This window comes from Gardnerella sp. Marseille-Q9185 (genome assembly GCF_046508745.1).
Lineage (GTDB): Bacteria > Actinomycetota > Actinomycetes > Actinomycetales > Bifidobacteriaceae > Bifidobacterium > Bifidobacterium greenwoodii.
In genome coordinates this window covers 1-57,671 of record NZ_JBKFWK010000007.1, presented here as the reverse complement: position 1 = coordinate 57,671, position 57,671 = coordinate 1, and the positions used below count along the sequence as shown (strand labels likewise).

Here is a 57,671-nt window from a genome sequence, read left to right as displayed (position 1 = left end):
TAGCATACATATGAGCTACAGCAGTGTGCAAAAGCGCACGCAACTGCGTATTCATAGCGCCAGTATTCTTAGAAGAAGCGGTTTCTGGGAACAAATCTTTAGGAACAGCACCATACTTCTTGTAAACGTTCATAGCCATGGTCCACTGGCCGCCATCGCCCATAACATCATGCAACAAATGCTGAATCAAGCGAGAATCTGAAGGCTCGCCCGCGCGAACCAAAGCCGCAACATCCTTCAAGAAGTAGTTAATTCGCTCAAGCTTGTCGTAGTACATTGCGTAGTTCTGAGAAAACTCAAATTCCTTCAAACCAAGCGACTTTTTAGCAATAAAACGAGCAACGTTCAACGAGCTAAACAGCCAGCAGCGTCCAGAATGATCCTGATGCGTAGCATCACCGTTGTCAACAATCGTGGAAAAACGACGCTGCAACAAGCGAGCGCGGTCATAATTACGCGCAACCTTATCAATACCAGCAGCAGTTACACCATTCATAGCCAAACGGTTCAATGGGTTTGCATCAAAATCCTCACGCAAACCTTGCAATGCTTCATCAGTTAAAGCGGTGATCTCAGTCACTATTCTTACCTTTCCTGTTAATTATTTAGTTAAATTTGTTTAGAAAATTTGTTTAGAAAACTTATTTTACTAATTTTCTTGAGATTCGTCAGATTCGTTAGATTCTTCAGATTCCGCCAACGCAGCCTGAACATCTCGCTGAGCCTGCTTTGCTTCGGCAGAAGATTTCGCATCCGAAGAATTGTCAACATCGTCAGAAGCCTGCTGAACAGGCTGATCCGGCTGAGCATCTCCAAAATCAAAACCAGAGAACGCGTTTGCAAACAGCGAGCGCAATTCCGTAACTCGCTGCGTAATAGTTGCCTCGCGATGCTGCAATTGGCTCAAGCGCGCAGTCATACCATCTAATTCCTGCTGAGCTGCAGCCCTACGCTCTTCAACCTGAGCAGTCGCCTCCTGCATAGCTTTGCGCACAATATCAGCAGCCTGATTATCCGCAGCCTGATGCGTTTGTGCCGCATATTCGTCAGCTTCCTGATGCACGGTTTTCGCACGAGCCACCAAAGCATCGGCTTCTTCTTGAGCTGCACTCTCCTTTTCCTTCAAACCGGAAAGCAAAGCGTCAACCTTCTTCGTAGCTTCTTCCTGCTGGGAGGCAATATCTGCACGAATCTGCTCAACTTCTGCACTAACTTGGCTTAACGTACGCGTGCGCTCAACTTGAGCATCATCCGCAATTTCCTGAGCTTTTGCGCTAGCTGCATCCGTAATTTCGCCAGCCTTACGCTGAGCATCCGCCATCATCTTAGAAGCATGCTCGCGCATATCTGCCAACTTTTTATTCGCTTCTGCCAATGCAGATTCGATTTGATCGTTAGTTTCAGCCTTTGCGCGTGCAATTTCTTCGTTTGCTGCCGCGCGCTGTTCTGCAATTTTTTGAGCAGCTTCCGACTTAAGCTGGGAAATATTGCTTTCTTGCTTAGCGCGCTCAGAAGCCATGCGCTTAGTGTGCTCCTCTTGAGCATTTTGCAAAGCTAATTCTGCAGCATCTTTCTGCGCTTGCACGTCTTTTGCTGTAGTATCTCGCAAACGCGCAGAATCTTCTTGAGCAGCTTGCATCATTTGAGTCGACTTTTGTGTAGCGTTTGAAAGCATTGTGTCGGCTTTAGTTTGTGCCTCCTGCATTAAGTGAGCTGCATCTAATTTAGCGTTATTAAGTAATGTTCCAGCCTGAGCTTGTGCATTCTTTTTGATTGACGCAGCATCCTGCTTTGCTCGCTCAAGTAATTGTGCACTTGTTTGTTCTGCAGATGCTAGTAATTGTTGCGCATTTGCACCCAAAGATGCGAAAGTATTTCCGCTTTTTGCGCGCTTTACATTATTTTTTTCTTCTTGCAATTGAGCTTGCAATTGCAAAATTGATTCGTCACTGGAACGCACTTGTTCACGCAAACGCGAAATTGTACGCTCATAGTTAGCAAAGGCCTCATTTACCTTGTCTTTATCGTAACCACGCAACGCGGTTGGGAATAAATCCGTTGCCATAATATTCCTTTCACAAGCCCCCAGTAAGCTGCACCGACTGTGTGCCTACGCCATCAGCATCAACGCTATCACTTAAGAGCGCAAAATACTCGTGTGTTGCGCACGTTTTTGCTAAGCTCACACAACTAATTTATCATCACCTATTTAGTAACAAATAATTTAGTAACAACTACTTTAATAACATTCCTTCTGCAGAAGGTTGCATATAATATCTGACTGCTTCACGCACAATATCTTGCCCTGCTTCAATCTGCTGTTTTAATGGCAAACCGTTTCTAGCATCGTGCAAACTTACAACCGGAGGAAAACTCACAAAACCGGCAAGAACACGCTTATTATCTTTAGCCGCCCAGTGCAAAAGCTGATAAAACAAAGAATTGCACACGTACGTTCCTGCGTCGGAGCTTAAATTAGATGCAATTGAGTCGTGAGCAAAACGCTGCAAAATCATTCGCAAAGGCAGCCTCGTCCAGTAAGCTGCAGGACCATCTTCAACAATCGGCATTTTTTGCGGGCGACTATTATCTACATCCGGCTTTTTAGCATCAATAACGTTAGTTGCGCATCTTTCAAGTTGCACTCCTCGCGCAGTGTGCTTTGTGCCGGTGGCGATTACAATATTTGCCTGCTCACGCTCAATTGTTTCTAATAATTTAGGCCAAGCATTCGCAAAACTAATCGGAAGCATAACAGACGTTACTTTTACGCAAATATCTTCAGAAGGCTGCATTTTAGCAAGATTTTCCGCAGATTCTAGTGCGGATGGCACTTCGTAAGAAGGGTTGACTTCTAAATCTGCGTATGGACCAAATCCTGAAATTACAACGTTAATTTGATTCATAATATTAGCCTACTTTCTGAAGATTTTAGCTACTTGTCTAGTATTACAAGCGCAAGAAGTCTGCCTTCATGCGATTTTCCAGCAAGTTGCGCGCGCCTATGCGAATACCACAGAGGATTTTCCAAAGTGCACATTGGGTTTTGCAAATTTTGCAAACGTTCCGGCAAAGATTCTCCTTCACCGTCTACTTCGCAAATTGTGCGCAATTCTTCATCTTCCTGCAAATATTGCGTTGCTGCATAAACTCGAGGCAAAGCGTTAACAATATTTGCAACTCCTGCGAGAGCCAAATCGATTCGAGCAGCCTCAGCAATATCAATACCTAAGCCGCCGAAACGAGTTTTTGTTACGGTTTGTGGGTAGCGTTTTTCAAAATCGAGCGCAATACTTTCGCCGACTTCGTAGCAGTTGCCGCAAATGCATGGTCCTAAAACCGCATTTATTCGCGAGCGTTCAGCACCTTTTTCGCACATTGCTTCAATAGCAGAATCAAGAACTCCAGCCATTAATCCTTTTCTTCCGCAATGCGCTGCAGCGATTACTCCAGCTTCGTCGTCCGCAAGTAAAACAGGCAAGCAGTCGGCTGCAAACATTCCCAAAGCAAGCGAGTGTGCTGTAGAAACTTGCGCATCTGATTCAATACGCAATTTGGAATCCGCAAAACCAGTTGCGTCGAATCCGTAAGGCGTATTCCATGAATCAACTACAGTATCCGCGTCAAAAACTTCATTTCCGTGCACTTGAGCAACCAAAGATAAGTCCGCTTGTAACGCACGCTGTAACGCTGCGCGATTGCTTGCAACAGCTTCCTCATTATCTCCTGCACGTCCGCCTAAATTAAGCGAAGCAAATGAACCTTCAGAAATACCGCCCAATCTAGTAGTAAAAACTGCGTGAGTACGAGCTCCTAATGCAACTGGAATAGTTACAGGAATTGGCTTGCCTTCGTTATCTTCATGCGGCAACGGCATGCCAGTTACGCTTGTTTGTTGCATATGTTACTTTCTTTCACCCTAAATAAGCCAATTCTTCATTGCTTAAGTTCAAATCTGAAGCTTTTAAGCTGTCGAGAATAGTTGCAGGCCTGTGCGCTCCTGGAATCACAAATACGTGCTCACCTTTTGCAAGCTCCCAAGCCAAAACTACCTGCTGATAGCTTACGCCATGATTCTCGGCAACTTTGCGGAATGGGTCAAAAAGATGGTCGTCATACGGATGACGGAATCCACCTAATGGACTCCAGCAAACGAAAGCAATTCCAAGCTTTTCGCAATATTGCAAAGTATCTTCGTTTTCTAAATGAACCGGCGAATACTGGTTTTGCACAGCAACTAACTTATTTCCTAAAATATTGCGCGCAATATCAATTTGTTCCACGGAAGCGTTAGAAATTCCGATTTCTCGAGCAACTCCTTCGTCAAGCAGCTGCTGCATTGCTTCAATGGATTCATTGTATGGAACTTCCGGATCCGGCCTATGGAAGTAAAGCAAGTCAATAGTGTCAACGCCTAAAGCCATTGCAGACTCTTTTGCGTGACGGATTAAATGCTCCGGCTTGCCATCCTTGCCCCACGTTGGGCGGCCATCCGTAAAGTTACGGAAGTGACCAACTTTTGTTGCAACTAAAATAGAAGATTTATTGCCCTTCCAGCTTTCTAAAGCCTCACGAACAAGCTTTTCTCCAGTTTGCTCCTCACCGCCAGAGCAGTAATACGCCCATGCGGTATCAATATGCGTGCAGCCAGCATCAAGAGCTGCATGAATGGTTTCAATGCCCATACTGTGTCCAAGATTGTTTTCGATTGTAAGCGGCATTTCACCAAAGCCAATGGCTGTTGTGTCAAACGACCCCAGTGCACGATGCATAACCATATTTACCTCTTATCTAAACAGTTTTAAAATGCCTCCAAATGCAAGCGCAATTTGAAGGCATTTCGTAAGTTATTAATTTATTTATTATCTATTAGCATTTGCTTTTCGATAATTTTATGCGATTAATCTTCCTCAAATGGGTCAAAATCGCGGCGCACGCGGCGACGAGGACGCTCGGTACGCTCTTCGCGAGCAGAACGATACTCATCATAGTGATCGTCATCTGCAGCGTAGCGAAGATTGCGATCGGAGCCACGGCGAGCTTCCGAATTGCGTCGGCTATTGCGCTCGTCGCGATCTGCACGGTCGTCACGATCTGCGCGATTATCACGATTGTCGCGCTCGTCATAGCGGTCATCGCGATGAGAAGACCTGCGAGGACGATCATCAAAATCGCCGTCAGCGTAACGGTCGTCGCGTTCCGAACGATCTGCACGATCCGAACGACGATCATCTCGACGAGAATTGCGATCTTCGTAACGATTGTCACGATCGGAATAGCGGCTGTCACGGCTGTCGCGATCGTCACGATCATCTCGATCATCACGCATGCGACGACGTGGACGATCATCTCTATCCGAACGATCACGGCTGTCGCGATCATCTCGACGGCCACGTCCACCGCGGTAATCATTACGAGAATCACGATCGTCACGCGAACCGCGGCCACGATTTTCGCGAGGAGACGGAGCAGAAGATTCCTGATCTTCAAAACCTGGAATTGCTAAGGAAATCTTGCCGCGCTCATCTACGCTTTGAACGATAACCTCAACATTATCGCCTTCCTTAAGCACATCTTCCACAGTGTCAATTCGCTCACCATTAGCCAAGTTACGAATTTGCGAAATATGCAGCAAACCGTCAGTTCCAGGAGTCAAATTAACGAAAGCACCAAAGCTCGTAGTCTTCACAACCTTACCTGTGAAAGTTTCACCGGCCTTTGGAACGCGAGGATTTGCAATAGAATCAATGATTTCCTTTGCTTTCTGAGCAGCTTCGCCGCCTTCGGAAGCAATATAAACAGTACCGTCATCCTCAATAGCAATCTCAGCACCAGTTTCTTCCTGAATTTGGTTAATCATCTTGCCCTTAGGACCAATGACTTCGCCAATCTTATCAACAGGAATTGTGGTTGTAATAATGCGTGGAGCGAATGGGCTCATTTCTGCTGGGCAATCGATGCACTCGTTAATAACCTCAAGAATAGTTGCACGAGCCTCGTGAGCCTGCTGCAAAGCGGCAGCCAAAATGTCTGCAGGAATACCATCGAGCTTAGTGTCGAGCTGCAAAGCAGTAATGAACTCGGAAGTACCAGCAACCTTAAAGTCCATGTCTCCAAATGCATCTTCAGCACCGAGAATATCAGTCAAAGTCTTGAAGATGTGCTTTCCATCAACATCTCCAGAAACCAAGCCCATAGCAATGCCAGCAACTGGAGCCTTCAAAGGAACGCCAGCAGCAAGCAGGGAAAGTGTAGAAGCGCACACAGAACCCATAGAAGTGGAACCGTTAGAACCAATAGCCTCAGAAACCTGACGAATAGCATATGGGAACTCTTCGCGACCTGGCAAAACTGGAACCAAAGCCTTCTCTGCCAAAGCACCGTGACCAATTTCGCGACGCTTTGGAGATCCAACGCGACCCGTTTCACCAGTGGAGTATGGAGGCATTTCGTAGTTGTGCATGTAGCGCTTAGTCTGTGGGCCAGAAAGCGCATCCACCTGCTGTTCCATCTTAAGCATGTTCAAAGTTGTTACGCCCAAAATCTGGGTTTCACCACGCTGGAAGAGTGCAGAACCATGAACGCGTGGAACAACGTCAACTTCTGCAGAAAGTGTACGAATATCGCGCAAACCACGTCCATCAATTCGGTAATCTTCCGTCAAAATACGGCGACGAACAATTTGACGCTGCAATTCTTTAAACGCGTTGCCGAGTTCCTTTTCTTTCTCAGCTTCGTCCATATCAGTGAATTCTTCTGCGATTGCAGCACGCACGCCTTCCTTAATTTCAGCGATGCGATCTTGACGAGGAAGCTTTTCTGCAATAGAAAGAGCCTCATCCAAGTCTTTGTGTGCGATTTCGTCAATACGCGCGTAAAGTTCGTCCGTATATTCTGGGAAGAGCTGGAATTCCTTGGTTTCCTTAGCTGCAATGCGCTTCAACTCATTCTGAGCGTCGCAAATAACCTTAATAAATGGTTTAGCGGCTTCCAAACCACCGGCTACAACTTCCTCATCCGGCTTAGTTTGACCTTCATTATAAATCAAGTTCCAAGCGTTCTTGCCGGCGCCAGCCTCAATCATTGCAATAGCAACATCGCCGTTTTCAATCACTCGGCCAGCCACAACAATTTCAAATACTGCACGCTCACGTTCGCTCCAACGTGGGAAAGCAACCCACTGGCCGTCAATCAAAGCCAAACGAACACCAGAAACTGGGCCTTCAAATGGCAAACCAGAAATCATAGTAGATGCAGAAGCCGCGTTCAAAGCGATTACATCGTAAGCATCGTCAGGATTAATAGACAAAATAGTTTCCACAACCTGCACTTCGTTACGAAGAGTGTGTGGGAACAGTGGGCGCAATGGGCGGTCGATAATTCGGCATGCCAATGTTGCTTCGTTAGAAGGACGTCCTTCACGGCGGAAGAACGAACCTGGAATCTTACCAGCAGCATACATCTTCTCTTCCACATCAACAGTAAGTGGGAAGAAGTCGTAATTTTCCTTCGGACTAGATCCTGCAGTCGTCGTCGACAAAATCATGGAATCGTCATCCAAGTAGGCGGCAACAGCACCGTCTGCCTGTTGTGCGAGTCGACCAGTTTCAAAGCGCAGCGTGCGCTTACCAAATGAACCATTATCAATAACGGCTTCTACAGCCTTAATTTCGGGACCCTCCACGGGTTCCTCCTTTTCTTAACTTACCTAATCAACCAACATGCGTAATAACATTGGCGCCTTCACGTTGTTATTATCCCTAACGATTTTTCGCAATCCTGCACGCCAATATTTCGTAGTGTTTTTTGTTTCGGTTACTTCAATCATCCGTATTCAGTTATGCTTCAATCTTAAATTATTTTAATCTTAAATTATTCTTCAATCTTTAGTTATGATTCAATTTTAAATTATGCTTTCAATTATGTATATACAAAAGCCCGAGCTTAAGCCCGGGCTAAAAGACTATCGACGCAAGCCGAGTCGTTCAATCAAAGAACGATAACGGTTGATGTCAACACGCTTCAAGTAATCGAGAAGACGACGACGATCACCAACCATGAGCAACAAGCCACGACGAGAATGATGATCGTGCTTGTGCTCCTTCAAGTGCTCAGTAAGGTCAGCAATGCGCTTGCTAAGCAAAGCGACCTGCACTTCTGGGGAACCCGTGTCACCCTCGTGCGTCGCGTATTCGTTGATAATGTTCTTCTTATCTTCAGCCGTTAATGCCACGGCGTCCTCCTTAATATCACTGCGCGGTGCCACAACCTTCTGTTGTAGCGCTCTCAATCCGCGGGCGTTACACGCCAAATCTCTATCATACAACCACTCGTCAACAAGTTATTATTGCTAATCAAAATTTGCAGTGCAAAATATTACATTGCGGTCATAAAGCCACCAAATAGCACAACTAGAATTGCCAAAACTTCAACAGCGTAAAACATAATAAAAGATGCCCAGCTGCGAGTTAGCACATTTAGACGCGATTTTTTAGGAATAACAACAAGCAAACCAACGAATAATACAGCAAAAACAGCCACAGCAAATCCTGCAGAAATAATGCCAAGATTAGCTGCGTTAGCAAGCCCAGATGCAGGACCATAAACTACGTAAGTTGAATACCAAAAACTCATACTCAGCATACACAAGCCTGCAATAAGCTGTTCAAAAGCTAGAAATACCACAAAAATAAATCTCCAAACCCAGCTACTTGATTCAATCAGAGCCATTGCAAGACTTGTAAAAGCAGCAACTGTAATAACCCAGGAAATAAAAACTACCCCTTGAGCAGACAGCCCTGCACAATGCGAAACAACCCACGACGTATATTGAACAGCAAGAGTGCGGCCAGCCCAATACGGTAGCACAATTGCAAGCAATAATATTCCTAAATATATCCACCAACGCTTAGGATTCGCATGTTTACGCGAAAAGTCAGCAATTGACAATTCCGTTTCAGGTAAATCTGAGCTTAAATATGCGTCTGATATTTCTTTTGCAGGCGCAGCATTTTCTGCATGCGCATCACTTTTTGCAGGCGCAGCACTTTTTGTGGGTGCAGCACTTTCTGCAGGCGCAGCATTTTCTGCAAGCACAGCATTTTTAGAAGATGTTGGGCGTCGTCTTACTTTTATTGGCGTAAAGCTTTTAGGACTCTCACTATGTTCATCATTCAATGTCATAAGATAATTCTCCTGCCAATCTTTAGCATTCGCCCAATCCTTCGCAAGTTTAAGCACACCTGCGTAACAGTAATAATACTTTATCAATACTTTATTATTGTATTCAATAACTCGCGCAAGAAGTAGTGCGCTTAACATGTTTGCCGTTTATGCCGACTGCTAGTCTCATTGTAAAGGCATGTTTTGCATGCGTTTTGCTTAAAAAGCGGCGTTTAGTCGCAAAAAATACGACAGGATATCATGGGATTTATTCATTTTATTGTCAACTTACTTAAGGATCCACGCTCCGCTATTGCAAGTTGGATTGCGATGGGTACAGCTCCAGCATTAGGCCTTATTTTTCTAATTGTTTTTATTGAAACAGGCGTAGTATTCTTCCCATTTTTGCCGGGAGATTCCTTGCTTTTTGCGGCCGGCTTCTTTGCAGCTCCCGATGCTCAAACCGGTCACAGCGCACTTCCTCTTCCACTGTTGCTTGCGGTTGTTTGGCTGGCGCCTATTATTGGCGATCAGTGCAACTATTTTATTGGCCATTTCTTCGGCCGCAAGATTGTAGAATCTGGTAAAGTTAAGGCGCTTACTCCAGAGCGCGTTGCTAAAACCGAAGCAATGATTGAAAAATGGGGTCCTTTAGCCGTATTTTTGGGCAGATTCTTCCCATTTATTCGCACGTTCATGCCTTTTATTTCCGGCGTATCCGGAATGCGATGGGTTCGTTTTACACCATTTTCTATTCTTGGCGGAATTATATGGTCCTCACTTTTCACGCTTCTTGGATACTTCTTTGGAAAGATTGATTTCGTACAGAAGAATTTTGAATTAGTGATTGTTGCTATTTTACTTATTTCACTTGTTCCAACTTTTATTGGCTTATACAAAGCACACAAAGCAAAAAAGGCATCTAAATAGATTGTGCTTACGACACTCATGCACACTGCACTATAAGAAATATTGTTTTTATACAAGATTTGTAGTACAGTGTGCAGAGTTGTCGTAAGATGATTTGTCTTAGACATTGGGGCTATAGCTCAGTTGGTAGAGCGCTTCGTTCGCATCGAAGAGGTCGTGGTTTCGATTACCATTAGCTCCACGAAGCCCACTGCATTCATTCCACCGCAGTGGGCTTTTTTATTCACTTAGCCCTATTGCGCACTTAATCATCTTCCTTGCTACTTTTATGCTTTTTGTAGATTATTCCAGCTCCAAGCGCCACGCATAACAATGTAACAACGATTATTCCAACATACGCAAGCACTACTAGAAGATTTGACGAGCTTCTTCCACTTGTGTTTTTATCGTTCAAATCGCTGCTCAAATCATTATTAGAAACTCCATTAGAATCTGCATTATTTTCATTATTTGCATTAGAATCTTGCACCTGAGAACTTGCTACATCATCATTTTTATTGTCTTTTTTACCCCCATTTTTCTTCTTTTCTAATGCAGAAATCTTTTTTAAACTGTGTGAAATCTGCACAACTTTCACATTGTTGTATCTTAACTCTGTTATGTTTCCTGCATAATCTACAGCTTTTACAAGAACATCGTGCGCCACACCATCAGGCTTCATTTTCAAAGACAGTACTGGCTTATTAGCCGACTTTCCTCGCCAAATATGCTTAGCTTTGCCGTCAACATTAAATGACACTAATTTCAAAGCCATATTATCTTTTGCGCTAATTCTCACTAATTTTCCATCTTTTTCAGTTTTGTAAACTGAATTTTTACGCATATCAAATGCTGTTGCAAGAGGAGCAAGATGATCTACAGTAAATCGCAAAGACGCAGAAGATGCGCGTAGCGCTCCGTTAGACTCACCTGCTACTCGCTCGTTAGAGGAATGATTACCTGCTTTGTCTACGGAATTAATTAACACTCTGTAATTTGCGTTATCCGCAAAATTGCGTTGGAAAATAGTGTATGTTAAACGAGGCCAACCGCGATCTGTGCTTACAGCTACAGAAAAATCGTTTTTGCTTAAGTTTCTTTCAACACCGTCTTGCACAACGCTTACTTTTGCAGGATACGCCAAAGAGCTTGCATTAACTTCTTCAATACGAACATCTTTCGCATGCTGCAACTGTTTGTTGTTCATTGCAGCAGTTGAACCATCTAATCTAAACGTTGAACCGGAGCTGTTAATAGAAAATTGCATACTTCCGTGAATTTCATGATTTACCACATCTTTTGCGCTCCACTGCAACTGATAAATATCGTCATCGTTTGGACCGCTATAAAAAGCTTCGTACTGGACTTTTGCACTGTTATTACTAAATTTTGCAGAAGCTGGATTTACGTTCTGACCACCGCGAACGCGATGCAGCCAGCACTTTACACTTTTTGGATTCAAATAATTATCACTAATAACAACCGTTGGTTTTACTTCACGAGAATAAGCTCCACCATTACTAACACCGGTAATTGAAACAGTTGGAATGTGAGTATCAATAACAAAATTGTCACTACGCGAAGAGCTGAAATTTCCCGACAAATCTTGAGCAGCATATTTAGCTTCCCAAGAAGCATCTTTATTAAACGAAATATCTGCATACCAAATGTTTGGGTGAAAACTGTCGTTTTTAAACTGTTGAGCAGTTAGATTAATAACTTGTTTTCCGTTTGCTTTAACAGTTGCTATTGGCGAAGAGTCTCTAAGAAGATAAGAAAAAGCAAAAGAATCATCGTCTACTATTACCCTAGCTGAACGATTTGCCTTAAAATATTTACCTCCGTAAACGGTATTGTTGTCGTAAATAACCTTTAACCGCGGTTCAGTATAATCAATAACCACAAAACGTGCAGAATCTATCATATTGCTACTTTGCGTTGAATCCGAAATATTTACAGCTAAAGCAGGAATATTTAGTATTGGCTCTTGAAAATTCATTTTACTTGTAGAAGATTTTGCTACACGAGTAATACTAGATGCCTTATTTTCGTTCTTTTTATTTGCATTACTACCACCCCATATGCGATGCGGCGCAATTGCTACGGACGCAATTCGCACTGAAACGTCGCGCAAATCGTAAATTCCGCAACTTTTCAACTCAACTTTTACTACTCCTACCGGATTAGGACGTAGTTGGTAACGGAAATTAACTAAAGACGACAACACTTCTGTTTTAGCCAACTCGGCTTTAGAATTAGCAACTTTGTAACGTCCAATATTTACATAAACTTTGTGAATACGCTTTAATGTTGACGCATCTATTCCGTCAACCGTAACGACTAGCAAAACTGGACGCTTAGTAAACATGTACTTACCTTTGGAGCGAACTGTTCTCTGGTTTGGTATAACAGAAATATGGCGTATGCGCAAATTGCGATCAGTGTTAATATTCTGCGTTTTTACATGGTTTTCTGTTGTTACACTAATATTCTTTGTTTGCGCGTAGGAAGCATTAATCGGCAGCAACACTGCAACAATACTCATAAAGAAAAATGCAGAAATGCAAATACCTGCAATAAATCTTGCTAAAAGTCTTTTAATAAGTTTATTAAAAGACATCTTTGCCTTCCCCCACAAAGAATGTTTCTGCTCAGCAAACCCTTCTCGATTTTGCTGTTTCATATGTTCCCCCTTTTGTTAATCCCTTATTTGTTTTATTTTTTTATTACTTTGCTGTTACTTTGTTCTACTTTTATTACCTTTTATTACTTTTATTACTTAAATTATTTTTCTGAAAAAATTGAGTTGATTTCGTCTTGAATTTGATGCACGCTATCGAGCGCAGATTTTTGTCTTTTTGCAGCATCATCATTCGAAGCATTTGCCTGATTAAGAAGATTTTTCGCATCATCACATAACTGTTGAATTTCTTGCTTACTAAAACCGCTTCCACGCAACATTCGCATCCAAGAATGTAAGGATTGCAGCACCAATTCTCCAGTATCAATGCGAAGTATGTTCACATTATTCTGCTTCGATATTTTTATAAGATTCTGCAAATGATTCACATACTGTTTATACGTTTCTTCATTTGGAGCATCTGTACTAACATCAACAAGGCGAGCGTAGCAATCAGAAATAGCAACATAAGCCTTAAACATGCTTGCTTTATTACTTGCTTTCTTGTGTGCTTCGTGCGCTTGATTTTTCACTAAATCGGATTTGGAAGTTGCCAATGCGTCAACAAACCAAGCCCTTGCCACTCGCATGCGCGAAAGTCTTTCCACATTCGCAACTTTTCCAGAAAATCCCGCAAAATAGTACCAATACGCTTTACCAATATCGCCAGAAATACTTGCCCAATCGTTTCTATTTGAACGCAGCTGATGATCATACTTGCTTATTAAGCTCATAAAATCACGCTCCTCCCCCGCACTCCACTGCTGATCCGCAAGTTGCGAGCGCAGCAAAACGCGCAAAGGCCTAAAAGACATTTGTCGAACGTAATTCTTTTGCAACATGCTATTTTGGATTTGCATAGCGCGCGAAATATAGCGTTTAGCGGAATCAGATCTGCTTTCACGTTCTGCCATACGTATAAGAGAATCGTAATCTGTTTTATTTTTCTTTATTAACTTCAGGCGACTTATTTTCGCTTCTGCGCTTAAAGTTTTGTCTGCCGTCTTAACTGCTGCATTGCTGCTGAAAATAGGCAGGCAATTGAATAATACAACCACAAAAAATAGCAGCAATACGGATATGCCTGCAGTTTTTACAGGAGTGCTAATCTGCGCACTACTCTTAAGCCTCTTCGTAGAAGATGCTTGACTTTTGCGCCTGCTAATAACAGAATTTTTATTCTTTAATGAAGTTCGACTGCTTCTGGAGCCGCATGACTCTAACGCAGAAAGCATCTCTTCGCAATCTTTATACCTGTGCGAAGGATTAGAAGTTGTTGCGAGTGCAATAACAGATACTAGATTCTCAAACAATTCACGATTTTCGTGCCTTACAGTTAGCGTTTGCAAACCTGCTTTAGAAGCATCGCTAGGAAATAACGCGTATCTTAATGTCATTGCAAGAGCATAAACGTCACTAGCAGGGGTTATTTCCTCACTACCATCTAAAACTTCAGGCGCCGAAAAACGTGGAGTTGCAAAACGTAAATCCGATTTTTCAAAACTTCGCATACTATCAGATTTAAAATCAGCAGCTTCTTCGCGAGTATACAGTTTACTTGCAGCACCAAAGTCAATTAGGCGAACTGTTCCGTCTTGCGAAATAATAACGTTTGAAGGTTTAAGATCACCATAAATAATTGGAGGATAATGAGAGTGCAAGTAAGCTAAAACCGAACATAATTGCACTCCCCAGTTTTTAACCGTTGAAGGGCTTTGTAAACCTTCTTCGTCAACAATTGATTTAAGAGAACGTCCTTTTACATAATCTCGTACGGCATAAGCTCGACCATTTTCTTCAAAAAAATCGACGATTCTAGGTATTGCTGGATGATCGCACTCTTTTAATACATCAACTTCAGCGCGTAAAGACTGGACTATATTTTTGCGATACGATTCATCACCTTGAAGCAAGGTTTCTTTTACAGCCCACTGTTTGTGCAGCACAGTATCAACCGCAAGAAATACGGTTGAAGTACCACCGCAACCCAGCTCTCCTAGTAACTGGTATCGCCCTCCTACACAAACCATCGTCAATCCTCGCAATCTAAATAATGTAAATTGCTCGGCGAAATTTGGTTAATTTACTGAGCAATTAAATTACAATTGCGACTACTGTATCGATAATTTTGTGCGTAAAAAAGCTTTTTTACCTATTGTGGTTAAAAGCTTAGAATCCTACAAAATACTTGGATTAATTAGTCAATATCCGCACCAAGCGCAAGAAGTTTTCCGCGAAAATCAGCGTAACCGCGATCAATTAGCGAAATACCGCGAACATTAGACGGACCTTTAGCAGTAAGAGCTGCAATCAAGTGGCTAAAACCACCTCGCAAATCCGGAACGTCAATATCTTGGCCAGTTAATGGAGTAGGTCCAAAAATCACAGCGGAATGCTTGTAATTGCGCTGCTGGAAGCGGCAAGGAAGAGAACCCAAGCATTCACGATACAGCTGAACCATAGCACCCATTTGAACAAGAGGCTTAGTGAAACCAAAACGATTCTCGTACACCGTTTCATGCACAATACTCAAGCCCTTCGCCTGAGTAAGCGCAACAACAAGCGGCTGCTGCCAATCCGTCATAAAACCAGGATGCACGTCGGTTTCAATAGCAACAGGATGCAAATCCCCACCCGGATGCCAGAATCTAATACCTTTATCCGTAACGTCGAATTGTCCACCAACTTTGCGGAATACGTTTAAGAAAGTCATCATTTCCGGCTGAGTTGCGCCCTTAATAAACACGTCTCCGTGAGTAGCAAGAGCCGCCGAAGCCCAAGAAGCAGCTTCAATTCGATCGGTTAGTGAAGTATGCGTATAGCCTTGTAACTCTTTTACGCCTTCAATTCGGAAAGTGCGATCAACATCAACGGAAATAATCGCACCCATTTTTTGCAAAACAGCTACCAAATCCATAATTTCAGGCTCAATTGCAGCGCCGGAAAGCTCAGTTCGACCTTCTGCAAGAACTGCTGCAAGTAAAGTCTGCTCTGTTGCTCCAACAGAAGGATACGGCAGATGAATTTTAGTGCCATGCAAACCGTTAGGCGCAGTAATATGAATGCCATCCTCGTGATCTTTATCTACATTTGCACCAAGCTTTCGCAAGGTTTCAAGATGGAAATCAATTGGACGACCGCCAATATTACAGCCTCCAAGCGCTGGAATAAACGCTTCTCCAAGACGATGAAGAAGAGGACCAGAGAAAAGAATAGGAATACGCGAAGAGCCAGAAAGAGTATCGACGTCTGCAACATCTGCGAGCTGCACTTTTGTTGCGTCGATTGTAACGATTCCTTCCGGACCATTTACGTCTACAGAAACACCATGCAAACGCAATAAATCTGAGACAACATGCACGTCACGAATTTCTGGAACATTTTTAAGCACAGACTTTCCAGGTGCTAAAAGAGCAGCAACCATTGCCTTGCTTACAAAATTCTTCGCACCACGCACTTTAATAGTGCCATTAAGCGGCTTACCACCTTCTACATGCAACACGTCTGCAGCATCAATGCCACTATTGTTGTTCTGTTCAGCCGTATTATGTGCGGACACGTTTACCTCTTTCGTTCGCGCTAAAAAACTATTAACTATCATACCGGCATACTTGCCAACGCGCTCAGATATATTGCTTAATAAAATACTAACTCCGCTAAACTCGCATTTTAATGGGTTTGATGCTGACGCCATCTGCGAATTAACTTAGTTAGCAATGATGGTTTTCGCAATAAATCAACCTCAGGTAAATCATGCTCAGATTCTGCGGTAAGACCATACGTATAAGCCTTTTTAGTTGATGGTTTGCCAACAAGATTGCCAAATTCCAGCATTTGCGTGCGCGGTTCAAATGGGTGACGAATATCAAATTCAAGCAAACGTACACCACGCTTTGCAGGCTCCGGGCCGTATGAACTAAATCCACAAGTAGGAGTTGCAATAAGAAGTATATTCTTTTCAGGCTCTTTACCAGCAAAAGCATTTAGATGATCGTGACCAGCAACAACAGCAAACGCGCCAACTTTAGCTAAAAGCGCAAACTCGCCGCTGTCAACATCTGGGCAACTAATACCCTCTCCCAAATAGCCGTCCGGAAGAACACGATTCTCGTCAAGAGCGTAGTAACGTCCAGCAAAAGTACGATACCCTTCAATTGCGCTTTCTTGTGCAGCAGAATCTTTAGAAACCTCACGAAGAACACGATAATACTGTTGCAACGGAAAATGCTGAAACACGCAGAAACGAGGCGGCAAAGAATCCGGAAGCTTTTCTACAAAATTAAGAGCCTTTTTAGAAGGCTGGCCGTAGCCGCCCGATTGAGAATAATCTCCTGAATCTATTAAAACAATTGAAAAAACAACATTTTCTTGACTTTCGTCCATAACTGGAAGAGCGAAAGTACCAGGCTCACAAGGCAATATAATCTGCTTGTGTAAAATACAATTCGTTGACTGCATTGCGCTTGATGAAGACGTATAGTTAGAAACACGATTCATGCAGCAAGAAAATTCACGATACAGTGAGTCAAGCTCCTCGTTACTTAATCCACACTGAAAATCATGATTACCATATGTTACAACCCATGGAATTTTGCGCTTTTCTAATGGTTCAACTAAGCGAGATATTCCGTTTTTAACCTGCTGAAGTAGCTGCTTCCTATCAAAGTCAGACATATTTTCAGACTTCTGCCAACGTCTGCGCGTAAAAGTGCTTGAAAAAACTTTTTCGTAGCCAGCAATCTGATTACCTGTAAACACAACCAAATCGGGACGCACGGCGCTGCAAGCAGATTCAATTAGTCGAATAGTATCCGACGACACTTTAGGAACATCTTGAACATCTGCACATTGAAGTACGCGAAACTTACCAGAAAGATGGAACTGTAAGCGCCCCAATCGCGCCGAAATCGATAAAGGAAGCTCTGCATTTGCAGTAACTTCAGATTGTGCAGAATCACTCATACTTCAAGCATACGGCAGATACGAAACGACTCACTAAATTTTTTGCAGTGTTTTCAAAAATTCGCTAATTCTTGTAAAACTCGGTTTGCTTGCAAAAATGGTTGAGATCAGAAAACTCGCTACTACCAACGAAAACATGTGAAAACTGATGGGAAATAGGTGGAAAACAGGAAAAATCAGCAAAAATCAGCAAAATAGTTACAAATTCACAGGAAACTTACAGGCAATCGCATTATTGCACTCAGCATAAGGTGTTTATTATAGATATATCAAAAGGAAAACGAACTACAAACAAGTAGTTACGAAACCTTAAAGAACTTAACCTCTCTTCTTCTCTTTTCTCTAACCCCGGTCACGCACCGGGGTTTTTGATTTTTAAATGTATGATTCTCAGAAATTTATATAGATAACAAAAAAGCCCTCGTTCTACGAGAGCTATTCGCTGGGGTACCTGGACTCGAACCAAGAATGGATGAACCAGAATCACCTGTGTTGCCAATTACACCATACCCCAATTGGCAGGCTTCGCGGCTCTTGGAACCGTTCCGTCTTCGTACCCCCGACCGGATTTGAACCGGTGTTGGCGCCGTGAGAGGGCGTAGTCCTAGACCGCTAGACGACGGGGGCTTTCATTTATCAGCTACGCCTCTTGACGCAACAAATAGCGACTTTACAACATAAAGCAAATACTTGCAACCGCGGCGTGTCGAAAATATATTAAGCATAAAACAAATAAAAAGGCGGAAATGCAGCAATAGTGCCACACTCCCGCCTTATTTAAATTTTATTTGCACTTATAAATTATTTGCGATTTACAAGTGCTCGCGCAAACCAGCCAAACGCGCCAAAGTCACGTCTTTGCCAACGATTTCCATGGACTCAAACAGTGGAGGCGAAACGCGACGGCCAGAAAGTGCTACACGCACAGGGCCAAATGCCAGGCGCGGCTTGTAACCAGCTTCCTCAACAAGCTTCTTGTTCAAAAGCTCGTGCAAGGAATCAGTATGCCAATCAGAAGCATCAACGTCCTTCAAGGCAGCGAGCGCAGCGTCAAGAACCTCTCCTGCGGATTCCTTCAACTGCTTACGAGCGTCATCATCTGGAGCAATGTAGCCATCTTCACTAAGAAGGCTTCCAACCATTCCAGCAACCTCGCCAAGCAAGCGCACGCGAGGCTGCACGAGTGGAGCTGCAGCTGTGAGAACTTCGCGCTCGCGGTCAGTTAATGCATCCCAATTATCCGCGCTAACTACGCCATCCTTATGCAAGTATGGCACGGAACGGTTCAAGAAATCTTGCGGATCGAGCATACGAATATGCTCAGCGTTAATCGAAATTGCTTTATCCAAGTCAAAGTGTGCAGGATTTGCCTTAACATCGCGCACATCGAACTTTTCAACCATCTCATCCATGGTGAACACGTCACGATCCGGCGCAATAGACCATCCAAGCAAAGCCAAGTAATTCAGCAAGCCTTCTGGAATAAAGCCGTTATCCCTATGCAAGAACAAGTTGGACTCTGGGTCTCGCTTAGAAAGCTTCTTCTTACCTTCGCCCATAACGTAAGGCATATGGCCGTAAAGTGGAGTTTCCTTAGCAATACCCATTTCCATAAGGTAACGGTAAAGCACAATCTGGCGAGGCGTGGAGCTAAGAATATCCTCACCGCGCAAAACCACGTTCACGTCCATTAACGCGTCGTCAACAGGATTCGTAAGCGTGTAAAGCGGATCGCCATTCGGGCGCACAATCACATAATCTGGAACAGATCCAGCTTTAAAGGTGATTTCGCCACGAATTAAATCGTTAAAAGTAATGTCTTCATTTGGCATCTTCAAGCGAAGCGCAGGCTTGCGGCCTTCCGCACGGAAAGCTTGCTTCTGCTCTTCTGTAAGATTGCGATCGTAACCATCGTAACCAAATTCAGCTGGACGGCCAGCAGCAATATTACGCTCCTTAATTTCTTCAGGAGTAGAGAAGGATTCGTAAGCGTATCCTGCTTCAAAAAGCTTTTGTGCTACGTCTTTATAAATTTCCATACGCTGGGACTGGCGGTATGGGCCGTTATCTCCGCCAACATCAATGCCCTCGTCCCAATCAATATTGAGCCAACGAAGAGCCTCAATAATCTGCTGGTAGCTTTCCTCGCTATCGCGCTCATTATCGGTATCTTCAATACGGAACAGCAATTTGCCATGAGTATGGCGAGCCTCTGCCCAATTAAACAGCGCGGTACGAACCATACCCACGTGAGGTGTGCCGGTTGGCGAAGGGCAAAAACGCACGCGAACATTCTTTGGAAGTTCAGGCTTTGTGGATTTTGTTGCATTATTAGCAACTTCTTGAGTTTCCTCTGTATCAGTCATAGGTTCCATTGTGCCGCGCGTTACGGACGGATTGCGTTCAGTCAAGAGCTTGCGTAGATTCTTTATTTCCTTCTACATGCGCAAATTTTGCTGCCAATGCTTCGCGAGATTTGCGATCGTCTTCTTCTTTTGCAAGCTTCTTAGCAACTTCTGGATCCCACAGCACGTCTTCACGATGTTTTTGCCATTCCGCAGCCAACAAAGGCGCCGCAAACATAATCAAATCGTAAACACTACTATCTTTACTACTCTCATCGCTGTTTTTAACGCAATCAACAAGCTCACGCCACTGAGCATCTTTAAACATCATGCGAGGCACGCCAGCACACTCGCACACTTCGTTAATATAAAGGAAAATTGGTAAAGTTTCTTGAATATCGCTAGTTTTTGCAACTAGCTTGATAAGAATACACAAAACCAGAATAATTTTTTGCGACTCTACAGATTCCCTATATTCAAAGGATTGCTTTTTTGCGTATTCGATAGCGTTTTGTAAATCTTCAGCAACCCAATTTCCTTGTACTCCCAACGTATCTGCAGCGCTATTAATTGCATCGGCATCAACAGATGCGTGAGAGTAAAGTTTATTAAAAATAGTTTCTATATTATTGACGTCGTTTTCTAAAATTTCTGCTTCCGCTTCGTCATAATTAGGCTCATAGCACGAATCCATTGCATCGTAGGCGTCCGCAGCCGAAAGCAAAGCGTCAACAATTTCTTGCGGTCTGCCCGGAATCTCGTCCGCACCTTCGTACACAAATTCAGCATCCGGAACGGTCACGTCAAGATTCGTTAGCATTCGCGCTATTGCTCGCATTGAGCGCACTTCCAGATTTTCCGCGTATTTTGCGTCGTTATCAAGGTGACGAGCTTCTGTTAATGGCCACAATGCTGTCAAATTTGCGGCGGATTGAGCTGCGTTATTTAGATTTTTTATGGTTTCGATTTCCACTTTTTCAATTCCCACGTTTTCGATTCCTATTGTTCCATTAGAAGCTACCATCGAACGCTCCTTTACATTCGCAGCTTTTACTTCTACTTAACGTTTGCTGCAGGATCTACATACGTAATAGAAAGTACGCGCAAAGTCTTGCAATCGTAAGTAATAGAAGTAATTGACGCCAATGCTGTGTGGCGAAGAAGCATATTGTGCTCAGCATGGCCAGTTTCCAGCAGGTGACGATAAGACCAAATCGGCGACTCATGTGTTACAGCCACAATTTGCTCACCAGGATGCTTACGAACCTGCTCGCGTGCAAAATCACCAACGCGAGTAGCAATACTGCGGTAGCTTTCTCCCCAACTTGGCTTCCACAAATTTGCAACAAGCTTCCAGTTATTGTTTTTCCACAACGCACCTTCACCGTAGCCGATTCTTTTCCCTCGGAAATTATTGCCAGCTTCAATCAAGCGCTTATCTAAAATAATGTCGCTTTCATGAGATTGAACCGAAGATTGTGCAGAAGATTTTACGGAAGATTGCGAAGAATCCTCACCACAGTGCGCTTTTACATAGCAAGAATCAGGAATAGCACGCAAAGCATCCTCAATTTCGCGCGCTGTTTCGCGAGTGCGATCAAGAGGAGACGAGTATATTGCACTAATTCCTCGCATTTGCGGAACTGTTGCAATATATTGCGCCGTAGCTCTTGCCATTCGCACACCTCGCGCAGAAAGATGAAATCCCGGCAGGCGCTCGTACAGCACATGATTCGGATTATCTACTTCCCCATGACGCACAAAATGAATTGTTGTAGCCGGCATTCCTAACTCCTACTTTTACTTCCAACCTTTTGGCGTATGATTTAGCGACCATTCACCCAAGCGATGCGCAAAAGTATTGTCTTTAGCGGCATCATAACCAGGTTTTTGCGACTTCGTGTCGTCTAAAAGCCACTTTCTAATAACAAAATTCCATATGGCTACAACTACTGTTGCAATAAGCTTGCCAATGTTTGTGCGAAGCATGTAAATTGCAGTGCCACGCAAAGTTTGTGCCATTCCAAAAGTGCTAGCCCAAATAATCGCGTCGTTAATAAGCAAGCCAATAACCGCAGAAATAACGAAAATCAGCAATTCCAGCCAACGAGCCATGTCTTCGCGGTGCTTAAACACGTATTTCATGCTGGCAATGTAGTTAAAAATAAGCGAAATAATAAACGAAATAGTGCCTGCAGCAACATTATTTAAGTGCACAAGAAGCAACAAATTCAGAAGCGCAACATCAATAATAAGCGCGATAATTCCTACAATTCCGAATTTAACAACCTGTTCAATAAGCTTTTTCATATATTCCATTAAACACGCGACGGCTAACAATTAACATATAATTGTTACGTAATAAAACTTACTAAATTTAGCAAGGGAGCAATTATGCCAGTTATTCATACTCATGTTTCCGTAAGCACAACACCTGCCCAGCGCGACGCATTAAAAGCTGCTTACGGCAAGGCGATTAACGCAGTTCCAGGCAAAAGTGAGCATTGGCTTATGTGCCCATTCGAGGACAATATGCCGATTTATTTTGCAGGAGACGATTCCAAGCCTGCAGCTTACGTTGAGGTGAACGTGTTTGGTTCCAGCGTGCCTGGGTCTGCTTGGGAAAAGTTGACTGAGCAGATTATGGCAGCTTTAGAGCGCGAGCTTGGCGTGCCACAGGATCGCACTTACATTCGTTACACTGCAACCACCGACTGGGGTTGGAACGGCAGCAACTTCTAGGTAAAAACTGCAAAATATATTAAAGCCAATTACTTCTTAGTAGGAGCTGCCCCAACAGATTCACGCACGATGAGGGCAGTTCCTAGTTTTTTATGCGAAACAGGCAAAGCTTCTTCATTAAAACGTATTTGATCAATCAAACTTTCTGCAGCCAAACGTCCTTTCGAAGTAATTGGCTGATGAACCGTAGTTAATCTAGGCGTGCAAATTGTAGACAAAGGCAAATCATCATAACCCGTAATAGAAAGATCTTCAGGAACGCGTAATCCTTGCGCTTGAGCTGCTCCAAGCACGCCTAGCGCAATAATGTCACTAAACGACACAATCGCAGTAGGCCTACATTCAATATCAATGTCATTCCACATTTTGTTGAAAACATCAGCGCCACCCTGATATGTGCAAGGCGTTTCTATAACGGTAATCTCTTTATCTTCCGGCGATAAGTTGTGCTTTCTGAGCGCACGCACAACACTTGCCATGCGTCTACCAACTATTCCTTGCCATCCCGGATAATCAGTATGCGATTTCGTTTCGATTGCTGCAATACCAATATTCCTATGACCTAAATCAATAAGTCGATCTACTAAATCTTCAAAATCATGCTCATCGTCGACTTCTACAGTTGGAACGTTAATAGGTTGAGCAGGATCAACAATCACTACAGGAACATGCTTATTCAAAATTTCAACAACTTCTGCACGCTCAGCTTCCAAGCCGCAAATTATAAAACCGCTTACTGCAGCTGTAGGAATAGCTTTTAACATTGAACCTCTTAATGGAGGTACAAGCATCAAAGTGTAGCCTTCCGACTGGCAAACCTGCCCAATTCCTTGAATCAAAAGTGAATAATAAGGATTTTGCAAAATCGTATCAATACCTTGCGGAAGCAACAAGCCCAAAGCATTCGAAGAATTCGTGCGCAATGCTCTAGCTGTTGCACTTCGCACATATCCCATTTCTTCAGCAGTTTGCATAATATGCTCAACCGTCGCCTCAGACAGTTTTGACGGATCATTATATGCAAAAGATACTGCAGACTTGGAAACATTAGCTTTCTTTGCAACATCCTTAATAGTCACTCTACGAACATTCATAGCTTCCCCACTGCTTCACCTTCATACATTATGATGGATTTTTCTCCCATACGGTATTGATTACCTATTATACTTGGCACACCAAATAGCGCACGATCCATACGCACTGGCAAATCATCACAATTGATGTAAGCTCCAGATCCTCGATGCACTAAACATAAGCATGCACGCCCTGAAGGCAAAGTACGAGTGATACACACAGTATGTTTTCCCAAAGCAGCTACATGCTGCCTTCCATATTGTAGAGCAGCATTTTCTCTACGTAGACGCATTAATTTGCAAACTGTTTTACGAACAGATAAATTCCAATCATTCTTATTCCAAATCATAGGAGCGCGGCAACCCGGATCATTTTCTCCTTCCATGCCATTTTCATCGCCGTAATACACCATAGGAGCACCATCAGCAGCGAATAGCAAAGCGTAAGCTAAATTCTCAGCGTCTTCAGCAGGTGTATCCCAAGCATATTCATGAGCCTTTGTGCGCGTAAGCAAGCGCTCAGTATCATGACTACCAAGCAAATTCAACATACAAGAGCGATGCTCTTCCGGAATATCGTTATACAAAGCATTCATGCCATCTGCAAAATCATAAGCATCCAAAGTTTCATCAGCGCAAAAACCTAGGACTAAATCACGAACAGTATAATTCATGGTTCCATCCATAAGTTCAGGAGTAAGCCATTGAGAAGGGTTACGCCATTCTTCAGCTACTAAGTATTTATCATCTCCAAAAGATTTCACTATATTATGGAAACCTTTCCAAAATGTTTTATTGACGAAATATGGAACATCTAAACGCCAACCATCAATACCACGATTTAACCAATATTTAGCAACGTTATAGTGATGTCTACGCACTTCTGGATTATACACATTCCATTTTGGCAAATAGTAGCAGCCTGAACATGTTTTATAATTCGGTTCCGGATGAGACACTACAGGAAATCCCTCTACCGAAAACCAATTAACATATTGTGATTGTTCACCGTTGCGAACAACATCTTGGAAAGCCCAATGACCTATTCCACAATGATTAAATACGCCATCTAAAACTACACGAATCTGCAATTCATGAGCACGTTTAATAAATTCATCAAAATCTGAGTCATTGCCAAGTCGAGAATCAATTTTGAAATAATCAGTAGCATCATAACGATGATTCGTATCTGCTTGGAAAATTGGGGTAAGATACAGAGCATTTATACCCATATCCGCAAGATATGGAAGATGTTTACTAATACCTTGCAAATCACCACCGAAAAAATTATCTCTAGTTGGAGATTTATCCCATGATTCTACAGGATTAGGGTTAATAGAAGCATTTGCATTTGCGAAGCGCTCCGGAAAAATTTGATAAAATACGCTTGATTTTACCCACTCAGGTTGCATGACTTGTTCCTAACAAATAATTAATTTTACAAATTACGAAAGTTTTATCACTTCTTCAATCTTTAAGACCAGTAGAAGCTATTCCTCGTTCAAGAGCTTTTTGGAAGAAGAAGAAAATAATAATTGATGGTAACGTTGACGTCAAAGTTCCAGCCATTAAATAATTCCATGACGTACCATAACGCCCAACAAAACCACTTAATCCGATTTGTATAGTACGCATTTCTTCAGCATTTGTAACCAACAGAGGCCACAGGAAATCATTCCACGCAAATAGGAATGAGAACACACCAAGAGTTGCAAGAGCTGGCTTAGAAAGCGGCAGAATAACTTTAATAAAAATACCAAGACTTGAACATCCATCAATTCGTGCAGCTTCATCAAGTTCACGCGGGATAGTACTAAAATGCTGACGCAGCAAAATAATGCCAAATACATCAGCCAAACGAGGAACCGTTAACGCTGCCATAGTATCAATCCAACGCAGCTGAGCAATAATACCGTACATAGGTATAACAGTTACGAAGGCTGGAACCATGAATGCAGAAAGCAGAAGCACAAATAATATTTTCTTTCCAGGAAACTCTAATCGCGCAAAAGCAAAAGCTGCCATAGCGTCGAACGCAAGATGACCAACTACAATAATTGCCGACATAATCAAGCTATTAATATAATAATTTGCAAACGGAGCACTTTGCCAAGCATGCAAATAGTTTTCCCAATGCCACGATGTTGGAATCACTGACTGAACGGCATACGTCTCAGCTTTTGTTTGCAACGACGTTGTAAACATCCACATAAATGGAATGAGTACTGAGGCTGCACCAACAATTAGTACAATATGTCGAGCAAGATGCAACGAACGCAATCTCGTAAAGACCTTACTTATTTTCTGCATTACTTACCTTCCATTGCACAAGAGTTACGATAAGAACTAACACCAGCGATGCTATCGCGATTGCTGTGCCATAACCGAAATTGCCTAACCTAAATGCTTGACGATACATAAACATTCCTAGTACGTCAGTGCCTCCTCGAGGACCGCCTTCAGTAAACACATAAATTAAATCAAATGATTGGAAACTGCTAATCAGCGCTTGAACAACCACGAAGAATGTAATTGGTCTCAACAGAGGAACTGTAATATAACGCAGCTGTTGCCAGCTCGTAGCACCATCAAGACTTGCCGCTTCATAAGTCGACTTAGAAAGAGATTGCAAAGCAGTCAAATATAGAATGATATTAAAACCTAAGTTCTTCCAAACTGTAAGAAATATAGTAGCAAATAATGCTAGCCACTTATCGTGGAGCCAGTCGGGTCCTGAAATACCGAGGGATGAGAGTACCGAATTTACAAGACCCGATGGATCCAGCATATATTTCCATACAATTGCTACAGCCACCGAGGAGGTAACGACAGGAAGGAAATATATGGTGCGATACAATCCGCGAGCGCGAATTGGCGCATCTAGTAATACCGCAAAAATCAAACCGGAAACAACCGATAACACAGCTACGCCAAACGCATATATAACAGTCACAGTTAAACTATTCCAAAATTCTGGATCTTGAGATAGTTTTACATAATTCTTCAATCCAATAAAATCTGGATTTGCAGAAAAACCGTTCCAATTCGTTAAGCTCGTGTAGGCTGCAGAAATAATTGGATAAAAAGTGAAGATGACGAGAATCACTAATCCAGGAAGCAATAATCCCCATGCTGTGAGAATTTGCTCCCATTTTCCTACAGTTTTATGATCATTTCGCATCAGCTTGCTACTGCCAACTTTTACGTTGTCAATAGTAGCTGGCTGCTTATTTTTTAGCTGTGCTATCGGATTACGCATGACTACTTACCTTGCGCTATTACGTCGTTGACTGCTTTTTCTGCATTCTTTAATGCAGTATCAACATTTACTTCGCCAGAAAATGCTTTTTCCATTTCTTTTGCGAATGCCAACGAAATCTGTGGATATAGTTTGGTGTTCGGGCGAGTATGAGCAGTTGCCATTTGTTCAATGTATGGCAGCAAGCGAGGCTCTTTCTTCTCAACCCAAGAACGATACTCTGCGTTGCTAGCTGCACTCTTTGTTGCAGGCAGGAAGCCGGTAGATTCACACCAATCAAGAACTTGTTTATCTTGCAAGAACCAAGTCACAAATTCAGCAGCGGCTTTTACTTTTGCATCATCATTATTAAATAGCATTGCCTGTTCTCCGCCAAGGTTGGTAGATGGCTTACCACCTTCAGGGGTTGGCAATGGCGCTGCAGCAAAATCAAACGGCGGATCAGCAGCCCAAATACCTACCATCCATGAACCTTCCTGTGCAGAACCACCTTGACCTTTTTCAAACTTGCCCCATCCAGCATATGGGCTCACTCCACTTTTAATAAGATCCATCCAGAAGTTTGCAGCTTTCTTACCTGCAGGAGTGTTAAATGCTGCAGCAGAGTTATCTTTCTTTAAGAATTCGCCACCGGCTTGCCAAAGATTGACTTGGAAGTTCCAAGTAAGAGCCTCACCGCTGTCTCCTGCTTCAGTTGGCAAATCGTAACCTGGAAGACCAGTCTTATCCTTAATCTGCTTTGCCATTTGCTTTAATTCATCCCAAGTTTTTGGCGGCTTATCTGGATCTAAACCAGCCTTCTTAAATACTGTGCGATTGTACATATACGCAAGATTATTGGCTGACATTGGAACGGATACTAAGTGACCATCAATTGAGCCGAAATTCTTTAATGCTGGGTTAATATTGTCAATTACTTCAGGCTTGAGAAGATTTTTTAAGTCTGCAGATTTGCCAATTTGCGCCATTTGAGGCATCCAAATCAAATCACCTATTGCCATATCAGGCAAAGTATTTGACGTAGCAGATGCGCGTAATTTTGTTAAGAAATCAGCATTAGGAACATTCGTAGTTTTAATCTCAATGTTCTTATGCGAAGCATTAAATGCTTTTACTTTTTTATCGAAAGCATCTGCATTAGCACCATCCCAGTAGTGCCAAACAGAAACGGTTGTTTTACCTTGAGTATTACTTGTAGAGCTTGTGCCGCCACCGCATGCAGTAAGAGACAGCGCAGCAGCGAGCATCATAGAGATTGCTCCAAACTTTTTTAGTTTCAACATCGTTGTTCTTCCTTAGAAATATTTAGAGAAACTTAGGTTCTTGGACATACCGCCCAATGAATCATTTGATATATAGCAACGCCAGACTTCTGCTGCAAACAGCGTCGTTTACTCCTTTCACTCATGAACAACCACTTTTGCTAATGCCTCAGCATCGAGCATTAGACGCGTGCATTTTTGTATCTTGCTTTACTGGCTAAGCGAGAATTACTTTAGATTGCACATTATTTTGTTCGTTATTGAAATATACTAAATCGTTCCAATAAATAAGTCAAGTGCGCGTTTTATACAAAAATCGCCATATCTTGTTACGTAAAATACGCATCAAAATATGGCGATTATTATAACTTTTACGCGACTCTACAAAACTTTAGGATTGCTCACTAAAATTAGGTTCGTCAGCAGTAGACTTAGCAGATACAGCGAAGTCAGCAGACTCGTTAAACTCAGCATCGCTTGAAGAATAGTCATCGCTACTAGCAACACTGCCTTCAAGATTTGGGCCAGCAGCTACACGAGCCACTTCTTCCATACCTTTGTTGTCACATAAAACCATGCGAACATAGCCAACAACAAATCCAACAACAGCAGGGCAAACCCAAGCCATGCCAAATTCCGAGAACGGCAGCCAGTTTTGAGCAACAATCAACATATCGTTCATATGCAATGCGTTGCGCAAAGCTGTTGGCAAACTATTCAAAAAGTCAAATACAGCTGCAACGCCAGTAAAACCAAGCGTCCAAGCGTACACGACTTTGGAATTTCCAAAAAGTCGACCGCACAAAGCCAAAAGAATCAATACGATTGACAGTGGATACAAGAACATCAATACTGGAACCGCATATTCGATGATTGCGCTCAAACCAAAGTTTGCAAGACCAAACGAAACAAGCGTAATCAACACAGCCCAAACTCTGTAGCTAGGACCCTTAGGGAATAATTTAGAGAAGGTTTCCGAGCAGCTTACGATTAAGCCAACCGCAGTTTTTAAGCAGGCAAGCGTTACAGTTGCAGCAAGCACAAACAAGCCAGCATTTCCAAGATGGTAGCGTGCAACTTGCGCCAAAGTTACGCCACCATTTTCCGCAGGTGGGAACAGAGCGCAGCTACGCACACCAACAATAACAATCGCAACGTAAATCACTGCCATAAGCAAGCAGCTAAAGAAACCAGAACGAGCAGTATTTACTGCCACATCTTTAGGATCTTTGACACCAAACTGACGAATGGTGCTAACAACCACAATTCCAAATGCCAAGCTAGCTAGAGCATCCATTGTGTTATAACCATCTAAGAATCCTGTAAAGAATGACTTATTAACGTAATTTCCCATAGGAGCAGCATCCGCAGAAGCGCCGCTTACAGGAGAAAATAGTGCAGTAAACACCAAAACCGCTAGGAACACAAGGAAGATTGGCGTAAGAACTTTACCAACCCACGTAAGTATTCCGCTTGGCTTCATAGCAAAGAAGAACGCAAGCGCAAAGAACACTACGGAGAACAAGAATAAGTAAAGCTGACCGTTTCCATCTTGTGGAATAACGCGCTCTAAGCCAACAGTGTATGAAGTTGTTGCGCAGCGCGGAATTGCAAAGAACGGGCCAATAGTTAAATACAGCACACAAGTGAAGAACATGCCGTACTTTTTGCTAGCTTTGCTCGAAAGCTCAAAAAGACCGTTTGCGCGGCTCATTGCAAGAGCCGTGACGCCTAACAACGGCAAACCAACGCCAGTAACAATAAAACCTAATGCTGCAGGCGCAGAATTGTTGCCCGCGTTAGCACCAAGAAATACTGGGAAAATCAGGTTTCCAGCGCCAAAGAACATGCCAAACAACATGACCGCCACGTACGCGGATTCAATAATTGTCAAGTTCCTTTTTTTCGGGGCACTGTCTGTGCTGACACTTTGTGTTGTGACGCTCATGCTTACACCTCCTATATGGTGAAAATTGTTTAAGCATATTATTCAGCTAAATCCCTGACTTTATTGTGGATTTAAAGCGAAAATAATATTAGGGGGTATCTTAATAAATCACATGTACTTAATCAGCATAAATTTACAATCTCGCGCGTGTCTTCTAATCAAAAATAAATAGGACGCTGGCATATTACCAACGTCCTATGTAATCAAAAAATGCTATATATTTTTGCTCTAAATCTTATATAAAATAAGCAAAATCACATCTTTTCTGGTGCAGAAACACCAAGTAAATCAAGACCAGCTGCAATAACTGTGCGCACAGCAGCGTTAAGCTTTAAACGAGCTGCAGCACGAGCTGGCTCTGGGCACTTTGCAATGCGAACTGCTTCGCGCTCAGCTTCTGGCAAACGATCTTCTGGGTCGCTTAACTCCATTGGCACCACGCGCTCAAGGTTGTACCACTTGTGGTAGCTTGCAGCCAAATCCTCAAGATAATGCGCAACGCGGTGAGGAGCGCGCAAATCGCCAGCTTGTGCAAGAGCTGCAGGCCATTGCGCCAAAGCAGCCAACACTTCGCCGTCAGCCTCGGTATTAAGCAAGCTCAAATCAGCGCCATCTTGCGTAATTCCAGCATCTGCCGCGTTACGAGCCACATTGCAACTGCGCGCGTGAGCGTATTGCACGTAGTACACAGGATTATCGTTGCTGTGAGAAGCGAGCAAGTCCAAATCAATATCAACGCTTGTGTTGTAGTCGGTGCGCGCAAGCGAATAACGCGAAGCGTCAACGCCAATTGCATCAACTAAATCGTCAATCGTAATAACGTTTCCAGCACGCTTGCTCATGCGCACAGGTTTTCCGTCTTTCATAACGTTTACAAGCTGACCAATAAGAATCTGCATGTTTTCGCCCGGCTTGTCTCCAAAAGCCGCGCACATTGCCATCATTCGGCCAATATAGCCGTGATGATCCGCGCCAAGCATGTAGATTGCCACGTCTGCAGGATTCTGCTCACGGTGACGCTTGTTGCGATAGTACGCAATATCTGCAGCAAAGTAAGCGTAGTTTCCGTCGGACTTAATAATTACGCGATCCTTGTCGTCGCCATGCTTAGTGGATTCAAACCAAGTTGCGCCATCTTTTTCGAAAATATCTCCACGCTCACGCAAGTCCGCAATAGCACGCTCAACTTCGCCATCCTCGTACAGGCTGTTTTCGTGGAACCACACGTCGAAACTAACGCGAAAATCGCGCATTGACTTGCGAATTTCGGCAAACATCATTGGCACTGCGCGCTTGCGGAACTCTTCTCGCTGCTCGGAATCACCTTCGCCAAGTGGCAAACCTTCCTTGTCTTTTCCAAGATCAATTCTTGGCAAAGAAAGAACATCAACGCCGTCTGCTTGTGCTTCTTTTATAACAGCATCCGCGATTTCGTTAATATACGCGCCTTTGTAGCCGTCTGCAGGAGTTTCTTCGCCGTGAGCTGCAGCAACTAAAGACTTTGCAAAACGGTTGATTTGCTCGCCATGATCGTTGAAGTAGTATTCGCGCACAACTTTTGCGCCGTTCGCTTCCAAAACTCGAGCCATAGAATCGCCAACTGCTGCCCAGCGCGTGCCACCAATGTGGATTGGGCCAGTTGGATTTGCGGAAACAAACTCAAGATTCAAAGTTTTGCCACCCAAGTGCGTATTCTTGCCAAAATCCGCACCCTGCTTTAAGACTTCGTCAACAACAGCCGCTGCAGACGCAGAATCAAGCGTTATATTAATAAAGCCAGGGCCCGCAACTTCCACAGATGCAATACCTTGCGCTTCTTGCAAACGCTCAGCAAAAAGTTCTGCTAAATCGTGAGGCTTCATACCAGCTTTTTTAGCAAGCTGCATAGCAACATTCGTAGCCCAATCGCCGTGCGCACGATCTTTTGGTCGCATTACCGCAAGTTTTTCGGCTGCAGGAATCAAATCTTCTGTTAGACTGCCAGCTTTACCATTTGCTACTAAATCTTTAGCGATTTTTTCAATTAATTCACTTAAGCTTTCTGGATTCATGGTTTACAGTCTAGCGTTACCGCGCGATGCTTCGCGATTAAATACACAAAAGCGCTGAAGTCGAAGATTGACTTCCAGCGCTTTTGTTTTGCGACTAATCGCAAACAGTTTGCAATTAGTTATTTTCGATTACTTGCGTTTACTTCTTTTTTGCAGGAGCTTCGCCAAGTTCGCTTTGAGCAACAGAAACGTTCACGTTAGCTGCATCAGATTCTGCAGAATCTTCAGCAGATTCAGTATCAGCAGCAACTGCAGCCTTAACAGCGTTAAGCTTTACTTCTCCAGTAACGCGACCAGCTTCAGCAACGTCATCCAAAGTCTCCTCAACAGCCTTGTAAGCATTTTGCGCAACGTTCAAAGTCACTTGCAAAATAGGAGTCTTCATAGAAACTTTTGCTTCGGATTTAATCTTGCGCAAAGTAGCCAAAGCTTCACCTGCGTAAGCCAAAGTATCTGCAGAAACACCGTTTGCAGCAGCCTCATAAGCCTTAGCGCATGGCCAGCTTGCGCGATGCACAGAGCCTTCGCCGTCATGCATCCAGCTCCACACTTCTTCAGTAGCGTAAGGCAAGTAAGGAGCAAGCAAGCGAGCCAAAGCGTCGAGTGCAAGTCCAAGAGTTGTACGAGCAGACTTTACAGCAGCTTCACTTGGAGTGCGTCCAGTGGATTCTGCAGTACCGTAAGCACGATTCTTTGCAAGCTCAATGTAATCGTCGCAGAATTCCCAGAAGAAGGTTTCGATTGCTTCCAAAGCCTTAGAATGCTCGTAAGATTCAAGCGCATCAGTTGCGGTACGAATAACGGATGCAAGCTTTGCCATAACAGAGCGATCCAAAACTTCCGTAACGTCTGCAAAATCCCAATCCGCGCTGGCAGACTCAAGAACCTGATGTTCCTCGTCTTCGCGGCCAATTGCGAGCGCAAACTTTGTAGCGTTCAAAAGCTTAATAGCAAGGCGACGACCAATCTTCATCTGGCCTTCGTCGTAAGTTGCATCCAATCCGAGCTTTGCAGAAGTTGCCCAATAACGCACAGCATCTGCACCAAACTCTTCGATTGGCTTGTTTGGCACAACAACGTTGCCCTTAGATTTAGACATCTTCTTGTGATCAGGATCAAGAATCCAGCCAGAAAGCGCAGCATGCTTCCAAGGCAAGCAGCCGTTTTCAAGATGCGCGCGGTCAACCGTACTAAACAGCCAAGTACGAATAATATCCTGGCCTTGTGGACGCAAATCCATTGGGAAAGTAGCCTTAAACAAAGCTTGATTTTCCTCACCTGGCTCTTCCCAACGGGTCACAATTTGTGGAGTTAAGGAAGATGTTGCCCAAGTGTCCATAATGTCTTGCTCAGCAGTAAAGCCGTTTGGCTGGTTACGCTGAGATTCATCGAATCCTTCTGGCACATCGATAGTTGGGTCGATTGGCAAACGGTCTTCGCTAGGAGTCAGAGGATGCTCGTAATCCACTTCCCCATTTTCGTTTACTGGGTACCAAAGTGGGAATGGAACGCCGAAGAAGCGCTGGCGAGAAATAAGCCAGTCACCATTCAAGCCGTGAACCCAATTCTCGTAGCGCACGCGCATAAAGTCTGGGTGGAAATTAAGTTCTTTGCCGCGCTCAATAAGCTCAGCGTTCAGCTTTTCGTCTGTGCCACCGTTCTTTAAGTACCATTGGCGAGAAGTGACGATTTCCAAAGGCTTATCGCCCTTTTCGTAGAAGTTCGTCATACGCTTTGTTGGCTTTGGTTCGCCTTCCATATCTCCAGCAGCTTGCAAAGCTTCAACAACTTCCTTGCGAGCAGAGAAAGTGGTTTTACCAGCAATTTTCTCGAACATTTCGCGGCCGGACTCGTCCGTAATCCAATCAGGAGTGGTCATAACGATGCGGCCGTTGCGCTGAATGATTGGTCGAGTTGGCAAACTCAAGTCACGCCACCACTCAACGTCGGTTACATCACCGAAAGTGCAGCACATTGCAATGCCAGCACCCTTGTCCATTTGAGCAGCAGAATGAGCCAAAATCGGAACCTTCACCTTAAATAGCGGTGAGTAAACTTCCTGACCAAAGTACTTCTTGTAGCGCTCATCTTCTGGATTTGCAATCAAAGATGTGCAAGCAGCAAGTAATTCTGGGCGCGTAGTTTCAATATAAATTGGCGTACCATCTTCGAAACGGAACGCAATCTTATGGTAGAAACCAGGATATTCGCGCGATTCAAGCTCAGCCTGAGCAACAGCAGTCTGGAATGTAACATCCCACAAGCCTGGAGCATCTTTCTGATATGCTTCTCCGCGAGCAAGATTGCGCAAGAATGCTTTTTGTGCAACTCGGCGAGGCTGCTCGCCAATCGTGTGGTAAGTTTGCGACCAGTCCACAGAAAGACCGAGCCTACGCCACAAAGCTTCAAACAGCTTCTCATCTTGAGAAGTTAAGCGTTCGCAAAGCTCAATAAAGTTCTGTCGGCTTACAGGAACCTGATCTTTTGCTTCAATCTTCTTACCTTCAGTGCCTTCAAAAGGCGGCTTAAAATCAGGATCATATTTAAGCGAAGTGTCTACGCGCACGCCGTAATAGTTTTGAACGCGGCGCTCTGTTGGCAAGCCGTTATCATCCCAACCCATTGGGTAGAACACGTCAAAGCCTTGCATTCTCTTATAACGCGCAATCACATCCGTATGCGTGTAAGAAAATACGTGACCTACGTGCAAGTGGCCACTAACTGTTGGAGGTGGAGTATCAATAGAATATACGGCCTTGCGGTCGCGGGAATTGTGGAAAGCGTAAGTCTTGGCTTCTTCCCAATTATTACGCCACTTGTCTTCAAGACCATCAACACCAACCTTGTTAGGCAATGGTGTTAAATGTGCGTGTTTTACTGCGTTATTATCCTGTTCACTCATGAACTGAATATTAGAAACTCAGTTCGACAACGCAAATCTTACGCTTTCTACTTCACGCTTACATCGTGCAATGGAAGAAGCTGATCAGTCATATTCTTTGTGTAACCGCTTATATTAGATTTCACAACCATTATGCTTTTACGAGCATAAAGCCAGTGCGCTGCAGCATTATTGCTTACTTCGCGCGCATAAGCACGAACGTTTGCTTCATATTCTGAAGCATTTCTTGAGTGGACTGCATTCGCCCAAGCCTGCTGAGCTCTAGAATCCTGCAAAACAAACGGCGAGCCACTTTCTGCAAAAGCACCTTCATCTAAAGTATTACTCAAAGTTGTAAGAGCAATATCATATTTGCCTTCGCTTATACGCTGTTGCAAAGTTTTTTGATCAACCTCTTCAAGATTGACCTTAAAACCACTTACAGAGCTAATTTGCTTAGACAGTTCGCGGCCAACATCGCCTTCACCTTGTGGAACAAGGAAGCTAATAGTTCCTAAATAACTTGAACTGAAGTAATGGAAAAGTGGACCAGCTTTTGAAGGATTATAAGGATACAATCCAGTTAAATCTTCATATCCTGTTGAAAGAGGGTCAATAGGTCCACCTACAGGAACACCACCATTACCATCAGCAGCCATCACTGTTTGCACATTCATAGCGTATCTAGCAGCTTTACGCGCTTGCTCATCGCAGAAAATAGATGCAACAGTCGAGTTAAATGCAAGGAATCGAACGCGAGTGCTTTGGCCTGCAACCATTTTTGTATCCGCAATAGCAGCAAGACGCTTGTTTTCATTGCCTTCAAGCGGAACAGCCATCTGAATATTGCCTTTTTCCATAGCATCTGCCAAAGCGGTATCACTATCAAAATATTGCAAAGTAATACTTGCGCAAGATGCAGGCGTACCCCAATATCTATTGTTGCGCACAAGTACCAAAGAATGTCCTTTATTGTAACTGCTAACAGTAAAAGGGCCAGTTCCTAAAGCACCATTCGTATAATCAATAGCAACAGCTTTAGTGTCATACACTATTCCAGCTCTACCCGAAAGTCGACGTAAAAGTAAAGCGTTAGGCTTTGTGAGCGTAAAAACTACAGTATGATTATCTGGGTTAGCAACTGTTTTAATAGTGTTTAAAGCTTCATAACCTGGATAATTATTAGTAATTCCTTGCTGCAATGATTGCAACACAGAATCCGAATTCATAACGTCACCGTTGGAGAATCGCACACCTTGGCGCAAATTAAAACGATACGTTAATCCATCTTGAGAAACATCCCAAGATTGTGCCAAGCCAGGCTGCAAACTGTTATCGTCACCACGTTTTACAAGAGTTTCATAAACGTTGCCAATTAACGCCTGCTGCAAAGAATCGCTGCTATCTTTACGAATATCAAGAGAATCCGGAGCCGTTCTTAAACCGACTTTTAACACCGAATTACCAGCAGGATGTGTAAAAGAATCAATAGGCGAACGCCCTTGGTATATCTGCCATCCACACCACAAAACACCAATCATTACTACAGAAACAACCATGAATACAACCCATGGAACCCAACCTGCGCTAGAACGACTATGAGATGATCTGTAAGTACGATATGCGTATTTGCCTGTTCTTGACATAGTTCATAGTCTATATCAACAACTGAATGTAGACCAACACGCAATTGCATTAAACGAATATATTAGAAGAAGGACATGTTGTTTTTAGAGGGCACAAAGCGCACTTAGGATTGCGAGCAGTGCATATTTTTCTGCCGTGCAAAATAAGACGGTGAGAAAGATTAGTCCAATCTGCAGGGTCGAAATAAGATGTTATTTCCTTCTCAATAGATTCTGGATTTGCATACTTTTTAGGCTTATTGCAGTCTTTACGCCAACCTAAACGGCCTGTGACGCGTATTACGTGAGTATCTACAGGAAAACCAGGCAATCCAAAAGCGTTTCCTCTAACAACATTAGCTGTTTTACGACCAACGCCAGGCAAAGATGTTAAATCTTCCATTTTTGAGGGAACTACGCCATGAAAAGCACTTTCCAAACGTAAAGACAGCGCAATAATATGCTGAGCTTTTACTCGATAAAATCCAAGAGGTTTAATAATAGATTCGACTTGCTCAACTGAAGCTTCAGAAAGTGAACGCGAATCTGGAAAAGTATCAAAAAGTTCTGGAGTTACAGAGTTAACACGCTTATCGGTTGTTTGAGCGCTTAAAACAGTAGCAATAAGCAGCTCAAAAGGATTAGAAAAATTAAGCGCACATTTAGGATCAGGTATTTCTTTGCAAAGAAGCGCATACTCTTCGTGCATACGCGCAAGTTTTTCCTGTTTTGATTCTTTCATACTACAAATTTATATATTCGTTGAAGAATCATCTGAATCGCTGGGAGTATCTTCATCTACATCGCTATTTTCTTCCGCCTCAGACGGATCAAAACGATACCCAACATTTCTTACTGTGCCAATTAAATGCTCGTACTCAACACCAAGCTTAGCGCGAAGACGTCGAATATGAACGTCAACTGTTCGAGTTCCACCGTAGTAGTCGTATCCCCAAACTTCCTGAAGCAAATGTGCTCTAGTAAACACTCTCCTAGGATTCTGCACAAAATACTTTAGCAATTCAAATTCTTTATAAGCTAAATCAACAGGATGGCCATGCAAACTCACGGTATAACTGCGCATATCAACAACAAGATCGCCAGAGCGCATTGTTCCATCGTCAACAGCAGAATCACTAATTTGAGAATCTTGAGATTGCGCAAACGACCCATTACTTGTAATACGCTGAGAAGCTAAGCGCAATCTTCCTTCTACTTCTGCAGGTGAAGCGTTTGTAAGCACAACGTCATTAATATTCCACGAAGAATTTACTACAGTAAATCCGCCTTCTGTAAGAACCAATACAACTGGAACTGTAATATTTTCAGCGCGCAAAAGAGCGCATAAAGATTTCACCAAAGCCAAATCTTCACGAGCATCAATCAAAAGAACTGTTTGTGCAGGAAGTTTAGATAAACTTGCAGAATCTAATGAAAGAACACGCACTCTATGAGAAAGCAGAGCCAGCGAAGGCAAAACAGTTGCTGGAGAAGCGCACGAAGTCATCAATGTAATATCGGTCATGTGATGCCTCCAGCCAACAAATAATGCAATGCCAAATACAAGCCTTTACAGGAATTGTAAACCATGCTACGAAAAATATCGACTTACCTTTAATTTATTTCGCATAAAGTTAGCGTCAACAATACAGCAATCCAAAAGTTCTGTGTAATCAACAAGCACAAACAATAAGTGCAGGTTGTAAGCTACATTAGTAATAAGAAATAAGTAATATGCATCAAGCTTATACACATATTACTATTCATAAGAGCGAATATTTACCGTAACGGGAGTGCTATGAGCGACGAAACACATATCTGCAACAAACAAGTGCAGAACGATGCTAATTCTTGTACTAGCTCTCAAAAACAAGCACATATTCCTCACACTAATTTTCTAGCAATGATTGCAAGCCAGATTTTTGTTGTGATACTAATTGCAGGAGCATCTGCACTACCGATAGCAAGCGCAAAAATAACTCTTGTTGTTTGCGCGCTTATACTTTTAACTTTCCTTACTTTTTGGCCACTGCACGGCAACGTTATTGATCGAGCTATTGCATTATTCTCCTGCGTAGCTTCAGCATGGTGCGCAACTCTTGCGCTAAAAGGCTGGCTTCCACAAAGCGTTATTATTGACAATGAAACTGTTTCAATGAGTAAATTCATTGCAGCAATAAAACCTTATGAGCGCTGGGCCGTGTCGTTTGCGCTAATTCTTGTAGCAGCAACATTCATAACTTTCTTAAGGCAAATGCTACGCGAAAACCGCACAAATTTAGTTAGAAACCTTTCTCACACTCTAACAGCAAGTATTGCTTGTGCAGCTCTTCCTGGCTGGATGTTTTTGCCTTCTATTATTAGATTTATGCCATCTTTGCGCAACACAGAAGGCGGCATACTTGTTGCTGCATTATGCGTATTGATGGTGATTTTGCTTTCCGGACTTTCGTATTTGTGGGTTAGGAATAATCGCAAAAATTACTACGAAAATAACGTAACTCGCGACGTTGCTATTTCGTTACTTCCAATAATGTTTTCAGGAATGTTGATTTATATTGCAGGACTTGGTATGCTTGTAGTTGCATGAGAATGCATTATAGGTTTTCCCCTGTGAGTTTATTTTTTTAACTATTTTTTCCATGAACTCGCAGGGGAATTTTTTATTTAAAAAGTAAAACTTACTTTTCGCTTTCTGCCAAACGCTTGCGAGCTGCAACGATTTCCTTCTCAGCCTGCTCTACGCCAGCCCAGAAGTCACCAGGAAGAACTTCCTTACCTGGCTCCAAAGCCTTGTACTGCTCGAAGAAGTGCTTGATTTCTGCCTTGTGATACTCGCTCACATCATCGATATCCTTAATATCGTCGAAACGAACATCTGCTGGAACGCACAAAACCTTGTCGTCTCCACCGGCTTCATCAACCATGTGATACAAGCCAACAGCGCGGCACTCAACAACGCATCCTGGGAATACGGAGTTTGGAATCATAACAAGAGCGTCGAGTGGATCGCCATCTTCGCCCAAAGTGCCATCAATATATCCGTAATCATCTGGGTAACCCATTGCGGTGAAAAGTGTACGATCCAAGAATACGCGACCGGTTTCGTGGTCTACTTCATACTTGTTCTTAGAACCGCGTGGGATTTCTACCACGACGTTAAAAGTTTCTGCCATTTTGGCTCCTTTATTATCTTTAATAACAATTGACACAACTGTTCTATTTCACTTTAGCGCGCACTAAAGAAAGCATTATTTCAAAACACGCTTTGCGGTTCAAAAGTGTCGAAAGACACAGTTATTATAGCTCTGTTTTACACATAATATGTGCACATACAAAAGCATGGTTGACGAAGCGCAGGCAATATGACAAAGAAGAAACGCGTGAATACTTCCACTGTTTCACCGGCCAATAAAAACTTCCGCCAAAAGGAAGCTGAGGCCGCAAATAATGCTAGTAAAACACTCGTAAATAAAAAGCTTGCAAACGAAAGAGCTAAGTCAACTAATACTGTTAGTGAAGTAAAAAATCAGACTGAATCTAAAAGAAATCCTGCAATAGACGGCTTGCGTGCTTTAGCAATTATTGGAATTGTTTGCTTCCATATGCGTCCAAGTACACTTTCTGGAGGATTTTTAGGAGTAACGCTATTTTTAGTTTTAGCTGGATACTTTTGCACACATTCTATACTTCGCTATTTAGACTCTCAAAAAAGCGCTACGACTAGCAGTAATACAAGTAGCAGCGCAAACAGCATTGAGCAAAGTAAAACAAAAACTGGTGAATTTAAAAGATTAATCACCTGCTACTTTAATTACATTTGGCATCGTTTAAAGCGAATTTGGCCACCAACCCTTGGAATTATTGGAGTTAGTGCACCAATGATGTGGCTTTTTTCGCCAAGTCTACTTCCAAAATTACAGGCGGACGCTTTTTCTGGAGCAGGCTTCTTTAGCAACATAATGTACGTTGCGCGCAAACTATCTTATTTTGAGCAAACAGGATTGCCTTCCCCGATTAAACACTTGTGGTATCTTGGCTTAATCATGCAAGCATTCGTTGTGTGGCCACTTATTCTTACAGCCCTCGTAAAGCTTGTTAAACGCGCAATTAATCGCATGTATATTACTGCAGGATTGGCAATACTTTCTACAATACTTACGTTTACTTTTGCCTACATGTTTGGCAATTACACTACTCCAGCTCGCGTCTATTATTCTCTTGACACAAGAGCGTCGGAATTCTTGCTAGGCGCAATGCTGGCAATGTACGGGGCTTGGTTTACTAAACATTCATTACACGCTTGGATTATTCGCGCATTTTACTGGATTCGCGGCAACAAGCATGCAATAGTTAAGATTTCCCCAATATTGCCGAAATCTGACACTACTAGCTCTTCTTCAAACGAAACTTATGCTGAAGAGAATGTAAGCAACAAGCAAATTGATGAAAATGCTGCAAAATCTTCTGCTGAAAATAGTATTCCAGAAGATCTGCGAGCTGGATTACAAATTGATTTGTCTGACAATGCTGAAATTTTGCGCGATGACTACAAGAATACAGATTTAGAAGATTCTTCTAAATCTGAAATACGCGAACTTCCAGATAACGTATTTACAGCTCCAAAAACAGTGTTTTACAACCCTTTGCACGCGTGGCAAAGATCCTTAATAGGTATTGTTACAACAATAGTTCTGATTTTGTGCTTTGTTTATGCAGACGGCACATCCTCAGCATTTACTTTTGGCGGATACACAATAACCGCGGCAGTTTGCGCGCTAATACTGTGGTCTTGCACTCAGACCGATAATATTTGCTCAAGAATTTTCGCATTTGCGCCGTTATCTTATCTTGGAAAGCGCGCATTTGCTATTTATTTAATACACTTCCCAATTTTGGAATTGTGCAATCCTGCCACAAGAACAACAGCTGTTTCTTGGGAAGAGCAGATTTTGCAAGCTGTAGTAATTGTTGCAGTAGCAGAATGTTTCTATCAACTATTTGAAAAACAAACAGAAAAATATCTGCAAAAATTGGTACATTTCGTAGCATTAGCAATAGTTTGCGTAATAACTATTTTCTTAATTGCTTTGCCATTGAATTGGAATAGTATTGCCCAACAACGCGCAATACAAATTCGACCAGAACTAACTGTAAATGCTGCTAAAGATGCTGCTAAAAATGCTGAAGCAGAAAAAACAAAAACTGACCAGAAAGCAAATGCATCTGCTTCGAATAAGAAAGCAAAAGGATCGCACAAGGCTGTAGTAAAACAATCTCTTCCGCCAACGCCATCAAAGTATCCTGTGCTTTTCCCAATTGCAGAAAAAGTTCCGCAGAATCTTGCAGCATCACACACTCGTATTGATAGAAAGCGCAACACTTGCTCAGTAAACTTAACTATGGTAGGCGATTCTATTACCGAAGGCGCAAAACCATACTTGCTACAAGTAATGCCTAATGCTTATATTGACGGAAAAGTAAGCAGACAGATTTTCCACGGTGCCGACGAATACGCTCAAGATATTTCTAGAAAACATGCTGGGGATGTTGTTATTTACGCTCTAGGAACAAATGGCCCACCTCACGACGACAGCGTTCTTCAGCACATGGTAGATGTTGCTAAGGGTAAGCCTGTTTATTTCGTTACAACTAGAGTTCCACAGCCATGGCAAGATGTTACCAACGACCGCCTGCGCAAGTTTGCTCAAACGCATCCTAATGTTGGCATTATTGACTGGAATGGTTTTAGCAAAGATCATTCTGAATATTTAACTGACGACGGCGTGCATTTAACTCCAGTTGGTGGTCCAAAATACGCAAAAATGATTCGACTCGCTCTATGCGGAGCCTGATTTATTAATCACGTAAATTTTGGCATAACTACAAGTATTTTGCGCACGCTACAAGCAAATCTTATAACGAATCGCAATGAAAATAACGACTCGTGTAGGAAAAATAGCAGTGAAATATTACGATAGTATGTATGACTGAGTTGAGGATTCCTTTTAACACGCAACACAATGCTGATGATGCGTCTGCGTGGACGAACCCATTACGAGATCCTAGAGATTTACGTTTGGCTCGCATTGCCGGCCCGTGCAGTTTAGTAATTTTTGGTATTACTGGCGATTTAGCACGCAAAAAACTTATGCCAGCCGTATACGACTTGGCTAATCGAGGGCTTTTGCCACCAGGATTTGGTTTAACAGGTTTTGCAAGACGAGACTGGACAGACGAGCATTTCGTAAACTTTGTGCGCGAAAATATTGAGCAGCATTGCCGCACTCCATTTCGTGAATCAACTTGGATCAATCTTGCAAAAGGCATACGCTTCGTGCGCGGCACTTTTGACGATGCTTCTGCGTTTGAGCGTTTAAGCAAAACGGTAAACGAGTTAGATAGGGACCGCGGCACGCGCGGAAACCACGCATTTTACATGTCTATTCCGCCTTCAAGCTTCCCTATTGTTGCGCAACAGTTGGCAGCGTCTGGACTTTCTCACTCTTCTGAACACGCGTGGCGTCGCGTAATTATTGAAAAGCCTTTCGGACACGATTTGGCGAGCGCGCGCGAATTAGACCGCGTTGTTTCAGAAGTTTTTGACCCTAATTCCGTATTTAGAATCGACCATTACTTGGGTAAGGAAACCGTGCAAAATTTGCTGGCTTTCCGTTTTGCTAACGCAATGTACGAGCCGATTTGGAACGCGAATTATGTTGACCACGTGCAAATTACGATGGCTGAAGACATTGGTATTGGCGGACGCGCCGGATATTACGACGGAATTGGTGCTGCTCGCGATGTGATTCAAAACCACTTGCTTCAGCTTATGGCACTTACTGCTATGGAAGAACCTGTAAGCTTCCGCGCAAGCGATTTGACCGCAGAAAAAACGAAAGTTTTATCTGCAATCCGACTACCTCAAGACTTGGCTGCCAATACTGCTCGAGGACAGTACGCAGCAGGCTGGCAAGGATCTTACAAAGCAGTTGGTTACTTGGAAGAACAAGGAATCGACCCTAAAAGCACTACTGAAACGTATGCTGCTGTGCGACTAGACGTTGACACTCGCCGATGGGCTGGAGTGCCATTCTATTTGCGCACTGGCAAACGTTTAGGCAAACGCGTTACGGAAATTGCAGTGATTTTTAAGCGCGCTCCGCACTTGCCGTTTGAATCAACTGCTGTTCGAGAGCTTGGTAGCAATGCTATTGTGATTCGCGTGCAGCCAGATGAGGGCGTTACTATGCGTTTTGGAGCGAAAGTTCCTGGCGGAACTGCTATGGAAGTCCGCGATGTTTCTATGGACTTTAGTTACGGACGTTCATTTACTGAAAGTTCGCCTGAAGCTTATGAGCGTCTGATTCTTGACGTTCTTCTTGGCGAGCCTCCACTGTTCCCAACTACTGAAGAAGTAGATTTGAGCTGGAAGATTCTCGATCCTATTGAGGAATTTTGGAGTTCACTTGGCACACAACCACAGCCGTATCGCGCTGGAACTTGGGGTCCTAAAGAAGCAGACGACATGCTTGCTCGTAATAATCGCCATTGGAGGCTGCCATGATTATCAACCTTCCTGATACTAATACCAGTAAAATTTCGCAAAAAATCGACGAATTGCACGAAGAGCGTGGAGAATCCGCAACTGGGCGCGTGCTTACTCTTTTAATAGACACAGATCTTCAAGAATTAGAACATGCTCTCGAAGCTGCTAATGCTGCGAGCCGCGAGCATCCTTGCCGCGTTATTGCTATGGTTCGCGATTGGTCTAGCGAACATGCTGCTGAGCGCGGAGAAATTGTGCCAAATCTTGACGCTCAAGTGCGTTTTGGTGCTGATGCTGGAGCTGGCGAGATTATTATTTTGTATCCGCATAACGGTTTGGTTCGTCACCCGGATACGCTTGTTATTCCGCTACTTGTGCCAGATGCGCCGATTGTTGCGTGGTGGCCGACGAACGCTCCGGAAGACCCTGCTCACGATTTGCTTGGAGCTATGGCAAGTAGCAGAATTACTGATGCTCAGCGCGCAGACGACACTCTTAAAACTGTTCAAAACTTACGCAAAAACTGGTCTCCGCAAGACGCAGACTTATCTTGGACGCGTTTAACTCCTTGGCGCGCATTACTTGCTTCTATGCTCGATCAACCCCCGCATTTGCCAATTACTAGCGCAAAAGTTACTGGCCCTACGCACTATGTTTCTTTGCATTTACTGGCAGCTTGGCTTAAGAGCAGTTTGCGAGTGCCTGTAGAAATAGTTGAGAATCCTGAGGCTAAAGCTATTACTTCCGTAACTTTAGAGCGTGAGGATGGCACTTTGTCTCTTACTCGCCCTGCTGGCGGAGATCAGGCTTTAATTAGTCTTCCCTATCAGACCGCTCAACCTATTGCGCTTCCTATTCGCACTTTGGATGATTGCTTAAGTGAGGAATTGCGACGAATTGATCCGGATGAAATTTACGCACAGCTGGTTCGAGATAATCCTGCAGAAAACAATTAAGTCTATAAAAATACACAACACGTGAAACAACTTGTGAAACAGCGTGTGAAACATTTTTAATTGCATAAAAGGAATGACATGACAGATAATGAAGTTACTTTTGCACACAACGCAAACATCTACGGCTACAATAATCCCGATGTGCTTGCAGCCGTTGCAGCCCAACGCTTAGTAACGTTTATTATGGAGTCACAAAATAATGTGCAAAATCTAAACAAACCATTCCATTTACTTCTTACTGGCGGCACGGATTCAATACGCATGTTCCAAATGCTTGCTAGCAACCCACTTTTGCCAGCGATTAATTGGAATTTAGTGCATATTTGGTGGGCAGATGAGCGTTTCGTAGCTTACGATAGCGAGGATCGCAACGCACGTAAAACTCGCGAAGCTTTGCTTAACTTACTTACTTCTAACAAAGCTTTGGCAGAATCTCATATTCACGAGATGCCTGCAGATGAGCGCAGCGCGGAGGAAATTGCAGCAGCCAGCGACTCTGAAAATGACGCTATTTTAGATGCGGCAGCGCACGACTATGAGGAAGAAATTATAGGATTACTTGGACCAGAGCCGGTGTTTGATTTAGCAATTCTTGGCATGGGCCCGGACGCACATATGGCTTCGCTTTTCCCAGGATTGCCACAAGTTAATAATCGCGAACGCATTGTTGTTGGAGTAAATCACTCCCCTAAACTTCCACCAATGAGATTGTCTCTTACTGTTCCTGTGCTATCTCACAGTCGTCGCACTTGGTTCTTGACTGCCGGAGCAGAAAAGGGAGCTGCATTAATGAACGCACTTTCGGGAGCTAATAATCCAGATTATCCTGCGTCTTTTGCAAACGGAACTGACGAAATCTCTTGGCTAACCACCGCCGAAACACTGCAAGCTGCAATTCAATAATCTGCATAATATTCAGCACAATAAAATACAGGCTTCTGCATAACAAATACAGAAGCCTGTTATCTATAAATATTATTTTGATTTAATCTTGCTTTACCTCTGGGCGATTAGGATCTGCCCACAGAGTGTGGAATACGCCCGGCTCGTCAATGCGGCCATAAGTGTGCGCACCGAAGAAATCGCGTTGAGCCTGAATAAGCGAAGCTGGCAAACGCTTGGAACGCAATCCATCGTAGTACGCAAGCAAGCTAGAGAATGCTGGAACAGGCACGCCATGCTCAACTGCACGCGCAATAACACGACGCCAAGCAGCTTGAGACTTTTCAATAGCATCCTTAAAGTACGGTGCAAAAAGCAAAGAAACACTTGCTTCACCAGACTCAAAAGCCTCGGAAACGCGGTTCAAGAACTGGGCGCGAATAATGCATCCACCTCGCCAAATGCGAGCAACAGCAGCCTGGTCAATCTTCCAATCATGCTCAATTGCAGCAGCCGCAATCTCATCGAAGCCCTGAGCGTAAGAAACAATCTTAGAAGCGTACAGAGCTTGGCGAATATCCTCAATAAACGCCTTACGCTCAGCATCATTCAAATCAAAATGCACATCCGGACCGGTCAAACCCTGGTTTTCAGCAGCTTCTCGCAAAGCAACCTGGCTTGAAAGTCCGCGAGCAAACACAGCTTCTGCAATACCCGTTACAGGGATTCCAAGCGAAAGCGCAGACTGTACAGTCCAAGTACCAGTGCCCTTCATGCCAGCATGGTCCACCATCATCTCAACCAAAGGCTTACCAGTCTTATCATCCTTTTGGCGAAGCACATCAGCCGTAATCTCAATCAAATAAGAATCAAGCTCGCCCTTATTCCACTCACTAAATACGTCCGCAATTTCGTCAGACTTCATACCCAAGCCGCGAAGCATTAAATCGTAGCTTTCGGCAATAAGCTGCATATCTGAGTACTCAATACCGTTGTGAACCATTTTTACAAAATGACCAGCACCGTCGGTACCAATATGCGTTACGCAAGGCTCACCTTCTGCAACAGCCGCAATAGACTTCAAAATAGGCCCAAGAGTCTCCCAAGATTCCTCAGTGCCACCAGGCATCATCGAAGGGCCGCGCAAAGCACCTTCTTCACCACCGGAAACACCGCAACCAACGTAATGAAGACCACGCGCACGAATGCTGCGCTCTCTGCGAATCGTGTCTTCAAAATAAGAGTTTCCACCATCGACGATAATATCTCCAGGCTCCATAGCATTTGCAAGCTCTTCAATAACAGCGTCCGTAGGAGCACCAGCTTTTACCATAATAATCGCCGTGCGCGGACGCTTTAGAGAGGCCACAAATTCTTCAACAGTTTTAGCTGGAACGAAAGCACCCTCAGTGCCGTGCTCATTCATTAACGTTTCAGTTCGCGAATAATGACGATTATAAACTGCCACAGTATTTCCGTGATGCGCAAGATTTCGCGCTAAATTAGATCCCATTGCAGCCAAGCCAACAACGCCAATATTTGCCTGAGCTTGAGTCATTACGACACCTCTTATCTTGTTGTTATATTTTCGTTTCTGCGTTACTCCCCTTCAGGAAACACACTTTTTAATTTTATCGGCCTATATGCACAAGATTTTCGATGCAAAAAATGCAAGTTACACTAAGTAAATTTTGTGATATAAATTACATTTTTAATACAAACAAATCGTTCTCAAAATCTCCAAAAAAGTACGACACGCTTACAAACACGCGGATTTTGTAAATATAAACAATAACTATATGTAGTGTTTGAATAATCGACACACCACTACAAATAGTAATTATGAGTAGTATGCTGACTTTTGGCTTTTGTGCTAACACCGCGGAATCTAACGGTTCCCCATCACCAGAGGAGATTGAAATGACAATTACAGTGTTTACAAAACCTCATTGCCCACAGTGTGATGCCACTAAACGACAGTTCACAAAACTTGGCGTGAACTTCGAAACTGTAGACTTATCAAAAAGCCCTGAAGCACTGGATCAATTGCGCAACGCTGGATACCGTCAAGCACCTGTAGTTATTGCACCAGACACATCATGGAGCGGTTACCGTCCAGATTTAATCGCGCAAATTGCGGATAAACTCGGAACTTCCTCAGAAACAGCAAAAGAAGCATGATAAATGTGTGAACAAGAAAGCATACAACAGCCAAGCGAGCCAGAATCTCGCGCACAAGGCGAATCAATCGGAGCCGTAGTCTACTTTTCATCAGTTTCCGAAAACACATTACGCTTCGTGCAAAATTGCGATTTTCCTAGCAACAATGTAAACGTGTATCGCATACCGCTTCGACCAAAAGACCCGGAATTAAACGTGCGCGAACCGTACGTGCTAATCGTACCAACTTACGGAGGCGGGAATATTGCAAAAGCAATACCAATGCAAGTACGCAAATTCCTAAACAATCGCGAAAATCGTTCGTTTATTCGCGGAGTAATTTCTTCCGGAAACACGAATTTTGGAGACGCTTATTGCGCTGCAGGCGGTCAGATTGCAGGAAAGTGCGCAATCCCAAATATGTATTCGTTTGAGTTGACAGGAACTCAAGAAGATATTGAAAAAGTAGCGCAGGGAATACCTAGATTTTTAAAGCAATTAAAAGAAGCAGAAGAAACTAAATAATCAAAATAAGTAAAAGAATCAAAAAACAATCAGCGTTTGAAAAGCAAAAATAACGCATGAAGAAAGGAATCAATCAAATGAATAGCACGGATCCGATGAGCGAATCTACTTCGCTTAATCTTGATCACACTGACTCCAGCGAAACTGCAAACGCAGCTGCTAGCAGCACAGCAGAACGCATTCGCAACAGCCGCGACTACCACGTTCTTAACGCTATGCTCGGTCTTTTCGATCCAGAAAAAGGCATTCAGTTCGACAAGGACCAGGAAGCAGAAAAGCTTTACGTTTCGGGTTACGTGCAAGAACACAGCATGAAGTTTGCTTCAACTCGCGAGCGCTTGAACTATTTGATTGACAACTACTACTACAACGGCAACGTGTTCGGAAAGTACAGCGACGAGTTTCTAGATAAGTTCTACGAGCACGCAGAATCTGCTCACCACACTTTTGGCACTTTCTTGGGCGCTTTTAAGTTCTACACTTCTTACGCTTTAAAGACTTTTGACGGCAAGCAGTATTTGGAAAACTTCGCTCAGCGTGCAGCTGCAGTCGCTTTGGAACTCGCAGACGGCGACGAAAAAGCAGCGCTCAACTATTTGGACGAGATGCTTGCAGGCCGCTTCCAGCCAGCCACTCCAACGTTCTTGAATCTTGGTAAAGCCCAGCGAGGCGAGGCTGTGAGCTGCTTCCTCGTGCGTTTGGAAGATAACATGGAGTCTATTGCACGCGGAATTAATTCTGCTTTGCAGCTTTCTAAGCGCGGCGGCGGCGTTGCTCTACTTCTTACTAATTTGCGCGAGCTCGGCGCCCCTATTAAGCGCATTGAGAATCAGTCGAGTGGCGTTGTGCCTGTTATGAAGCTTTTGGAAGATTCGTTCTCTTACGCTAATCAGCTTGGCGCTCGTCAGGGCGCTGGTGCTGTTTATATTAGCGCACATCACCCAGATATTATGCGTTTTTTGGACACTAAGCGTGAGAACGCGGACGAGAAGATTCGTATTAAGTCTCTTTCTTTGGGCGTTGTGATTCCGGATATTACTTTTGAGCTTGCTAAGCGTAAGGAAAAGATGGCTTTGTTTAGCCCTTACGACGTTGAGCGCGAATACGGAAAGCCTTTTGCAGACATTTCTGTTACAGAACATTACGATGAGATGGTTGCAAATCCTCGCATTCACAAGAAGTACATTGATGCTCGCGAATTCTTTATGACGATTGCGGAAATCCAGTTTGAATCTGGCTACCCTTACATTTTGTTTGAGGATACTGTGAATCGCACAAATCCTATTGAGGGCCGCATTACTATGAGTAACTTGTGCTCCGAGATTTTGCAAACTCAGGAAGCAAGTACTTACAATGCAGACTTGTCTTATAGCCACGTTGGCCGCGATATTTCTTGCAACCTTGGCTCTCTTAATATTGCTAAGGCAATGGATGGAAACTTGGGTGCAAGCGTTGAGCTTGCTGTTCGCGCGCTCACTTCTGTTTCGGAGCATACTTCTATTGATTCTGTGCCTTCGATTCGTCGCGGAAACGCGGAAGGCCACGCTATTGGCTTGGGTCAAATGAATTTGCACGGTTTCCTTGCTCGCGAACACATGCAGTACGGAAGCGAGGAAGCTCTTGACTTTACAGACATGTACTTTATGACGGTTGCTTACCACGCTTATAAGGCTTCTCACGCTTTGGCTGTGGAGCGCGGCCTCGCTTTTGCAAGCTTTAAGACGAGCGCCTACGCTAAGCCTGCAGGCAAAGGCAACTACTTCGATAAGTACACTGACGGCAGCCGCTCGCTTGAGCCTAAAACTCAAGCGGTTCGCGATTTGTTTGCTCGTTTTAACGTTGCAATTCCAACCGTTTCGGACTGGGAGCAGTTGCGTGACGATATTTTGCGCGACGGCATTTACAACGAGTATCTGCAAGCTGTCCCTCCAACTGGCTCAATCTCGTACATCAACCATTCCACGAGTTCGATTCACCCTATTGCTTCTCGCATTGAGATTCGCAAAGAGGGCAAAGTTGGACGCGTCTACTACCCTGCCGCTTATATGACGAACGACAATATGCAGTACTTTAAGGATGCTTACGAAGTTGGTTGGAAGGCGATTATTGACACTTACGCGGAGGCAACTCAGCATGTGGATCAGGGATTGTCGCTTACTTTGTTCTTCCCAGACACTACTACTACTCGCGATTTGAACAAGGCTCAGATTTACGCGTGGCGTAAGGGAATTAAGACTCTTTACTACATTCGTATTCGCCAAAAAGCTTTGGAAGGTACGGAAATCGAGGGTTGCGTAAGCTGCACGCTGTAAATCGTAGCGCTAAAAATCGCAGCGACGTAAATCTATCAGCGTAAATCTTTTGCAAATTAAATCAAAAACTTAAAAATTTTATAAAACGTAAACACAAGATCAGGAGTAATTATGACAGAACTCGATCCAACAGCACTACGCAGTAGTCTCGATAAGCCTTTCGGCACGAATCGCGTAATCGCAGATGACTCTATGATGGCAGCTTCCATCACACCAGCTCAATACCGCTACCATCACGGCTCACGCGTGCGCCCAGTTAATTGGAACAATATTGTTGACGACAAGGATTTGGACGTTTGGAATCGTCTTATCGCTAACTTCTGGCTTCCAGAAAAAGTGCCACTGAGCAACGATATTCCTTCTTGGCGTTCCCTCACCGACCTTGAGCGCAAGACAACTACTCGCGTTTTTACAGGTTTGACTTTGCTTGATACCAGTCAGGCAACTATTGGTGAGCTTTGCCAGATTGAGCACGCTCGCACAGAGCACGAGCAGGCTATTTACACGAATATTGCTTTTATGCAGTCGATTCACGCTCGCTCCTACTCCTCTATTTTCTCCACTCTTTGCTCTAGCGAGGAGATTGACGAAGCTTACCGTTGGGCTGTTGGAAACGACGTTTTGCAGCAGCGCGTTACCACCGTGCTTTGCGAGTATGAGAGCGAAGACCCGCTTAAGCGCAAGATTGCAGCAACTATGCTTTCTTCATTGCTTCTTTACGCAGGCTTCTACCTTCCGCTTTACTTTGCTTCTCGCGGAAAGATGATGAACACTGCCGACATGATTCGTTTGATTTTGCGCGATAAGGCAATTCACGGCTATTATTCCGGCTACAAGTTCCAGCGCGGTTTGGAGCTTAGAAGCGAGAACGATAAGAAGAATCTTGAAAAGTTCACTATGAACTTGCTTGACACTTTGTACGATTTGGAAGTTGAGTATTCTGGTCAGATTTATGAAGGATTTGACTTCCACGATGACGTTTTTGACTTCGTGCGTTACAACGCTAACAAGGCTTTGATGAACCTTGGCTACCCTGCTAAGTACAGCGAAGAAGAAACTCACGTAAGCCCTGAGATTCTTGCGGCTCTTTCTCCTGCAGCCGACGAAAATCACGATTTCTTCTCCGGCTCTGGTTCCAGCTACATTATGGGCAAGTCGGTTGAAACTGACGACGACGATTGGGACTTCTAATCACACAGCTGGCTAACTGACTGATTTACTAAATAACTGAATAACTAACTGATTGGTTAGCTAATTATCTTAATTAGCTAACCAATTTTAATTTAGTTAGGTTAATTATTGCAGCTAAATAGAGTCTATATAAAAAGATAAAAAGTCAGGAAGCAACACAGGTCACTCAGCCTTTATGCTACACTATGTGAAAAGGAACCGGTCTTGTTGATTTGTTTATGCAAAAATCAGCAGTGCCGTCACTCCTACTCACGTTCAAACCAAGATTTTTGAACTGAACTGAGCAGGCACTAAAGTTGGAGTTCAAGTTTATAAAGATGACTAACATCCGTTAGACGCATCTAGAAGAAGAAAGAAGTCCATTTATGGGGAAAATGACTTATAAAAAATTACTTTGTGTTGTAGTGCTCTTCAGCTCGCTGGTTGGGCTAGCAGCCTGCGGTAACTCCAAAGCAAACAAACCAGTGCCAACAAAAATAAGCCGTCATTCTACTAAAAAACATTCAAAACCAGTCAAAAAAGCCTCAAAAAAGAAAATCGCCGAAGCTTTTGTAAAGGGACAAGAAGGTACTTTGGAAGCCCTAGGTGAAACTAAACGCGTTATTTGGGACGCTTATCCTGATCAGTTGGCTTACGTTAAAGATGCTTTCTATCACTGGACTCTTCAAGACGACTGGTTCCAGGTTAATACTGGCCATTATATGGTCGTTGACCGTTTGAACAGTTCAGGCATCTTATTAAAGAAACTCCAAAAAGGCATGCCAGTTAAATTAAACGGCAAAGATTACAAAGTGGCAGATTATAAAGACTTTGAGGGTGGCGGAAGCTCGGATAAGTTGCTAAAAGTATTCAAAGAGTACGTTGACCAATTCCCTAAGTCTGCTTACTTTATTCAAACTTGTCTCGATGCCAGAACTTATGGCGGACAACGTCTAGTAGTTCTTGACGTAGCAAAATAGTAAACGATTTAGCCGCAAAACTTAGATTATTCACCAAATTTTGTTGTTTTGAAAATATTGCCTGTGCATCGACGAGGTTGATGAACAGGCAATATTTTTTAACTGATTACGCGACAATAGTTACGACCATATCGCGCGGCCGAAATCACGCGTTATCGTGGCAAAAATTGCAAAATTAGCAAAAACTGCCACGATAACTCGATATAAAATAGCAACGAAACAGCATTCTGCACCACAGATTATCCGCTTACTTGCATCTTCTGTGCAAAGCTTCGTCCAAATACTAGATTGAAAAGCGTCCAAATACTCGATTGAAATAGATCCAAGTACTCGATTAAAGCGCAAGAAAGCACAATAATTTATGCTTGCACAATGGCTATTTCTCTACATGAAGTGGAACGTATACATTAATAATCCACGAATCTCCATCTTCAATAACTTTAAAAGTTCCGCCAACTCGTTCCGCAAGCATCTTATGAAAACGCAGCCCATATCCTAATTGCAAGTTAGCAAGAATACCGCGTTGCGCACTATTTATACACGTAATATGACATTCATGGTCATTAAGCATTACATTCATAGCGTATTCTTTAGGCTTTGCAGCATGCTTTTTTACGTTCGCAAGTAGTTCTCTGCAAATATATTCAATTTGAGCACATTCTTCAAAAGGCAAACGCATTGATTGAGAATCTTCAGTAGTTAAATCACTACTCAAGTCAATGGAACCAATATAGCCAAGCTTTTCAAATGACTTTTGCTCACAGTCAAATAAAACACGTAAGCCTGTGCAAAAATCTTTATAACATGTAGTAGATTGCATAACATCGCTAGTGCTTGCAGTTGTAGCATTGTCAAGAAGAGAAATAATATTACGTGCTTTATGAATAGTTGTAGTAGCACATTGAAGAATCTCTCGAGAATTTTCATGCTCTTGTTCATGAGTTGTTTGAGGTTCAATAGACTGTTGGGCCATCATCATAATACTGGAAAGCTCATTAGTTACTTCATCGTGCATGCGAATTGCTGCAATAGTGGTATATTTTTGAAAAACGTTGTAACGCTGTGCAAATAACTGTTCCTGTTGCTGATGAATAGTAGAAATATAGTATTTTACAATTGCGCTAGAAATAAGAGTGATAAGAAGCCACCACGCTAACACATAAGCGTTTTGAAAATCGCAGATAATAAAGAACCATGAAGATACTCCGCAAGAAGAAAGCACAGTGTACCAAGGTTGAGTAATTACAGCAATTGCCAAACAAATCAATATAGTAAGCATCATAGATGAGTAGTTGATATTTGGCGCAATAATTACCAACGGCATCCAAATAAGCACAATAAAAGATGCTTTACGAGGCCAGATTGCAATACATAAGCAGATTACAATCCATACTATTTCAACCGTAATTGCATGCCAATTAGAGTAGTAATGAAGATTATTATAGGAACAAATTTCAAGAATCAAAGTACAACTTATGATTGCACCAATTCCAATTTTCTGCCAAGCATCATGCGGCAAAAAATTGATCATACGTGTTAATAATTTCATAACTACCTACTTTTACACGTTAATTTCTTACACGTTATATGTCATGCGAATATTTTGCTAGCGCAGCAAGCGCCTGCATTCGACTTCGGACGTGAAGTTTTCCATAAATACGCCGTAAATGCGTGTTGACTGTTGAAACTTTCACATTAAGCTGATCTGCAATCTCTTTCGTAGAATACCCCTGTTTGCACAAGCGCATAATTTCCGATTCTTGATGAGACAAAACTGAAGTCTTCGTAAGTTGAGAAATCATATTAAATGATTCTTGCGGAGTGTGAAAATAGTCAATATATTGTGGCAATTCTGGGCACCCGTAGCTTGTTGTGCGCGATTGGATAGCTGCAACTACGTCTGATAAATTGTCTTTATGTATTAACGCTTGACCACCCGACTTAGCAACTTGCAATACGTATTCATCTAACATGTAGGAAGTAATGCCGATTAAAACAATATTGCTATTGCGCTCGCGAATTGCCTTAATTACATCAACGCCACTCATTTCTCTCATTGACATATCTACTAAAAGTACGTCAGGAGTATTTTCTGTAACGCAACGATGAATAGCTTGTTTTGCAGAAGAACACATCCATGCACAAACAAAGTTTTCAGGCAAACGACTTTTTAGAAGAAGTTGCATATATCGCAATACAAGCGTGTCATTATCAACAATTGCGTAAGTAGTGTTCATACAATATATGGTATCTTGTTTCGGAATTTGCTTATCAAGAGATGTGCGATTGTATTGTTTTTCTCAAATTATCAAGATTGTACACATTAAAGTGCCATACGCTAGCACTTTCCGTTGGCACACTCCATTCTTCGGTTTTGCCATTCGCAGTAAAACGAATTATTTGAGTTGTTGGCTTACTTATAACTTCAAAATTAGTGAGTTGATTCCACGCAATACGACGAAGATACTTATCGTCTAATTTAGCTAGATTACCCGAGCCTAAAATGACATTCGGATTAACAATAATAAACTCATTATTAGTGGCAGCAATAATACGCGCAACAACGCTTTGCGCTACATAGAATAATTTAGGTAACAAAAATAGTTTGATTAAATCTTTCCACCAAGGGTCGTACTTCATAGTAAGCACATACGTTTTGCCAACTGAAAGATTATGCGCTTTAAAGTACTTAACAATATCCTCTTCTCGTATACCGCGCAAAGGATTAGTCATAATAAGCACCTCCTCGTGATTCTTGTTTTGTAAATTATCAACATACTAACGTGCAGATTTTATCTACACAAATAGGCGTACCTATTTTTAACGATAGTGCTTTTAGAAAAACTTTTAAAAAACTTTTACTATTGGCACTTTGCATGTTCTAAACAATCAATATTTAATAATATTTCCGTTTTGGAACTATTTTTAAATAGAGGCTTACTTATGGAGTTATCGTGACAGATTTTGCTGGATTTGCAATTTTTGCCACGATAACTCGTATAACATAACAACGAAACAGCACTATGTATCACAGATTAACCGCCTACTTACATCTGCTGCGCAAAGCTTCGTCCAAATACTCGATTAAAACACATCCTTAGCACTTCTTGTTGACGCAACAAATAAGTGAATCTATCATGTTAGTGGGAGGCACATTGCCCCCCCCCAGCAAATAAGTTGGAGGTTTACGATGAAGAAAATTTCACGTATCGCATCGACAGTAGTACTAGCAGTTTCAATGGCATTGGTTCCATGTGCTACTGCCTATTGGGATTGCAAATAATCCGTATGCATGAATAACTTATTATAGGGGTATGCGATGTCTCGATTATTGCGTTCATTATCATGCATGCTTGTTCTTCTGCTTACGTTATTTGCATCGCTGTTAGGTTTGACAAGAATGAGTGACTCCTTGAGCGATTGTATTGCTATATATCCGCAAACGAGTCGCCTTTTTTCATTACGCGGTGTGACAGAAGACAAAGCTGATCAAATTTATTCATTACTCGAGGAGACTGTTGCTCAGCATAATGCTTTTGTGGTTCGTAATGATATGCGCCTAGCGGCTAGTGACGCTGGTGTAGATGGTTTTGAGCTTGGCATATTTGGCAATCCTCGAGGTAAAGATGATTTGCTTACTTTGTCATATCTCGGAACGCCGATTCTGACATCGCATGCCTTTACGCAATTATTACACAGCGAAAGCAGCAAAACGCTTGGACTTGATATGGCAAAAGCAGATATGCTTGCTGATCTTCCCACTATTTCCATTGAGGGTTCGCGTTTAGTTGTTCGTCAATTAGATGCCCTCGTCAACAATAGTAAAACAAAGCTTGGTGATTACAGGATTGTGGGACTTTCCAATCGAGACTACCATGCATTAGTTACTCAAGCTGCTCGCATCGCTGGTACAACCTACCAAGATTTTCAACGTGGAAAATCTGGAATAGCACGATCCAATAGTTTTAATCAACTTACTTTTATTATTGTCTGCATTGTAACAGTGTTGCTTCTTGGCATTACGATAATCGCTGATGGGTATCTTTCGTATAGAACATTGGGAAGCTACTTATTGCTGGGTTGGTCGCGTTCATCGTTTGCTTCGCGTCACCTTATGCCGATACTTGTTTCAGCACTCGCTGTATATCCTCTTGTTTGTATCGTGATGAGTTTATTTACTCACGGATTTATATGGAATATTCAATTGTTAATGCAGGCACTGATTATAGCGTTGCCAG

At 43.0% G+C, this 57,671-nt stretch carries 44 protein-coding genes, 3 tRNA genes and 1 pseudogene (1 of these 48 running past the window's edge); 14 read left to right on the top strand and 34 right to left on the bottom strand.

From position 1 onward, the window contains the following. The 8 genes from ACLD5M_RS05815 to ACLD5M_RS05780 form a co-directional block, all read right to left on the bottom strand. Nucleotides 1-580: the beginning of a C1 family peptidase gene (locus ACLD5M_RS05815; protein WP_004135780.1), read on the bottom strand. The gene continues 755 nt to the left of window position 1, outside the view; only the first 580 of its 1,335 coding nucleotides appear in the window; it begins with the start codon at nt 578-580; its stop codon lies off the left edge, out of view. 69 nt (nt 581-649) lie between these two features. Next, nucleotides 650-2,065 (bottom strand): cell division protein, encoded by a 1,416-nt coding sequence (locus tag ACLD5M_RS05810; RefSeq protein WP_410314788.1) that lies wholly within the window; start codon nt 2,063-2,065, stop codon nt 650-652. Nucleotides 2,066-2,234: 169 nt separating this feature from the next. Beyond that, complete coding sequence (locus ACLD5M_RS05805; protein WP_116794354.1) at nt 2,235-2,906, bottom strand: pyroglutamyl-peptidase I; 672 nt, start codon at nt 2,904-2,906, stop codon at nt 2,235-2,237. A 29-nt stretch (nt 2,907-2,935) separates the two neighbouring features. Beyond that, a complete protein-coding gene (locus ACLD5M_RS05800; RefSeq protein WP_410313736.1) occupies nt 2,936-3,901 on the bottom strand; it encodes a polyphenol oxidase family protein in 966 nt (321 codons plus the stop codon). A 13-nt stretch (nt 3,902-3,914) separates the two neighbouring features. Then, nucleotides 3,915-4,778: an aldo/keto reductase gene (locus ACLD5M_RS05795; RefSeq protein WP_410313737.1), complete on the bottom strand. Its 864-nt coding sequence runs from the start codon at nt 4,776-4,778 to the stop codon at nt 3,915-3,917. A gap of 122 nt (nt 4,779-4,900) precedes the next feature. Continuing rightward, nucleotides 4,901-7,684, bottom strand: coding sequence for a polyribonucleotide nucleotidyltransferase (locus tag ACLD5M_RS05790; RefSeq protein ID WP_102694998.1), 2,784 nt, complete (start codon nt 7,682-7,684; stop codon nt 4,901-4,903). Nucleotides 7,685-7,963: 279 nt separating this feature from the next. After that, complete coding sequence (gene rpsO / locus ACLD5M_RS05785) at nt 7,964-8,233, bottom strand: 30S ribosomal protein S15 (RefSeq protein WP_004109774.1); 270 nt, start codon at nt 8,231-8,233, stop codon at nt 7,964-7,966. A 143-nt stretch (nt 8,234-8,376) separates the two neighbouring features. Continuing rightward, nucleotides 8,377-9,183: a hydrolase gene (locus ACLD5M_RS05780; RefSeq protein WP_410313798.1), complete on the bottom strand. Its 807-nt coding sequence runs from the start codon at nt 9,181-9,183 to the stop codon at nt 8,377-8,379. A gap of 240 nt (nt 9,184-9,423) precedes the next feature. Between ACLD5M_RS05780 and ACLD5M_RS05775 the strand changes: the two genes are divergently transcribed. Then, nucleotides 9,424-10,092, top strand: a complete 669-nt coding sequence (locus ACLD5M_RS05775; RefSeq protein WP_019260687.1) for a DedA family protein — start codon at nt 9,424-9,426, stop codon at nt 10,090-10,092. 108 nt (nt 10,093-10,200) lie between these two features. Further along, a tRNA-Ala gene (locus ACLD5M_RS05770) sits at nt 10,201-10,273 on the top strand. Nucleotides 10,274-10,336: 63 nt separating this feature from the next. Here ACLD5M_RS05770 and ACLD5M_RS05765 read toward each other — a convergent pair. The 10 genes from ACLD5M_RS05765 to ACLD5M_RS05720 form a co-directional block, all read right to left on the bottom strand. Then, entirely contained in the window at nt 10,337-12,754 is a 2,418-nt protein-coding gene (locus ACLD5M_RS05765; RefSeq protein WP_410313738.1) for a hypothetical protein, read from the bottom strand. Nucleotides 12,755-12,855: 101 nt separating this feature from the next. Further along, complete coding sequence (locus tag ACLD5M_RS05760; RefSeq protein WP_019260685.1) at nt 12,856-14,781, bottom strand: serine/threonine protein kinase; 1,926 nt, start codon at nt 14,779-14,781, stop codon at nt 12,856-12,858. A gap of 167 nt (nt 14,782-14,948) precedes the next feature. Continuing rightward, nucleotides 14,949-16,310 carry a UDP-N-acetylglucosamine 1-carboxyvinyltransferase gene (gene murA / locus ACLD5M_RS05755; RefSeq protein WP_050543282.1) on the bottom strand — a complete coding sequence of 454 codons (1,362 nt, stop codon included), beginning with the start codon at nt 16,308-16,310 and terminating at the stop codon, nt 14,949-14,951. Between the two features lie 110 nt (nt 16,311-16,420). Continuing rightward, the gene (locus ACLD5M_RS05750) at nt 16,421-17,713 is read right to left on the bottom strand and encodes a metallophosphoesterase (protein WP_004134191.1); all 1,293 of its coding nucleotides are present in this window, start codon (nt 17,711-17,713) and stop codon (nt 16,421-16,423) included. A 442-nt stretch (nt 17,714-18,155) separates the two neighbouring features. Further along, nucleotides 18,156-18,227, bottom strand: a tRNA-Gln gene (locus tag ACLD5M_RS05745). Nucleotides 18,228-18,267: 40 nt separating this feature from the next. After that, a tRNA-Glu gene (locus tag ACLD5M_RS05740) sits at nt 18,268-18,340 on the bottom strand. Nucleotides 18,341-18,525: 185 nt separating this feature from the next. Continuing rightward, on the bottom strand, nt 18,526-20,088 hold the full coding sequence (gltX, locus tag ACLD5M_RS05735; RefSeq protein WP_032837698.1) for a glutamate--tRNA ligase: 1,563 nt from the start codon (nt 20,086-20,088) through the stop codon (nt 18,526-18,528). Nucleotides 20,089-20,116: 28 nt separating this feature from the next. After that, nucleotides 20,117-21,082: a hypothetical protein gene (locus ACLD5M_RS05730; protein WP_004134187.1), complete on the bottom strand. Its 966-nt coding sequence runs from the start codon at nt 21,080-21,082 to the stop codon at nt 20,117-20,119. A gap of 32 nt (nt 21,083-21,114) precedes the next feature. Further along, on the bottom strand, nt 21,115-21,843 hold the full coding sequence (locus ACLD5M_RS05725) for a histidine phosphatase family protein (RefSeq protein WP_004134185.1): 729 nt from the start codon (nt 21,841-21,843) through the stop codon (nt 21,115-21,117). A gap of 15 nt (nt 21,844-21,858) precedes the next feature. Then, entirely contained in the window at nt 21,859-22,368 is a 510-nt protein-coding gene (locus ACLD5M_RS05720) for a GtrA family protein (RefSeq protein WP_004134183.1), read from the bottom strand. 84 nt (nt 22,369-22,452) lie between these two features. Between ACLD5M_RS05720 and ACLD5M_RS05715 the strand changes: the two genes are divergently transcribed. Further along, nucleotides 22,453-22,800, top strand: coding sequence for a phenylpyruvate tautomerase MIF-related protein (locus ACLD5M_RS05715; protein WP_004134181.1), 348 nt, complete (start codon nt 22,453-22,455; stop codon nt 22,798-22,800). Nucleotides 22,801-22,829: 29 nt separating this feature from the next. Here ACLD5M_RS05715 and ACLD5M_RS05710 read toward each other — a convergent pair whose 3' ends face one another. From ACLD5M_RS05710 to ACLD5M_RS05660, 11 genes are all read right to left on the bottom strand, one after another. Continuing rightward, nucleotides 22,830-23,894 carry a LacI family DNA-binding transcriptional regulator gene (locus tag ACLD5M_RS05710; protein WP_004134179.1) on the bottom strand — a complete coding sequence of 355 codons (1,065 nt, stop codon included), beginning with the start codon at nt 23,892-23,894 and terminating at the stop codon, nt 22,830-22,832. Then, complete coding sequence (locus ACLD5M_RS05705) at nt 23,891-25,285, bottom strand: glycoside hydrolase family 13 protein (RefSeq protein WP_004134177.1); 1,395 nt, start codon at nt 25,283-25,285, stop codon at nt 23,891-23,893. The genes ACLD5M_RS05710 and ACLD5M_RS05705 overlap by 4 nt, the downstream gene beginning before the upstream one ends. A gap of 55 nt (nt 25,286-25,340) precedes the next feature. After that, nucleotides 25,341-26,183 carry a carbohydrate ABC transporter permease gene (locus tag ACLD5M_RS05700; protein WP_004134175.1) on the bottom strand — a complete coding sequence of 281 codons (843 nt, stop codon included), beginning with the start codon at nt 26,181-26,183 and terminating at the stop codon, nt 25,341-25,343. Next, entirely contained in the window at nt 26,167-27,132 is a 966-nt protein-coding gene (locus ACLD5M_RS05695) for a carbohydrate ABC transporter permease (protein ID WP_410314787.1), read from the bottom strand. The genes ACLD5M_RS05700 and ACLD5M_RS05695 overlap by 17 nt, the downstream gene beginning before the upstream one ends. A gap of 2 nt (nt 27,133-27,134) precedes the next feature. Next, complete coding sequence (locus ACLD5M_RS05690) at nt 27,135-28,415, bottom strand: ABC transporter substrate-binding protein (protein WP_004134171.1); 1,281 nt, start codon at nt 28,413-28,415, stop codon at nt 27,135-27,137. Between the two features lie 370 nt (nt 28,416-28,785). Then, nucleotides 28,786-30,342: a branched-chain amino acid transport system II carrier protein gene (gene brnQ / locus ACLD5M_RS05685; protein ID WP_410314786.1), complete on the bottom strand. Its 1,557-nt coding sequence runs from the start codon at nt 30,340-30,342 to the stop codon at nt 28,786-28,788. Between the two features lie 254 nt (nt 30,343-30,596). Continuing rightward, nucleotides 30,597-32,393, bottom strand: a complete 1,797-nt coding sequence (gene argS, locus ACLD5M_RS05680; RefSeq protein WP_004134167.1) for an arginine--tRNA ligase — start codon at nt 32,391-32,393, stop codon at nt 30,597-30,599. Nucleotides 32,394-32,532: 139 nt separating this feature from the next. Beyond that, complete coding sequence (gene valS / locus ACLD5M_RS05675) at nt 32,533-35,295, bottom strand: valine--tRNA ligase (RefSeq protein WP_410314785.1); 2,763 nt, start codon at nt 35,293-35,295, stop codon at nt 32,533-32,535. Nucleotides 35,296-35,342: 47 nt separating this feature from the next. Continuing rightward, on the bottom strand, nt 35,343-36,833 hold the full coding sequence (locus ACLD5M_RS05670; protein ID WP_410313799.1) for an ABC transporter substrate-binding protein: 1,491 nt from the start codon (nt 36,831-36,833) through the stop codon (nt 35,343-35,345). 136 nt (nt 36,834-36,969) lie between these two features. Continuing rightward, a complete protein-coding gene (gene nth, locus ACLD5M_RS05665) occupies nt 36,970-37,641 on the bottom strand; it encodes an endonuclease III (protein WP_410313746.1) in 672 nt (223 codons plus the stop codon). 9 nt (nt 37,642-37,650) lie between these two features. Beyond that, nucleotides 37,651-38,424 (bottom strand): winged-helix domain-containing protein, encoded by a 774-nt coding sequence (locus ACLD5M_RS05660; RefSeq protein WP_410313747.1) that lies wholly within the window; start codon nt 38,422-38,424, stop codon nt 37,651-37,653. Between the two features lie 273 nt (nt 38,425-38,697). Here ACLD5M_RS05660 and ACLD5M_RS05655 point away from each other — a divergent pair, with 273 nt between their 5' ends. Next, on the top strand, nt 38,698-39,489 hold the full coding sequence (locus ACLD5M_RS05655; RefSeq protein ID WP_004134154.1) for a hypothetical protein: 792 nt from the start codon (nt 38,698-38,700) through the stop codon (nt 39,487-39,489). A gap of 91 nt (nt 39,490-39,580) precedes the next feature. On the opposite strand, the gene ACLD5M_RS05650 is transcribed toward ACLD5M_RS05655, so the two are convergent. Continuing rightward, nucleotides 39,581-40,075 (bottom strand): inorganic diphosphatase, encoded by a 495-nt coding sequence (locus ACLD5M_RS05650; protein WP_004134152.1) that lies wholly within the window; start codon nt 40,073-40,075, stop codon nt 39,581-39,583. Between the two features lie 189 nt (nt 40,076-40,264). Between ACLD5M_RS05650 and ACLD5M_RS05645 the strand changes: the two genes are divergently transcribed. The 4 genes from ACLD5M_RS05645 to pgl all read left to right on the top strand — a co-directional run bounded on the left by ACLD5M_RS05645 (nt 40,265) and on the right by pgl (nt 46,307). Further along, nucleotides 40,265-42,754 carry an acyltransferase family protein gene (locus ACLD5M_RS05645; protein ID WP_410314784.1) on the top strand — a complete coding sequence of 830 codons (2,490 nt, stop codon included), beginning with the start codon at nt 40,265-40,267 and terminating at the stop codon, nt 42,752-42,754. Between the two features lie 131 nt (nt 42,755-42,885). Further along, nucleotides 42,886-44,466: a glucose-6-phosphate dehydrogenase gene (zwf, locus tag ACLD5M_RS05640; protein ID WP_410314783.1), complete on the top strand. Its 1,581-nt coding sequence runs from the start codon at nt 42,886-42,888 to the stop codon at nt 44,464-44,466. Then, on the top strand, nt 44,463-45,404 hold the full coding sequence (locus ACLD5M_RS05635) for a glucose-6-phosphate dehydrogenase assembly protein OpcA (RefSeq protein ID WP_102695020.1): 942 nt from the start codon (nt 44,463-44,465) through the stop codon (nt 45,402-45,404). The genes zwf and ACLD5M_RS05635 overlap by 4 nt, the downstream gene beginning before the upstream one ends. Before the next feature lie 78 nt (nt 45,405-45,482). After that, entirely contained in the window at nt 45,483-46,307 is an 825-nt protein-coding gene (pgl, locus tag ACLD5M_RS05630; RefSeq protein WP_410314782.1) for a 6-phosphogluconolactonase, read from the top strand. Nucleotides 46,308-46,389: 82 nt separating this feature from the next. Here the strand turns inward: pgl and gndA are convergent, their stop codons facing one another. Next, nucleotides 46,390-47,844 (bottom strand): NADP-dependent phosphogluconate dehydrogenase, encoded by a 1,455-nt coding sequence (gene gndA / locus ACLD5M_RS05625; protein ID WP_410314781.1) that lies wholly within the window; start codon nt 47,842-47,844, stop codon nt 46,390-46,392. 362 nt (nt 47,845-48,206) lie between these two features. On the opposite strand from gndA, the gene nrdH reads away from it, so the two are divergent. From nrdH to ACLD5M_RS05600, 5 genes are all read left to right on the top strand, one after another. Then, nucleotides 48,207-48,467 carry a glutaredoxin-like protein NrdH gene (nrdH, locus tag ACLD5M_RS05620; protein ID WP_004129649.1) on the top strand — a complete coding sequence of 87 codons (261 nt, stop codon included), beginning with the start codon at nt 48,207-48,209 and terminating at the stop codon, nt 48,465-48,467. 3 nt (nt 48,468-48,470) lie between these two features. Further along, nucleotides 48,471-48,971 (top strand): class Ib ribonucleoside-diphosphate reductase assembly flavoprotein NrdI, encoded by a 501-nt coding sequence (nrdI, locus tag ACLD5M_RS05615; protein ID WP_410314780.1) that lies wholly within the window; start codon nt 48,471-48,473, stop codon nt 48,969-48,971. 77 nt (nt 48,972-49,048) lie between these two features. Continuing rightward, nucleotides 49,049-51,283 (top strand): class 1b ribonucleoside-diphosphate reductase subunit alpha, encoded by a 2,235-nt coding sequence (gene nrdE / locus ACLD5M_RS05610; RefSeq protein ID WP_410314779.1) that lies wholly within the window; start codon nt 49,049-49,051, stop codon nt 51,281-51,283. Nucleotides 51,284-51,394: 111 nt separating this feature from the next. Next, nucleotides 51,395-52,474 carry a class 1b ribonucleoside-diphosphate reductase subunit beta gene (gene nrdF / locus ACLD5M_RS05605; protein ID WP_004129655.1) on the top strand — a complete coding sequence of 360 codons (1,080 nt, stop codon included), beginning with the start codon at nt 51,395-51,397 and terminating at the stop codon, nt 52,472-52,474. 365 nt (nt 52,475-52,839) lie between these two features. Continuing rightward, nucleotides 52,840-53,433 carry a hypothetical protein gene (locus ACLD5M_RS05600; RefSeq protein WP_004129658.1) on the top strand — a complete coding sequence of 198 codons (594 nt, stop codon included), beginning with the start codon at nt 52,840-52,842 and terminating at the stop codon, nt 53,431-53,433. A gap of 376 nt (nt 53,434-53,809) precedes the next feature. On the opposite strand, the gene ACLD5M_RS05595 is transcribed toward ACLD5M_RS05600, so the two are convergent. Genes ACLD5M_RS05595 through ACLD5M_RS05585 form a run of 3 tightly spaced genes read right to left on the bottom strand, consistent with a single transcriptional unit; the run spans nt 53,810 to nt 56,166 of the window. Then, on the bottom strand, nt 53,810-54,982 hold the full coding sequence (locus ACLD5M_RS05595) for a hypothetical protein (protein WP_004135844.1): 1,173 nt from the start codon (nt 54,980-54,982) through the stop codon (nt 53,810-53,812). A gap of 34 nt (nt 54,983-55,016) precedes the next feature. After that, on the bottom strand, nt 55,017-55,670 hold the full coding sequence (locus ACLD5M_RS05590; RefSeq protein WP_410314778.1) for a LuxR C-terminal-related transcriptional regulator: 654 nt from the start codon (nt 55,668-55,670) through the stop codon (nt 55,017-55,019). A gap of 34 nt (nt 55,671-55,704) precedes the next feature. Then, nucleotides 55,705-56,166, bottom strand: coding sequence for a hypothetical protein (locus tag ACLD5M_RS05585; RefSeq protein WP_004129675.1), 462 nt, complete (start codon nt 56,164-56,166; stop codon nt 55,705-55,707). A 586-nt stretch (nt 56,167-56,752) separates the two neighbouring features. Between ACLD5M_RS05585 and ACLD5M_RS05580 the strand changes: the two are divergent. Next, nucleotides 56,753-57,671: pseudogene (locus tag ACLD5M_RS05580) on the top strand (hypothetical protein); the annotation flags it as partial.

Coding starts and splice junctions, on each gene's coding strand:
- ACLD5M_RS05810 (WP_410314788.1), bottom strand. CDS start 2,065: ATGGCAACGGATTTATTCCCAACCGCGTTGCGTGGTTACGATAAAGAC.
- ACLD5M_RS05805 (WP_116794354.1), bottom strand. CDS start 2,906: ATGAATCAAATTAACGTTGTAATTTCAGGATTTGGTCCATACGCAGAT.
- ACLD5M_RS05800 (WP_410313736.1), bottom strand. CDS start 3,901: ATGCAACAAACAAGCGTAACTGGCATGCCGTTGCCGCATGAAGATAAC.
- ACLD5M_RS05795 (WP_410313737.1), bottom strand. CDS start 4,778: ATGGTTATGCATCGTGCACTGGGGTCGTTTGACACAACAGCCATTGGC.
- ACLD5M_RS05780 (WP_410313798.1), bottom strand. CDS start 9,183: ATGACATTGAATGATGAACATAGTGAGAGTCCTAAAAGCTTTACGCCA.
- ACLD5M_RS05775 (WP_019260687.1), top strand. CDS start 9,424: ATGGGATTTATTCATTTTATTGTCAACTTACTTAAGGATCCACGCTCC.
- ACLD5M_RS05765 (WP_410313738.1), bottom strand. CDS start 12,754: ATGAAACAGCAAAATCGAGAAGGGTTTGCTGAGCAGAAACATTCTTTG.
- ACLD5M_RS05760 (WP_019260685.1), bottom strand. CDS start 14,781: ATGGTTTGTGTAGGAGGGCGATACCAGTTACTAGGAGAGCTGGGTTGC.
- ACLD5M_RS05750 (WP_004134191.1), bottom strand. CDS start 17,713: ATGAGTGATTCTGCACAATCTGAAGTTACTGCAAATGCAGAGCTTCCT.
- gltX (WP_032837698.1), bottom strand. CDS start 20,088: ATGGAACCTATGACTGATACAGAGGAAACTCAAGAAGTTGCTAATAAT.
- ACLD5M_RS05730 (WP_004134187.1), bottom strand. CDS start 21,082: ATGGTAGCTTCTAATGGAACAATAGGAATCGAAAACGTGGGAATTGAA.
- ACLD5M_RS05725 (WP_004134185.1), bottom strand. CDS start 21,843: ATGCCGGCTACAACAATTCATTTTGTGCGTCATGGGGAAGTAGATAAT.
- ACLD5M_RS05720 (WP_004134183.1), bottom strand. CDS start 22,368: ATGAAAAAGCTTATTGAACAGGTTGTTAAATTCGGAATTGTAGGAATT.
- ACLD5M_RS05715 (WP_004134181.1), top strand. CDS start 22,453: ATGCCAGTTATTCATACTCATGTTTCCGTAAGCACAACACCTGCCCAG.
- ACLD5M_RS05710 (WP_004134179.1), bottom strand. CDS start 23,894: ATGAATGTTCGTAGAGTGACTATTAAGGATGTTGCAAAGAAAGCTAAT.
- ACLD5M_RS05705 (WP_004134177.1), bottom strand. CDS start 25,285: ATGCAACCTGAGTGGGTAAAATCAAGCGTATTTTATCAAATTTTTCCG.
- ACLD5M_RS05700 (WP_004134175.1), bottom strand. CDS start 26,183: ATGCAGAAAATAAGTAAGGTCTTTACGAGATTGCGTTCGTTGCATCTT.
- ACLD5M_RS05695 (WP_410314787.1), bottom strand. CDS start 27,132: ATGCGTAATCCGATAGCACAGCTAAAAAATAAGCAGCCAGCTACTATT.
- ACLD5M_RS05690 (WP_004134171.1), bottom strand. CDS start 28,415: ATGTTGAAACTAAAAAAGTTTGGAGCAATCTCTATGATGCTCGCTGCT.
- brnQ (WP_410314786.1), bottom strand. CDS start 30,342: ATGAGCGTCACAACACAAAGTGTCAGCACAGACAGTGCCCCGAAAAAA.
- argS (WP_004134167.1), bottom strand. CDS start 32,393: ATGAATCCAGAAAGCTTAAGTGAATTAATTGAAAAAATCGCTAAAGAT.
- valS (WP_410314785.1), bottom strand. CDS start 35,295: ATGAGTGAACAGGATAATAACGCAGTAAAACACGCACATTTAACACCA.
- ACLD5M_RS05670 (WP_410313799.1), bottom strand. CDS start 36,833: ATGGTTGTTTCTGTAGTAATGATTGGTGTTTTGTGGTGTGGATGGCAG.
- nth (WP_410313746.1), bottom strand. CDS start 37,641: ATGAAAGAATCAAAACAGGAAAAACTTGCGCGTATGCACGAAGAGTAT.
- ACLD5M_RS05660 (WP_410313747.1), bottom strand. CDS start 38,424: ATGACCGATATTACATTGATGACTTCGTGCGCTTCTCCAGCAACTGTT.
- ACLD5M_RS05655 (WP_004134154.1), top strand. CDS start 38,698: ATGAGCGACGAAACACATATCTGCAACAAACAAGTGCAGAACGATGCT.
- ACLD5M_RS05650 (WP_004134152.1), bottom strand. CDS start 40,075: ATGGCAGAAACTTTTAACGTCGTGGTAGAAATCCCACGCGGTTCTAAG.
- ACLD5M_RS05645 (WP_410314784.1), top strand. CDS start 40,265: ATGACAAAGAAGAAACGCGTGAATACTTCCACTGTTTCACCGGCCAAT.
- zwf (WP_410314783.1), top strand. CDS start 42,886: ATGACTGAGTTGAGGATTCCTTTTAACACGCAACACAATGCTGATGAT.
- ACLD5M_RS05635 (WP_102695020.1), top strand. CDS start 44,463: ATGATTATCAACCTTCCTGATACTAATACCAGTAAAATTTCGCAAAAA.
- pgl (WP_410314782.1), top strand. CDS start 45,483: ATGACAGATAATGAAGTTACTTTTGCACACAACGCAAACATCTACGGC.
- gndA (WP_410314781.1), bottom strand. CDS start 47,844: ATGACTCAAGCTCAGGCAAATATTGGCGTTGTTGGCTTGGCTGCAATG.
- nrdH (WP_004129649.1), top strand. CDS start 48,207: ATGACAATTACAGTGTTTACAAAACCTCATTGCCCACAGTGTGATGCC.
- nrdI (WP_410314780.1), top strand. CDS start 48,471: ATGTGTGAACAAGAAAGCATACAACAGCCAAGCGAGCCAGAATCTCGC.
- nrdE (WP_410314779.1), top strand. CDS start 49,049: ATGAATAGCACGGATCCGATGAGCGAATCTACTTCGCTTAATCTTGAT.
- nrdF (WP_004129655.1), top strand. CDS start 51,395: ATGACAGAACTCGATCCAACAGCACTACGCAGTAGTCTCGATAAGCCT.
- ACLD5M_RS05600 (WP_004129658.1), top strand. CDS start 52,840: ATGGGGAAAATGACTTATAAAAAATTACTTTGTGTTGTAGTGCTCTTC.
- ACLD5M_RS05595 (WP_004135844.1), bottom strand. CDS start 54,982: ATGAAATTATTAACACGTATGATCAATTTTTTGCCGCATGATGCTTGG.
- ACLD5M_RS05590 (WP_410314778.1), bottom strand. CDS start 55,670: ATGAACACTACTTACGCAATTGTTGATAATGACACGCTTGTATTGCGA.
- ACLD5M_RS05585 (WP_004129675.1), bottom strand. CDS start 56,166: ATGACTAATCCTTTGCGCGGTATACGAGAAGAGGATATTGTTAAGTAC.